46 protein-coding genes and 1 riboswitch (2 of these 47 running past the window's edge) are annotated in these 57,671 nt (G+C 67.1%); of the genes, 21 read left to right on the top strand and 25 right to left on the bottom strand.

Annotated elements, in window-relative coordinates; translation table 11 throughout:
• Both AC1AYN_RS07935 and AC1AYN_RS07940 read left to right on the top strand, forming a co-directional pair.
• Positions 1 to 569: the final stretch of a sensor histidine kinase gene (locus tag AC1AYN_RS07935; RefSeq protein ID WP_476532840.1), read on the top strand. Its footprint begins 724 nt before the window's first position; only the last 569 of its 1,293 coding nucleotides appear in the window; its start codon lies beyond the left edge, outside the window; it ends in the stop codon at positions 567 to 569.
• Positions 569 to 1,264 carry a response regulator gene (locus AC1AYN_RS07940; protein ID WP_476532880.1) on the top strand — a complete coding sequence of 232 codons (696 nt, stop codon included), beginning with the start codon at positions 569 to 571 and terminating at the stop codon, positions 1,262 to 1,264. The genes AC1AYN_RS07935 and AC1AYN_RS07940 overlap by 1 nt, the downstream gene beginning before the upstream one ends.
• Positions 1,265 to 1,364: 100 nt before the next feature.
• Here the strand turns inward: AC1AYN_RS07940 and AC1AYN_RS07945 are convergent, their stop codons facing one another.
• The 14 genes from AC1AYN_RS07945 to AC1AYN_RS08010 all read right to left on the bottom strand — a co-directional run bounded on the left by AC1AYN_RS07945 (position 1,365) and on the right by AC1AYN_RS08010 (position 17,578).
• Positions 1,365 to 2,603 carry an argininosuccinate synthase gene (locus tag AC1AYN_RS07945; protein WP_476532841.1) on the bottom strand — a complete coding sequence of 413 codons (1,239 nt, stop codon included), beginning with the start codon at positions 2,601 to 2,603 and terminating at the stop codon, positions 1,365 to 1,367.
• 178 nt (positions 2,604 to 2,781) lie between these two features.
• Positions 2,782 to 3,291, bottom strand: a complete 510-nt coding sequence (locus AC1AYN_RS07950) for an arginine repressor (RefSeq protein WP_476502089.1) — start codon at positions 3,289 to 3,291, stop codon at positions 2,782 to 2,784.
• Positions 3,288 to 4,253: an ornithine carbamoyltransferase gene (argF, locus tag AC1AYN_RS07955; protein ID WP_476532842.1), complete on the bottom strand. Its 966-nt coding sequence runs from the start codon at positions 4,251 to 4,253 to the stop codon at positions 3,288 to 3,290. The genes AC1AYN_RS07950 and argF overlap by 4 nt, the downstream gene beginning before the upstream one ends.
• Before the next feature lie 42 nt (positions 4,254 to 4,295).
• Positions 4,296 to 5,615: an acetylornithine transaminase gene (locus AC1AYN_RS07960; RefSeq protein WP_476532843.1), complete on the bottom strand. Its 1,320-nt coding sequence runs from the start codon at positions 5,613 to 5,615 to the stop codon at positions 4,296 to 4,298.
• Positions 5,605 to 6,561: an acetylglutamate kinase gene (gene argB, locus AC1AYN_RS07965; protein ID WP_476502086.1), complete on the bottom strand. Its 957-nt coding sequence runs from the start codon at positions 6,559 to 6,561 to the stop codon at positions 5,605 to 5,607. Before argB ends, AC1AYN_RS07960 begins: the two co-directional genes overlap by 11 nt.
• A gap of 8 nt (positions 6,562 to 6,569) precedes the next feature.
• Positions 6,570 to 7,742, bottom strand: a complete 1,173-nt coding sequence (argJ, locus tag AC1AYN_RS07970; RefSeq protein WP_476532844.1) for a bifunctional glutamate N-acetyltransferase/amino-acid acetyltransferase ArgJ — start codon at positions 7,740 to 7,742, stop codon at positions 6,570 to 6,572.
• Complete coding sequence (argC, locus tag AC1AYN_RS07975; RefSeq protein WP_476532845.1) at positions 7,739 to 8,833, bottom strand: N-acetyl-gamma-glutamyl-phosphate reductase; 1,095 nt, start codon at positions 8,831 to 8,833, stop codon at positions 7,739 to 7,741. Before argC ends, argJ begins: the two co-directional genes overlap by 4 nt.
• Positions 8,834 to 8,925: 92 nt before the next feature.
• Complete coding sequence (locus AC1AYN_RS07980; protein WP_476532846.1) at positions 8,926 to 9,684, bottom strand: hypothetical protein; 759 nt, start codon at positions 9,682 to 9,684, stop codon at positions 8,926 to 8,928.
• Between the two features lie 127 nt (positions 9,685 to 9,811).
• Positions 9,812 to 12,421 (bottom strand): phenylalanine--tRNA ligase subunit beta, encoded by a 2,610-nt coding sequence (gene pheT, locus AC1AYN_RS07985; protein ID WP_476532847.1) that lies wholly within the window; start codon positions 12,419 to 12,421, stop codon positions 9,812 to 9,814.
• A 6-nt stretch (positions 12,422 to 12,427) separates the two neighbouring features.
• Positions 12,428 to 13,531: a phenylalanine--tRNA ligase subunit alpha gene (gene pheS / locus AC1AYN_RS07990; protein ID WP_101621642.1), complete on the bottom strand. Its 1,104-nt coding sequence runs from the start codon at positions 13,529 to 13,531 to the stop codon at positions 12,428 to 12,430.
• 175 nt (positions 13,532 to 13,706) lie between these two features.
• Positions 13,707 to 14,594 (bottom strand): TrmH family RNA methyltransferase, encoded by an 888-nt coding sequence (locus AC1AYN_RS07995; RefSeq protein WP_476502081.1) that lies wholly within the window; start codon positions 14,592 to 14,594, stop codon positions 13,707 to 13,709.
• A gap of 71 nt (positions 14,595 to 14,665) precedes the next feature.
• Positions 14,666 to 15,493 (bottom strand): energy-coupling factor transporter transmembrane component T family protein, encoded by an 828-nt coding sequence (locus tag AC1AYN_RS08000; RefSeq protein ID WP_476532848.1) that lies wholly within the window; start codon positions 15,491 to 15,493, stop codon positions 14,666 to 14,668.
• Between the two features lie 7 nt (positions 15,494 to 15,500).
• On the bottom strand, positions 15,501 to 16,979 hold the full coding sequence (locus tag AC1AYN_RS08005) for an ABC transporter ATP-binding protein (RefSeq protein ID WP_476532849.1): 1,479 nt from the start codon (positions 16,977 to 16,979) through the stop codon (positions 15,501 to 15,503).
• Positions 16,979 to 17,578, bottom strand: coding sequence for an ECF transporter S component (locus AC1AYN_RS08010; protein WP_034526515.1), 600 nt, complete (start codon positions 17,576 to 17,578; stop codon positions 16,979 to 16,981). Before AC1AYN_RS08010 ends, AC1AYN_RS08005 begins: the two co-directional genes overlap by 1 nt.
• A 1,023-nt stretch (positions 17,579 to 18,601) precedes the next feature.
• On the opposite strand from AC1AYN_RS08010, the gene AC1AYN_RS08015 reads away from it, so the two are divergent.
• Both AC1AYN_RS08015 and AC1AYN_RS08020 read left to right on the top strand, forming a co-directional pair.
• Positions 18,602 to 19,225, top strand: coding sequence for a response regulator transcription factor (locus AC1AYN_RS08015; RefSeq protein WP_476532881.1), 624 nt, complete (start codon positions 18,602 to 18,604; stop codon positions 19,223 to 19,225).
• Positions 19,204 to 20,382 (top strand): sensor histidine kinase, encoded by a 1,179-nt coding sequence (locus tag AC1AYN_RS08020; protein WP_476532850.1) that lies wholly within the window; start codon positions 19,204 to 19,206, stop codon positions 20,380 to 20,382. The genes AC1AYN_RS08015 and AC1AYN_RS08020 overlap by 22 nt, the downstream gene beginning before the upstream one ends.
• A gap of 30 nt (positions 20,383 to 20,412) precedes the next feature.
• Here AC1AYN_RS08020 and AC1AYN_RS08025 read toward each other — a convergent pair whose 3' ends face one another.
• On the bottom strand, positions 20,413 to 21,780 hold the full coding sequence (locus tag AC1AYN_RS08025) for a M20/M25/M40 family metallo-hydrolase (protein ID WP_476532851.1): 1,368 nt from the start codon (positions 21,778 to 21,780) through the stop codon (positions 20,413 to 20,415).
• A gap of 133 nt (positions 21,781 to 21,913) precedes the next feature.
• Between AC1AYN_RS08025 and AC1AYN_RS08030 the strand changes: the two genes are divergently transcribed.
• The 9 genes from AC1AYN_RS08030 to AC1AYN_RS08070 all read left to right on the top strand — a co-directional run bounded on the left by AC1AYN_RS08030 (position 21,914) and on the right by AC1AYN_RS08070 (position 33,356).
• Entirely contained in the window at positions 21,914 to 22,543 is a 630-nt protein-coding gene (locus AC1AYN_RS08030; protein WP_476502074.1) for a DUF3043 domain-containing protein, read from the top strand.
• Between the two features lie 191 nt (positions 22,544 to 22,734).
• Complete coding sequence (locus AC1AYN_RS08035) at positions 22,735 to 24,234, top strand: FAD-dependent oxidoreductase (RefSeq protein ID WP_476532852.1); 1,500 nt, start codon at positions 22,735 to 22,737, stop codon at positions 24,232 to 24,234.
• A 102-nt stretch (positions 24,235 to 24,336) separates the two neighbouring features.
• On the top strand, positions 24,337 to 25,125 hold the full coding sequence (locus AC1AYN_RS08040; RefSeq protein ID WP_476502072.1) for a DUF4191 domain-containing protein: 789 nt from the start codon (positions 24,337 to 24,339) through the stop codon (positions 25,123 to 25,125).
• A 257-nt stretch (positions 25,126 to 25,382) separates the two neighbouring features.
• A complete protein-coding gene (gene glnA / locus AC1AYN_RS08045; RefSeq protein WP_051922743.1) occupies positions 25,383 to 26,831 on the top strand; it encodes a type I glutamate--ammonia ligase in 1,449 nt (482 codons plus the stop codon).
• 232 nt (positions 26,832 to 27,063) lie between these two features.
• Positions 27,064 to 27,576 carry a hypothetical protein gene (locus AC1AYN_RS08050; RefSeq protein WP_476532853.1) on the top strand — a complete coding sequence of 171 codons (513 nt, stop codon included), beginning with the start codon at positions 27,064 to 27,066 and terminating at the stop codon, positions 27,574 to 27,576.
• Between the two features lie 167 nt (positions 27,577 to 27,743).
• Entirely contained in the window at positions 27,744 to 28,727 is a 984-nt protein-coding gene (locus AC1AYN_RS08055) for a cation diffusion facilitator family transporter (RefSeq protein ID WP_476502070.1), read from the top strand.
• A 40-nt stretch (positions 28,728 to 28,767) separates the two neighbouring features.
• On the top strand, positions 28,768 to 29,262 hold the full coding sequence (locus AC1AYN_RS08060) for a hypothetical protein (RefSeq protein WP_476532854.1): 495 nt from the start codon (positions 28,768 to 28,770) through the stop codon (positions 29,260 to 29,262).
• Positions 29,263 to 29,345: 83 nt separating this feature from the next.
• Positions 29,346 to 32,048, top strand: coding sequence for an NAD-dependent DNA ligase LigA (gene ligA, locus AC1AYN_RS08065; protein WP_476532855.1), 2,703 nt, complete (start codon positions 29,346 to 29,348; stop codon positions 32,046 to 32,048).
• Positions 32,049 to 32,195: 147 nt separating this feature from the next.
• Positions 32,196 to 33,356: an Mrp/NBP35 family ATP-binding protein gene (locus tag AC1AYN_RS08070; protein ID WP_476532856.1), complete on the top strand. Its 1,161-nt coding sequence runs from the start codon at positions 32,196 to 32,198 to the stop codon at positions 33,354 to 33,356.
• A gap of 51 nt (positions 33,357 to 33,407) precedes the next feature.
• Here AC1AYN_RS08070 and AC1AYN_RS08075 read toward each other — a convergent pair whose 3' ends face one another.
• Entirely contained in the window at positions 33,408 to 36,779 is a 3,372-nt protein-coding gene (locus AC1AYN_RS08075; RefSeq protein ID WP_476532857.1) for a tetratricopeptide repeat protein, read from the bottom strand.
• A 185-nt stretch (positions 36,780 to 36,964) separates the two neighbouring features.
• Between AC1AYN_RS08075 and AC1AYN_RS08080 the strand changes: the two genes are divergently transcribed.
• The 3 genes from AC1AYN_RS08080 to AC1AYN_RS08090 all read left to right on the top strand — a co-directional run bounded on the left by AC1AYN_RS08080 (position 36,965) and on the right by AC1AYN_RS08090 (position 41,805).
• Positions 36,965 to 39,136, top strand: coding sequence for a hypothetical protein (locus AC1AYN_RS08080; RefSeq protein ID WP_476532858.1), 2,172 nt, complete (start codon positions 36,965 to 36,967; stop codon positions 39,134 to 39,136).
• Positions 39,137 to 39,290: 154 nt separating this feature from the next.
• Complete coding sequence (locus AC1AYN_RS08085) at positions 39,291 to 40,958, top strand: aryl-sulfate sulfotransferase (RefSeq protein WP_476532859.1); 1,668 nt, start codon at positions 39,291 to 39,293, stop codon at positions 40,956 to 40,958.
• Between the two features lie 40 nt (positions 40,959 to 40,998).
• Entirely contained in the window at positions 40,999 to 41,805 is an 807-nt protein-coding gene (locus AC1AYN_RS08090; RefSeq protein ID WP_476532860.1) for an ATP-binding cassette domain-containing protein, read from the top strand.
• Between the two features lie 49 nt (positions 41,806 to 41,854).
• On the opposite strand, the gene AC1AYN_RS08095 is transcribed toward AC1AYN_RS08090, so the two are convergent.
• Positions 41,855 to 43,018, bottom strand: a complete 1,164-nt coding sequence (locus tag AC1AYN_RS08095) for a pyridoxal phosphate-dependent aminotransferase (RefSeq protein WP_476532861.1) — start codon at positions 43,016 to 43,018, stop codon at positions 41,855 to 41,857.
• Between the two features lie 87 nt (positions 43,019 to 43,105).
• Positions 43,106 to 43,873, bottom strand: a complete 768-nt coding sequence (gene ppgK / locus AC1AYN_RS08100; RefSeq protein ID WP_476502061.1) for a polyphosphate--glucose phosphotransferase — start codon at positions 43,871 to 43,873, stop codon at positions 43,106 to 43,108.
• A gap of 154 nt (positions 43,874 to 44,027) precedes the next feature.
• On the opposite strand from ppgK, the gene AC1AYN_RS08105 reads away from it, so the two are divergent.
• The 3 genes from AC1AYN_RS08105 to AC1AYN_RS08115 all read left to right on the top strand — a co-directional run bounded on the left by AC1AYN_RS08105 (position 44,028) and on the right by AC1AYN_RS08115 (position 48,068).
• A complete protein-coding gene (locus tag AC1AYN_RS08105; RefSeq protein ID WP_476532862.1) occupies positions 44,028 to 44,813 on the top strand; it encodes a nitroreductase family protein in 786 nt (261 codons plus the stop codon).
• Between the two features lie 148 nt (positions 44,814 to 44,961).
• Positions 44,962 to 45,115: riboswitch (FMN riboswitch) on the top strand.
• A gap of 7 nt (positions 45,116 to 45,122) precedes the next feature.
• A complete protein-coding gene (locus AC1AYN_RS08110) occupies positions 45,123 to 45,725 on the top strand; it encodes an ECF transporter S component (RefSeq protein WP_476532863.1) in 603 nt (200 codons plus the stop codon).
• 9 nt (positions 45,726 to 45,734) lie between these two features.
• Complete coding sequence (locus AC1AYN_RS08115) at positions 45,735 to 48,068, top strand: energy-coupling factor transporter ATPase (protein ID WP_476532864.1); 2,334 nt, start codon at positions 45,735 to 45,737, stop codon at positions 48,066 to 48,068.
• Between the two features lie 56 nt (positions 48,069 to 48,124).
• On the opposite strand, the gene AC1AYN_RS08120 is transcribed toward AC1AYN_RS08115, so the two are convergent.
• From AC1AYN_RS08120 to AC1AYN_RS08135, 4 genes are all read right to left on the bottom strand, one after another.
• Positions 48,125 to 49,429, bottom strand: a complete 1,305-nt coding sequence (locus AC1AYN_RS08120) for a ferric reductase-like transmembrane domain-containing protein (RefSeq protein ID WP_476532865.1) — start codon at positions 49,427 to 49,429, stop codon at positions 48,125 to 48,127.
• Positions 49,430 to 49,508: 79 nt separating this feature from the next.
• Positions 49,509 to 50,327: an FAD:protein FMN transferase gene (locus AC1AYN_RS08125; RefSeq protein ID WP_476532866.1), complete on the bottom strand. Its 819-nt coding sequence runs from the start codon at positions 50,325 to 50,327 to the stop codon at positions 49,509 to 49,511.
• A 1-nt stretch (position 50,328) separates the two neighbouring features.
• Entirely contained in the window at positions 50,329 to 50,868 is a 540-nt protein-coding gene (locus AC1AYN_RS08130; protein ID WP_476532867.1) for an FMN-binding protein, read from the bottom strand.
• A 152-nt stretch (positions 50,869 to 51,020) separates the two neighbouring features.
• Positions 51,021 to 52,280 carry an MFS transporter gene (locus AC1AYN_RS08135; RefSeq protein ID WP_476502054.1) on the bottom strand — a complete coding sequence of 420 codons (1,260 nt, stop codon included), beginning with the start codon at positions 52,278 to 52,280 and terminating at the stop codon, positions 51,021 to 51,023.
• Positions 52,281 to 52,376: 96 nt separating this feature from the next.
• On the opposite strand from AC1AYN_RS08135, the gene AC1AYN_RS08140 reads away from it, so the two are divergent.
• The gene (locus AC1AYN_RS08140; RefSeq protein ID WP_476532868.1) at positions 52,377 to 53,666 is read left to right on the top strand and encodes a DUF5067 domain-containing protein; all 1,290 of its coding nucleotides are present in this window, start codon (positions 52,377 to 52,379) and stop codon (positions 53,664 to 53,666) included.
• A gap of 103 nt (positions 53,667 to 53,769) precedes the next feature.
• On the opposite strand, the gene glnA (AC1AYN_RS08145) is transcribed toward AC1AYN_RS08140, so the two are convergent.
• The gene (glnA, locus tag AC1AYN_RS08145; RefSeq protein WP_476502052.1) at positions 53,770 to 55,107 is read right to left on the bottom strand and encodes a type I glutamate--ammonia ligase; all 1,338 of its coding nucleotides are present in this window, start codon (positions 55,105 to 55,107) and stop codon (positions 53,770 to 53,772) included.
• A 70-nt stretch (positions 55,108 to 55,177) separates the two neighbouring features.
• Here glnA (AC1AYN_RS08145) and AC1AYN_RS08150 point away from each other — a divergent pair, with 70 nt between their 5' ends.
• Positions 55,178 to 56,626, top strand: coding sequence for a DUF2252 domain-containing protein (locus AC1AYN_RS08150; protein WP_476532869.1), 1,449 nt, complete (start codon positions 55,178 to 55,180; stop codon positions 56,624 to 56,626).
• A gap of 222 nt (positions 56,627 to 56,848) precedes the next feature.
• Here the strand turns inward: AC1AYN_RS08150 and priA are convergent, their stop codons facing one another.
• Positions 56,849 to 57,574 (bottom strand): bifunctional 1-(5-phosphoribosyl)-5-((5-phosphoribosylamino)methylideneamino)imidazole-4-carboxamide isomerase/phosphoribosylanthranilate isomerase PriA, encoded by a 726-nt coding sequence (priA, locus tag AC1AYN_RS08155; RefSeq protein WP_476502050.1) that lies wholly within the window; start codon positions 57,572 to 57,574, stop codon positions 56,849 to 56,851.
• Between the two features lie 74 nt (positions 57,575 to 57,648).
• On the bottom strand, positions 57,649 to 57,671 hold the 3' portion of the coding sequence (gene hisH / locus AC1AYN_RS08160; RefSeq protein ID WP_476532870.1) for an imidazole glycerol phosphate synthase subunit HisH. It continues 622 nt past the right edge of the window; 23 of the gene's 645 nt are visible here — the last part of the coding sequence; the start codon falls outside the window, past its right edge — the gene reads right to left on this strand; the stop codon is at positions 57,649 to 57,651.

The following is a 57,671-nucleotide window of genomic DNA, read 5'->3' on the forward strand; positions in this document are numbered from 1 at the left end:
CGTTGGACGATGCGATGACGATGGTGCGCCGGTCCGTGCATGATCTGGAGGATGACGGCACCGACTTCATCGCGCAGATCGAGGATGCGGCCCGGCCGCTCGCCTCCGCCGGCGCGGGCGGCGGAGGCACCGGTCCGAATCAGGGGTTGGAGGTGCGTCTGGAGAACGACATCGACGCCGCCCCCGCACCGGTCTCACGGTGTCTCGCGACGGTGATCCGCGAATCGTTGGCGAACGTGGCGCATCACAGCATGGCGCACGAGGCGCGGGTGACGCTGCGTGATTTCCCCGCGTTCTGGCAGCTGGTCGTCTCCGACCCCGGCCCCGCGATCCCGTTGGACGGCGATGGCGGTCCCGCCGGCGCTCCCCCGCACGGCATGGGGGTCGCCGACATCGAATCGCGGGTGCGCGCCTTGGGCGGCACCGCGTACTGCGGCCCCTACGATGGGGGTTGGCGTGTGTTCGTCTCGATCCCGAAGGCCCGTTGGGCCGCGGACGGCGGCACACGGAAGACTCCGGATATGGGACATCAGAAGAATCGTGGAAACCGAGGAAAGGCGGGTGCATGATGCGTATCGCGATCGTGGATGATGATCCGATCGTCTGCCAGTCGTTGGAGACGATTCTGACCGCGACCGGCGCGGCCGACGTGCTGTGGACGGCGAACGACGGCGACGATGCGGTCGCGCGGTATTCCTCGACGCCTGACGCGCGGCCGGACATACTGCTCATCGACATCCAGATGCCGGGGCGTGACGGGCTCGACGCGGCGCGGGAGATATTGGGGCGCGACCCGGCGGCGCGCATCCTGTTCCTGACCACGTTCGCGGACCGCGCGTACATCACGCGGGCGATGGCGTTGGGCGCGAAGGGCTATCTCATCAAACAGGACGTCACGGCCGTGGGGCCGGCGCTGCAGGCGGTCATGGCCGGCCAGGTGGTGCTGGGCTCCGACGTGCTCGGCAAGCTGACGGAGCCGGGGGCGGGCGCAGCGGCCCCTTCGGAATCCGCGGAATCCGCGAAGGCCACAGGATCGGCGGATCCGATACGTGGGGGCGATGCGGCGGTCGTGGAGTCGATGCTCAACGAGCGGGAGCGTGAGGTCGCCTCGCTCGTGGCCGAAGGATATGACAACCGCGACATCGCACGACGATTGTGTCTGAGCGAGGGCACGGTGCGCAACCGGGTGAGCGGCGCACTCGACAAACTCGGCCTGACCAACCGCACCCAGCTCGCCATCCTGTGGATCAACGCCCACCGCTGACGCGGCTTGGATACGACGAAGGGACCGGCGCGAACCGGTCCCTTCGGGAAACCAATCAGACGGAAGCGGCCCTTAGGCGGCTCTCGTCAGGCCATCCGTCTTACTCGACGGTGTTGTTCGGCACTTCGATGCCGTTGCCGAACTTGACGTCGCGGGCGGCGGCGACACGGCTCGGCAGGCCGTAGATGTCGATGAAGCCGTTGGAGGACTTCGAGTCGAAGCTGTCGCCGGAATCGTAGGTGGCGAGGTTGTAGTCGTACAGCGAGCTGTCGGAACGACGGCCGGTGACGACGGCGCGGCCGCCATGCAGCACCATGCGGATCTCGCCGGACACGTACTTCTGGGTGTCCTCGATGAACGCGTTCAGGGACTGGGTGGCCGGGCTGAACCACTGCGCATCGTAGACCAGCTCGCCCCAGCGCTTGTCGATGTCGCGCTTGATGCGGTGCTGCTCGCGCTCGAGGCAGCAGTTCTCGAGCTCCTGGTGCGCGGTGATGAGGGCCACGGCACCCGGGGCCTCGTACAGCTCGCGGGACTTGATGCCGACGAGACGGTCCTCGATGAGGTCGATGCGGCCGATGCCCTGGGCGCCGGCGCGGCGGTTCATCTCCTCGATGGCCTGCAGCGGGGTGACGTCGCGGCCGTCGATCTTGACCGGCACGCCCTGCTTGAACTCGATGACGACCTCGTCCTCGACCGGCGGGAACGCCGGGTCGTCGGTGTAGGAGTAGCAGTCCTTGGTCGGACCGTTCCACGGATCCTCGAGGAAGCCGGTCTCGATGGCGCGGCCCCACACGTTCTGATCGATGGAGTACGGGCTCTTCTCGGTCTGGGTGATCGGCAGCTTGTGCTCCTTGGCGAACGCGATCTCCACGTCGCGGGTGAGGGCGAGGTCGCGGATCGGGCTGATGGCCTTCAGCGTCGGGTCGATGGAGGCGATGGACACCTCGAAGCGGACCTGGTCGTTGCCCTTGCCGGTGCAGCCGTGGGAGATGGTGTCGGCGCCGAACTGGTGGGCGGCGCGCACGAGGTGCTTAGAGATGAGCGGGCGGGAGATGGCGGAGACCAGCGGGTACACGCCTTCGTACATGGCGTTGGCCTTGAGGGCCTTCATGCAGTATTCGTTGGCGAACTCGTCGCGGGCGTCGACCACGTAGGCCTCGACGGCGCCGCAGGCGAGGGCGCGCTGCTTGATGGTCTCGAGGCTCTCGCCGCCCTGGCCGACGTCGAGGGACACGGCGACGACGTCCTTGCCGGTGCGCTCCTTGAGGTAGGAGATGGCGACGGAGGTGTCGAGGCCGCCGGAGTAGGCGAGCACGAGTCGATTGTTATCTGCCATGGGATGCCTTTCTTCAAAACAAACTGATGCAAGTATATACAGAAGTCTGTATATTTATGCACGGCGTGTCCAGCATGCGTACGCGATGCGCCGCGGCGTGCCGCATCTCTCCCCCACCCGCTACGCGGGAGCCCCCTCGACAGAGGGGGCCGGAAGGAACGGAGTGCCGGAATGGAAGTCACTTGGAGGCGAGGGCGAGGAGCCAGTCGGCGCGGGCGACGGCGGTGTCGTCGTCCTTGCAGATCGCCATGACCGTGTCGTCGCCGGCGATCGTGCCGAGCAGGCCGTCGATCGGCTGCTTGTCGATCACCGAGGCGACGTACTGGGCGGCGCCGGACGGCGTGTGGATGACGATGAGGTTGCGGGCCGCCGCGACCGAGGTCACCAGACCGGACAGCACGCGCGACATCTGCGCCTCCGCCTTGGCGGAGTCCTGCTGCTCGTCACCGGACGGCTCATGGCCGACCGCGTAGGCCATCGTGCCGTCCGGAAGCCGCTTCTTGAACGCGTTCATCTCGTCAAGGTCGCGGCTCAGCGTCGCCTGCGTCACCGCGATGCCCTCGTCGGCGAGAATCGACGACAGCTGGGACTGCGAGGTGATGATGTGCGTGAGCAGCACCTCTTCGATGGCGCTCAGACGCGCGGCGCGCGTGGCCGGACGGTGGAGGGACGGACGCGTTTGGCTCATGCGAGCAGGCTTTCGTCGCCGCGCTGCTTGCCGACCAGCCAGGTGAGTAGCGCCTTCTGCGCGTGCAGACGGTTCTCGGCCTCGTCCCACACGACGGACTGCGGGCCGTCGATCACCGAAACGGTGACCTCCTTGCCGCGGTAGGCGGGCAGGCAGTGCTGGAACAACGCGTCCGGCTTGGCGAGCGCCATGAGCTCGTCGTTCACCTGGTAGTTCCAGAACGGCTTGGAACGGATCGCGTATTCGGCCTCCTCGCCCATCGAGACCCATGTATCGGTGAACACGCAGTCGGCGTCCTTGACGGCCTCCTTCGCGTCGGTGGTCACGAGGATGGAACCGCCGTTCTCCGCGGCGATGCGCTCGGCGTCGGCGACGATGTCCGGGCGGGGCAGGTAGCCCTGCGGGCCGGCGACGCGCACGTGCATGCCGGCGACGGCGCCGCCGAGCAGGTACGAGTTGGACATGTTGTTGGCCGCATCGCCCACGTAGGCGATGGTCTTGCCCTTGAGCGCGTCCACGCCGCCGCGGAACTGCGCGATGGTGAGGAAGTCGGCGAGGATCTGGCAGGGGTGGAAGTCGTCGGTCAGCGCGTTGACGACCGGGCAGGTGGCGTGCGCGGCCATCTCCTCGACGCGGTCCTGGCCGAACGTGCGCCACACGAGGCCGTAGGCCATGCGGGTGAGTACCTCGGTGGTGTCGCCGACCGGCTCGCCGCGGCCCAGCTGAGAGCCGGACTTGTCGATGACGAGCGGGTAGCCGCCGAGTTCGGCCACGCCGATGGAGAAGCTGGAGCGGGTGCGGGTGGACGGCTTGTCGAACAGCACGGCGACGGCCTGCGGGCCGGCGAACGGCTGATGGTAGAAACGGTTCTCGCGGAACTTCATGCCGAGTTCGAGGACCTGCTTCTGTTCCTCGTGGTCGAGGTCGTCGTCGCGCAGCATGTGGCGCAGTTCGGGGGTCATGGTGGTTGTCCTTTCGGGTGTGCGGGTGGCGGGCGGTTGCGGTCAGTCGTCGGGGAGGTCGCCGGGGACGGCCTTGAGGATGGCGAGCGCGTCGTCGACGTCCTTCTCGGAGACGATGAGCGGCGGGGCGAAGCGTAGGGCGTCGGCGCGCACCGCGTTGACGATGAGGCCGCGTTCGAGGCACCAGTTCATCACGGCGTGGGCGCACGGGTGGGCGAGTTCGACGGCGTCGAGCAGGCCGCGGCCGCGCGTGGAGACGTACAGCGGGTTGCCGGCGGCCATGAGCCCGTCGCGCAGCTGACGCCCGCGGGCTTCGGCGTTGGCGACGAGGCCGTCCTCCTCGATCACGTCGAGCGTGGCGAGGGCCGCGGCGGCGCCAAGCGGGTTGCCGGCGAAGGTGGAGCCGTGGGAGCCGGGCGTGAACAGGGCGGAGAGCTTCTCGCCGAAGGCGATCATGCCGCCCATCGGGAAGCCGCCGGCCACGCCCTTGGCGAAGGTGACCGTGTCGGGCGTGATGCCGCCGGACAGGTCCTCGCGCTGGAAAGCGAACCATGCGCCGGTGCGGCCGATGCCGGTCTGCACTTCGTCGATGATGAGCAGCGCGTGGTTGATGTCGCACATCTCGCGCACCTTCTTGACGTAGTCGGCGCCCAAGGGCTTCACGCCGGCCTCGCCTTGGATGAGCTCCATGATGACGGCGGCGACGGGGCCCTTGCCGTAGGGGCCGACGCCGGTCTCGCTGAACGCCTCGTACAGGGAGAGCGGGTCGCCGGCGCGCACGAATTCGATGTTGGGCACGAGCGGGCCGAACGGCTTGCGGATGGCGGGCTTCCACGTGGCGGACAGGGCACCGAGCGTGCGGCCGTGGAATCCGTTGGTCAGGGCGATGATGCGCGCCGGCTTGCCGCCCATCGAAGGCGCGGCGCCGGGCAGGGTGCGGCCGTACAGTTTGGCGAGCTTCAGGGCCGCCTCGTTGCCTTCCGCGCCGGAGTTGCCGAAGTAGACGTGGGAGCCTTCGGGGGCGCCCGCCAGTTTGACGAGGCGTGCGGCGAGCTCGATCTGCGGTTCGGTGGCGAAGTAGTTGCTCACGTGCGCGACCTTCGCGGCCTGTTCGGCGACGGCCTTCACCCACTTGGGATGCGCGTAGCCGATCGAGTTGACGGCGATGCCGCCGAGGAAGTCGAGGTATTCGTTGCCGTCGACGTCCCACACGTGGGCGCCCTGGCCGTGGTCCATGACGCGCAGCGGCGTGCCGAACACGTTCATGTGGACCTGGGAGTACTCCCCCAGCCACTGGGAATCCTTGGGGCCGAGCGGTTCCGGGCCCGCCGCGGGCGTGGTGCTGTTCACGTCAGAAGACATAGGAGCTCCTCATTTCGATGCCGTCCTCGGGCACGACCATGGTGCCGATGCCGGCGGAGGTGAAAATCTCGTTCAGGATGGAATGCGGCTTGCGGCCGTCGATGATGTGCGCCTGGGGCACGCCGCCGTCGATGGCGCGCACGCACGCCTCCATCTTCGGGCGCATGCCGGATTCGAGGTCGGGCAGCATGTCGCGCAGGTTCTCCACGCCGATGCGGCCGATCAGCGAGTTGCGGTCCGGCCAGTCGGCGTACAGGCCGTCCACGTCGGTGAGGATGACGAGCTTGTGCGCGCCGACGGCGGAGGCGAGCGCGGCGGCCGCGGAGTCGGCGTTCACGTTGAGCACTTCGGTGGCGTCGTCCTCGTTCGGGGCGACCGAGGAGACGACGGGGATGCGGCCCGCGTTGACGAGGTCCTCGACGGCGGAGGCGTCGACGGAGACGACGTCGCCGACGAGGCCGATGTCGGTGGGCTTGCCGTCGATGACGGGCCGGCGCTGCATGGCGGAGAACAGGCCGCCGTCCTCGCCGGAAAGCCCCACGGCGAGCGGGCCGTGCGCGTTGATGAGACCGACGAGCTCACGCGACACCTTGCCGGTGAGGACCATGCGCACCACGTCCATCGCCTCGGGCGTGGTGACCCTAAGGCCGCCCTTGAACTCGGATTTGATGCCGAGGGCCTTCAACATCTGGGAGATCTGCGGGCCGCCGCCGTGCACGACGATCGGGTGTAGGCCCACCTGGCGCAGGAACACCATGTCCTCGGCGAAGCACTGCTTGAGGTGTTCGTCGATCATCGCGTTGCCGCCGTATTTGACGACGATGCGCTGGCCGGCGAACTCCTCGAGCCACGGCAGCGCCTCGATGAGCACTTCGGCCTTCTGGTCGGCGCGCAGGTCGGTGTGCACGTCGAAGTGGAATCCGGGTCCCTTCAGTTCGCTTGACATATCCTCTTTCAGCTTTCGTAGTCAGCGTTGATGTGGACGTATTCGTGGGTGAGGTCGTCGGTCCAGACGGTCGCCTCGGCGTCTCCGGCGTTGAGGTCGATGTCGATGTGGACCTCGCGCGGGGTCATGTCGACCTCGGAGCGGTCGCGTCCGGCGCCGCCGTTCTCGCAGATGCGCACGCCGTTGACGTCGACGGTCACCTTGTCGGACTCGTAGGGGGCGACTTCCGGCGGCACGGTGCCGAGCGAGGAGACGATGCGGCCCCAGTTCGGGTCGTTGCCGCTGATCGCGCACTTGAGCAGGTTGGAGGCGGCGACGGCGCGTCCGCAGGCAAGCGCCGCGTCCTCGCTGGTCGCGCCGGTGACGGTGATGCGGATGTCGTGGCTGGCGCCTTCGCCGTCGCCGATGATCTGGCGGGCGAGCGAGGCGCAGGCGTCCTTGACGAGCTTGTTGAACTCGTCCGTGTCGGGTTCGACGCCGGAGGCGCCGGAGGCGAGCAGAAGCACCGTGTCGTTGGTGGACATGCAGCCGTCCACGTCGATGCGGTTGAACGAGTGTTCGGTGGCGACGGCGAGCGCGGCCTGGAGCTGGCCGGCGCTCACGACGGCGTCGGTGGTGATGACGCACAGCATGGTGGCCAGCTGCGGGGCGATCATGCCGGAGCCCTTGACCATGCCGCCGATCCTCCAGCCGCCCGTGCCTTCGAGTTCGACGGTCTTCGGCTTGGTGTCGGTGGTCATGATGGCGTGCGAGGCGTCCGCGCCGGCCTCGGGCGTGGCGGCGAGCGCCGCGTGGGCGGCCTTCGCGCCGCCGAGCACGTGGTCGAGCGGCAGCAGTTCGCCGATGAGGCCGGTGGAGCACACGGCCACGTCGTCCGGTTCCGCGCCGACGAGCGCGGCGACGGTTTCGGCGGTGGCCTTGGACTGCGCGTAGCCTTCGGCTCCGGTGCACGCGTTGGCGCCGCCGGAGTTGAGAATCACGGCCTTGACGTGGCCGTCGGCGACGACCTTGCGCGACCACTGCACGGGCGCGGCGCAGAAACGGTTGGAGGTGAACACGCCGGCGGCCGCGTCGAGCGGGCCGTTGTTGACGACGAGCGCGAGGTCCTTCTTGCCGGCGACGGCGGAGATGCCCGCCTCGACGCCGGATGCGGCGAATCCTTGTGCGAATGTGACGCTCACGGGGCGACTCCGATCTTGGTCAGGCCCTGGTCTTCGGGAAGGCCGAGGGCGATGTTCAGGGACTGCACCGCCTGGCCGGCGGTGCCGCGGTTGAGGTTGTCGATGGCGGCGAAGGCGATGATGCGGCCGGCCTTGCGGTCGGTGACGACCTGGATGTGGGCGGCGTTCGAGCCGATGATGTTCGCCGTGGCGGGCAGCGTGCCTTCCGGCAGGAGCACCATGAAGTCCTGGCCTTCGTAGGCGTGGGCCCACACGTCGCGGATCTCCGCGTCGCTCAGGCGCTTCGCCTTGTCGGTCATCTTCGCGCTCACGCAGGCGAGGATGCCGCGCGACATGGGCGCGAGCACCGGCGTGAACCCGAGCGTGAACCCGTCGGCGGCCGCGGCGTCGAGGCCGGCGGCGTGCGCGAGGTTCTGCAGAATCTCGGGGATGTGGCGGTGCGTGCCGCCCACGCCGTACGGCAGGGCGGAGCCGAACGCCTCGGCGGCGAGCAGGTTGGTGCGCTTGAGGTTCTTGCCGGCGCCGGAGTAGCCGACGACGAGGTCGGCGACGATGTCCGTGTGCTCGACGAGGCCTTCGGCGACGCCGGGTTGCAGGGCCAGCGTGGTGGCGGTCACGTTGCAGCCAGGGCCGGCGATGCGCTTGGTTCCGGGCAGCGCGGCGCGCTGGCGCGTGTACGAGCCGTCGGCGGCCTTGCCGGTGATGAGCTCGGGCATGCCGTAGGTCCAATGCTCGTAGAAGTCACCGCCGTAGAACTCGTTCCACGCGCTCTTCTCCTCAAGACGGTGGTCGGCGCCAAGGTCGACGACGACAGCGTCAGGGTCGAGCTGGGACGCCAGCTTGCCGGAGGCGCCGTGCGGCAGCGCGAGGATGATCACGTCGTGGCCGTTCAGGACTTCCGGGGTGGTGTCTTCGACGGTCAGATCCGCCAGCTGCGGGATATGCGGCATGTGCTTGCCGAGCTTGTCCCCCACCGAGGAGTGACCCGCCACGCAGGTCACCTCGAACGCGGGATGGGCGGCCAGAATGCGCAGCGCCTCGCCTCCCGCATAACCCGTGGCACCCGCCACGGCCACCGTGTATTTCGCCATATCACGTCCTTCACTTCATGGGCAATACCCACGAGCATACATACCTATGCAGACTATTGCATAATTATGTAATCACGTGTCGAGACGATCGGTCATGTGGTCATCGTGTCGCCGGAGGTGGAGCCGCCGCCGACCATATCGAGCATCTGGTTGGTGAGATCGGTCACGTCGACGCCGTTGACCCACATCCAGATCTGCAATGCGGTGGTGAGCACGTTGATGACGATCGCGGCGATGGCGAGCCAACGGCCCTTCATGTGGAAGGTGCCGGTGCGCCACACGGAGATGACGCCCATGATGGTCGGCAGCAGGGGCACGCTGAACACGATCGCGAACACGAAGGCGATGATCGCGTAGGAGTCCCAGCGCCCGTACAGCGGGTTCTGGTTGGGGTCGTTCACGTCGATGCCGTAGAAGTAGCGCGGCGTGTGGCCGTCGTTCGTGCCGGCACCGACACCCGGACCCGTCGGTGACTGGTTCGGATTGCCGGGGTTCCCGTTCGGACCGTACGGGCCGTTCTGCGGATATTGGCCGTTCCGCCCGTAGCCGCCGGGATACGCGGCACCCGGCGTGCGCTGCGTCACCTGCTGCGGCATCTGCCGCGCGTTCTCCCCCGCATCATCCTTCTTCGGCTCGGGGTCGGGCGCGCCGTACAGATACGGATTGTAGTTCGGACCATATTGGCTCAACATCGCGCCGTAGTCGGGATGCGCGTACTGCCCGTACTGCGGCTGTGACTGCGACGGCGTCTCCCCGGATACGACGGGACCCGGTGAGCCCGCCCCCGGTGCGACGCCGTCCCCTCCCGTCTGTCGTGCGGAATCGTTCGGCTGCTGTCCGGGTGCGCTCATCGGGTCCTCCTCGTGTTGCACCTTATGTTAACTTATGTCGTTTCGCTTTCGGCCCAGCGGTTCATCGCCGTCGGACCGGAAGCCAAGCCGGAAAGCCGCCCGGAACGAGCCGGAGCGGCCCGGCGGCTCAGGCGCGCAGCTGCGCGCCGAGCTCGGCGGCCTTGTCGACGATGGCCTTGCGGATCGCCTCGCTGTCCTCGGCGGACAGGGTCTTGTCGGGCGAACGGAACACCACCGCGAAGGCGAGGGACTTCTTGCCCTCACCCACCTGCTCGCCGGTGAACACGTCGAACAGTTCGATGGATTCGAGGTTCGCGCCGGCGGCCTCGCGCACCACGCCTTCGAGCTGGGCGGCGGTCACCGTGTCGTCCACGGTGAAGGCGAGGTCCTGCTTGACGGGCGGGAACGTGGAGATCGGCTTGGCCTGCACCGGCTTGCCGTCGAGCGTGGCGAACAGCGCGGTGAGGTTCAGCTCGAACGCGGCGGAATGCTCGGGGAAGCCGAGCGCCTCGTTGACGTGCGGGTGGAGCTCGCCGACGAAGCCGACGAACGTGCCGGCGGCGGTCACGCGGGCGAAACGGCCCGGATGCCACTGGGCGGGCACGTCGGCGGCGGCCGGCTGCTCGAGCTCGATGGCGGCGCCAAGACGGTCGGCGATGCGGTGCACGGCCTCGACCGCGTCGGACCAGTCGACCGGACGCTTGCCGCCCAGCCAGCCGGTGTTCTCGGCGAGACCGGTCAGGATGCCGGCCACGTGGTCCGGCTGGTCGGGCAGGCCGGCGTCGAGCGCGGCGAGCTGCTCGGGCGTGGGCTTCACGCCGCCGGGCAGCGCCGGGATAGCGGGCGCGTCCGGGTTCCACAGGTACACGTGGCCGAGCTCGTAGAGCGACACGTTCTCGATGCCGCGGCGGATGTTGCGCTGCACGGTCGTGGCGAGCGTGGGCAGGATGTGGCGGCGCAGGTACGGGCGGTCGCCGTACAGCGGGTTCGCGATCTCGACGCTGACCTTCTTGGTGGCCTCCGCGTCGTAGCCGAACGCCTTGTAGTCGTTGTCGCCCACGAACGGGTAGCTCAGGGCCTCCACCATGCCGTACTCGGCAAGCTCGTCGGCGACGCGGCGACGGCGCAGCTGGTCGGCGGTCAGGCCGACCGTGCCCTCGACCGGTGCCGGCGGCACGGTGACGGGGATCTCGTCGTAGCCGACGAGGCGCGCGACCTCCTCGACCAGATCGCACGGCTCGTTCAGGTCCGGGCGCCAGGTCGGCGGGGTGACGGAGAATTCGCCGTTGCCGCCGCCGGCCACGGTGCAGCCGATGTCGGTGAGGATGTCGGAGATGGCGTTGACGCCGGTGTCGAGGCCGGCGACGCGCTTCACCTCGGAGGCCTTGAAGTGGATGGCCTTGCGGCGGACCGTGTTGTTCACGTCGGTCGGATGCTCGCTGGCCTCGCCGTCGCCGTACTTGATGAGCAGGTCGGCGGCCATCTGCGCGGCGGCCGGCTGCAGCTGGTAGTCGACGCCGCGCTCGAAGCGGCGGGACGCCTCGGACGGGATCTTGTGGCGGCGGGCGGAACGCGCGATGGACACCTGGTCGAAGTGCGCGGCCTCGAGCAGGATGTTCTTCGTCTCCGCGGTCACCTCGCCGTACAGGCCGCCCATCACGCCGGCGAGACCGATGATGCGCGAGGCGCGCTGGCCGTTCGGCGAATCGGTGATGAGCAGGTCCTCGGGGCTGAGCTCGTGCTCCTTGCCGTCGAGGGTGACGAGCTTCTCGCCCTCGTTCGCGCGGCGCACGACGATCGGGCCTTCGAGCTTGTCCAGATCGTAGGCGTGCATCGGCTGGCCGAGGTCGAGCATCACGTAGTTGGTGACGTCCACGGCGAGCGAGATGGAACGCACGCCGGCGCGGATGAGACGACGGCGCATCCAGTTCGGCGTGCGCGAGGACGGGTCGAAGCCGCGGATGGCGCGCGCGTAGTAGCGGTCGCAGCCGGGCACGCCGTGGATCGGGTTGTCGTCGTCGATCTCGACCTGCACGTCCGGCACGGTGCCGGAGGCCTCGCCGGCGGCGACGGGCACGCGGGCGTTGAGCTCCTTGACCGGATCCGTGTACGCGGCGCCGGTGGAGTGGTGGTATTCGCGGGCCACGCCGCGGTAGGACAGCGTGTAGCCGCGGTCCGGCGTGATGTTGATCTCCAGCAGCGGCTGGTCGAGGTGCAGCAGGTGTATCGCGTCGTCGCCGGGCTTCAAGGCCTCGTACTCCTCGGGAGTGAAGCCGTAGTGGCGCAGCAGGATGATGCCGTTGTGGTCGTCGCCGAGGCCGAGCTCACGCTCGGAGGCGCACATGCCGTTGGAGATGTGGCCGTACGTCTTGCGCGGCTCGATGCGGAAGTCGCCGGGCAGGACGGCGCCCGGAAGCGTCACGACGACCTTCTCGCCGGCGGCCATGTTCGGCGCGCCGCAGATGATGCCGCGCGGCACCTTGTTGCCGTTCTCGTCGGTCTCGTTGTATTCGTCGCCGACGTCGACATGGCACCAGTTGATGATCTTGCCGTTCTTCTGCGGCTCCGGCGTGGCGTCGACCACGTAGCCGACGACGATCGGGCCGGTCACCTGGGAGGCGTGGATCTCCTCCTCCTCGAGGCCGACCTTGACCAGGTCCTTGGCGAGCTGCTCGTAGGTGAGGTCGGACGGAACCTCGACGTGCTCCTTGAGCCAATCGATATCAACCATAGGCATGGGTAATCACTCCCCCATCACAAACTGTTCGGCGAAACGCACGTCGCCCTCGACGAGGTCGTGCATGTCGTTGATGTCGGAACGCAGCAGCAGCGTGCGCTCCATGCCCACGCCGAACGCGAAGCCGGTGTATTCGTTCGGGTCGATGCCCGCGGACTTGAGCACGTTCGGGTTGACCATGCCGCAGCCGCCCCATTCGAGCCAGCCCGGGCCGCCCTTCTTGTCGGGGAACCACAGGTCGAGCTCGGCGCTCGGCTCGGTGAACGGGAAGTAGCTCGGGCGCAGGCGGGTCTTAGCCTCCGGGCCGAACATGGCGACGGCGAGCTTGTCGAGCACGCCCTTGAGGTCGGCCATGGTCAGATGCTTGTCGACGGCGAGCGCCTCGCACTGGTGGAACACCGGGGTGTGGGTGGCGTCGAGCTCGTCGGTGCGGAACACGCGGCCCGGAGAGGCGATGTACAGCGGCACGCCGCGCGACAGCAGGGCGCGCACCTGGTCGGACGAGGTCTGCGTGCGCACGACCATGTTGGAGCCGACGAAGCCGGCGGCGTCCTTCGCCTGGTTGCCCTTCACGTAGAAGGTGTCCTGCATCTGGCGGGCCGGATGGTCCGGTCCGAAGTTGAGGGCGTCGAAGTTGTACCATTCGGCCTCCACTTCGGGGCCGGCGGAGATCTGCCATCCCATGGAGATGAAGAAGTCCTCGACGTCCTCCATGAGCTTGGCGAGCGGGTGGCGCGCGCCGAGCGGCTTGCGCGCGACCGGCAGCGTCATGTCGACGGTCTCGGCGGCAAGCGCGGCGGCCTCGGCGGCCTCCTTGAGCTCCTTCTCCTTGGGGCCGTAGGCGCGGCCGAAGTCGGCGCGCAGCTTGCCCATGAGCTTGCCTGCGTCCTTCTTCTGGTCCTTGGGCAGTGCCCCGATGGCCTTGCTGGCCTGCGTCATCGCCGAGTCGGCTCCGGCGTATTCGCTCTTGATGGCCTTCAATTCCTCCAGCGTGGAGGCGTTCTGGATTTTCGCGATGCCTTCGGCGACCGCATCGGTCACCGCTTGCGCATCGAATAGCGCTTCTGCCACGAGCACCCTTTCCTTTATATCTGCTTCACTGACGTGCATTGCACGTGGGGAGACACGCGAAAACGCACGTTTCCCAAGCGTTGTCCAACATCACATTGTCACGGTATGACTCGACATGGCCGCCCGGTTCCATCACGTGGTCGCGGGGCGGCCGGCACGTGACCGGCATGCGACCGACACATGGCCGGCACGTGACCGGCGCGTGCCGTGCGTCTCAGCGTCCGCTCATGGCGAGGCTCATGAGCATGACCGCGGCGGACGTGCCGAGGTTCAGCGATTCGGCCTTGCCGTACAGCGGGATGGACACGATGCGGTCCATGCGCTCCAGGATGGCGGCGGGCAGTCCCCGCGCCTCGTTGCCGAACAGCACGGCGTCGCCGCGCACGCCCTTCGCGCCGCTTTTCGCGCCGTCCGCGCGTTCGGCGAGCATGTCGGGCAGCGATTCGGGCTTGCGTTCCGGCGTGCCGTACACGTCGGCGGCGATGGTGGCGAGGTCGTCGCGTTCCATCCACTTGAGGAACGTGCCGGTGTCCATGCGCAGCACGGGGATGTGGAACAGGGAGCCGGCGGTCGAACGGATGACCTTCGGGTTCAGCGGGTCCACGCATTCGTCGACGAACACGACCGCGTCGCAGCCGGCGGCGTCCGCGGCGCGGATCACGGTGCCCGCGTTGCCGGGGTCGCGCACCTGCCAGAACGCGGCGATGAGCGGGCGTTCGGAGAGGCGGACGGCGGAGATCTCCGTGTGGAGCGTCTCGATGTCGCCCACGGCGACGATGCCCTGCGCGTCCTTGCTGATCTTGGCCATCACCTCGCGCGTGACGTGGTGCACGTAGATCGGCGTCTTGCGCGATTCCTGCGACTTGTCGACGATCGAGGCGATCGTCTCGGAGACGTACGGTTCGCCGTCGGGGTCGACGTCGATCGCGACGTACAGGTCGCTCACCACGTCGGGACGCCACGCGACGGCCTCGCGCACGGACTGCGGCCCTTCGATGAGGAAGCGGCCGGAACGTTCGCGGCCCGCCGGGCGCGCGAGTCCGGCGACGCGCTTGATTCGGTCGGATTTCGGATTGTCGATCACTGCATGGTTGATGGGCATGCCCCCACCCTACCGTCACGCCTACCGCGCGGCGGCGCACGCGCATACACGCGTCTCGACTGCAGTGGACGTCACGCGCCTTGGAAGGAGAAGTGCCAGTTGCCGGTGGCGACGGCGACGCCGAGCGCGATGAACGGGATCACGAAGCAGATCGCGCAGAACACCGCGTCGATCGGATGCAGGCGCGAGACGCGCGCCGCCGAGCGCGGTCCTTCGCCGCCGAAACCGCGCGCCTCCATCGCGGTGGCGAGTTTCGTGGCGCGACGGATCGACAGGACCAGAAGACCGAACGCCTGCGAGAACGCACGCTGGATCGCGTTGCCGTCGCCGAGACCGCGCGAACGGCGCGACAATCCCAACGCACGCCAATCATCCTGCAGCAGCGTGAACATGCGCATGCCGGCGAGACCGCCGTACACGAACCGGGGCGAGAGGTGCAGGATCTGCACGAGGCCGTCGGCCAGATCGGTCGGGTCGAGGCCGAGCGCGAGCACCACGCCGGGCACGGCGATGGCGAGCACGCGCAGGAACGTGGCGCAGGCGAGATACACGGAGCCTTCGGACACGACGATCCAGCCGGCGGTCCACAGGATCTCGCCGGACGTGCGGCCGTAGAGCAGCACGGAGATGAAGCCGCCGACCGCGGCGATCCATACCGGCCACGTGCTGCGGCAGACGCGGATCGGGTCGACGCCGCCGATCCACAGCAGCGCGACCTCGAGTCCCAACGCCACGGACGCGGAGACCACGTCGAAGCTCACGAACATCGGGATGCACAGCAGCAGCGCGCCGATGATGCGCGTCACCGGGTTCACCTTCGCGATGAACCACGAGGGCGATGCGGGCCGCGCCGGCTCCTTGCGCGCGCTCGGCGGCGAGACCAGAACGATGTCGCTCATACTACAGTCACTCCCCTGCGAATCCGAACATGATGCGGCGCGCGCCGAGCGCCTTGACGAGCGCCTCGTCGTGCGTGACGATGATGACCGCGGAACCCTGGTCGCGCACCTTGGCGATGAGGTCGACCATCTCGGTCCACGTGGTGAAGTCCTGGCCGAAGGTCGGCTCGTCCATGACGAGGATCTTCGGCGCGCCGGCCAGCATGGAGGCGACGGACAGTCGCCGCTTCTCGCCGCCGGACAGCGTGTACGGGTTGGCTTTGGCGAACCGCGAGAGGTTCATGCGTTCCAGCATTTCGTCGGCGATCGCGTACGCGCGCGCCTCGTCGGCGCCCATCGATTTCGGCCCGATGGCGACCTCGTCGCGTACGAGCGCCGCGGCGAACTGGTGTTCCGGCTCCTGGAAGACCATGCCGATGCGGCCGAGCAGTTCGCGGCTCCTCCACTTGTCCGGCTCGTCGCCGCGTGCGCCTTCGGCGATGTCGGCGCGCACGCGCACATGCCCGGCGAGCGGCTTCAGGAGTCCGGCGAGCGTCAGCGCGAGCGTGGATTTTCCGGCGCCGTTCGGCCCCATCAGGGCCGTCACCTCGCCGGCGAAGAATTCGAGATCGATATGCTCGCCGAGCGGGAATTCGCGGCCGAAGCTCAGGTCCTCGGTGACGAGCGCGGGTTCGCGGACGTCCGCGCGTGCGCGCGTCGGCGCGCGGTCCGGGATCGCGCGTCCCGGCACCCATGCGCCGCCTCGCGCGAGCAGATCGCCGTACTCGCCGAACACCTCGTCCGGTCTTCCGTCGGCGATGACGCCGCCCACGTGCGAATCCGGGTCGGGATGGCCGATGACGATGACGCGGTCGATCAGGTCCATCCACACGTCGATGTGGTGTTCGACGACGACCATGGTCTGTCCGGTGCGTTCGAGCACGTCGCGCACCGCGTCGTGCACTTCGCGCACGCCTTCCGGGTCGAGGTTGGCGGTCGGCTCGTCGAGCAGCAGGAGTCCCGGCTGCATGGCGAGCACGCCGGCGAGCGCGAGACGCTGCCGCTGCCCGCCGGACAGGTGGCGCGTGGACCGGTCGAGGTCGATGTCCTTCAATCCGACCAGGTCGAGCGATTCGCGTACGCGCTGCCACGTCTCGTCGCGTGGGACGGCGAGGTTCTCGCAGCCGAAGGCCGCGTCGTCGCCCACGCGTTCGAGGATGATCTGCGAATCCGGGTCCTGCAGCACGAGGCCGGCCTTGCCGCGGGCGATGCCGGCCTCGACGCCGTCGATGGTGAGCGAGCCTTCCTGCTCGCCTTCGTCGGATCCGCCGAGCACGCCGGCCAGTCCGGCCATGAGCGTGCTTTTGCCCGCCCCGGAGGCGCCGAGGAGCAGCACGTGCTCCCCTGGGCGGATGTCGAAGTCGAGCCCGCGCAGGGCGAAGTCCTTGCGCGTGGCGTGACGCCATCCCCAATCCTTCGCCTCGACGCGGGCGGGCGTGATGCGCATCAGACGCGCGCCTCGGCGCGGCCGGAGGCGAAGCGGTCGAGCACGCCGGTGGCGGCGATCGCCTTGTGCAGCGCCCACATGAGCGCGCCGGCGATGATGACGCCGGAGATGATGGAGCCGACGAGGTACCAGCTGACGCGCATCGCGTTCCAGCCGGGGTTGGTCATCCAGTAGTAGGCCCAGCAGGCGACGCCGGCGAGAGCGCCGGACAGGATGGTGGTGCCGATGTTCCACTGCTTCCACGCGAAGATCGCGAAGGCGATCTCGGCGGCGAGGCCCTGCATGATGCCGACGATGAGCGAGCCGCCGACGCCCCACTGGTTGCCGAGCGTGAGCTCGAGGAACGCGGCGAGGGTCTCGGCGAAGAGGGCGGCGCCCGGCTTGCGCACGATGATGGCGGCGAGCGGGCCGGCGAACAGCCAGAATCCGTTGAGCAGGCCTTCGAAGCCGGGGGTGACGGCCTCGAACAGGGCGAGCGGGGCGGCGCAGACGACGTCCCAGCCCCAGAAGATGACGCCGGATGCGACGGCGATGATGGCGGCGACGACGATGTCGACGACGCGCCACTTGTAGTTGGTCTTGGCGACGGTTTCGGCCATGGTGATGTGCCTTTCTCTGTGCTTCCTTCTCAAGGCACGGGTGGAGGACAGTTCCGTGGTCGGCATTGCCCGTCCACGTTCCATCGGTCGGGACCCGTTGCGGCCCCCTCTCAGCCGCCCCAAGGCAGCTCCCGTGTCAGCCCTCCACCATAAACGACATGGCTGACGAGATGTCTTTCGCGAAACCGACACACTACCGCATCCGTGTATAGCGAGCACCGGGCAGTGACACTATGTTTGACGGCACGTCATCGCTCATGATGGCAATAGCAAAGGAGCACGATATGCATAAGAAGACGCTGTCCGCGTGCATTGTCGCATTGCTGACACTAGGAGCATTCTCCATTACGCAGACTTCCTATGCCGGAGAATCGGCGATACAGACACGCTGCGATTTCTATGATCAAGGACAGTGCTACGACCATTGGATACCGACCCGAGACTCCTGCTATCGAATTAACGATAGAGGGGGCACACCTTGGCAAGTCGCCGCATGTGCGGCAAAATTCGGAATCGGAAGCCGAGGGTGATTTCATGAACGGTCTGGCCATCGCTTCGATTTCCGCCTTGGTATTTACAGTCATCGCAATTGCATGCATCTCTGTCCAACACCATCTGGATAAGAAGGCATCCAGACTATCAAAGGGCACATCCGAAGACAGGATGCTGGCTGAGAGCCTACATGATGTCTCACACCAAATGGATACCGGCAAATACCTTTATCACCATCTATGATGTCATTCACGACATCATATGACAAACGCCGGGTTCCTTTTCAAGCCTCTTAGCGAAAAGGAACCCGGCATATTCAGGAAAGGGGATTTGACTCATGAAATTTACGGGCATGCTATTGGCGATAATTCTGACGTTCCCCAGTTGCCCGGCATTCGTTTCCCTCACGGCGTCCGTCGACGAAATGCAGCCATATGCACAATGCATTCCCCTCCCATGGTGGCATTGCAAGCCCGTTCATAGGGGATAGCAGGCGTGCAGCAAGATAGCACCACGATGCCATCTAATACCATGACGGAAATAGCCATCGTCGACAACGACGCACGTTCTTTGGATTCCTTACACCGGCTCTTGACTGAACGTCTACCGACAACCCGTGTCATATGGATGGCCCAGTCAGCCAAGGAAGCGATGCTTCTGACCAAGACGCATGCTCCTTCCTTGCTGCTGCTGGACATGTCGCTGGAAGGAGTTCAGGGGACCAGCGCGTGCAGGCGCATACGGAAACGGTCCCTTGACTTCCCTATTCTCGCGATGACGAGTTTCTCGCTGAACCTGTATGAGGCGAAAGCGAAAGCCGCCGGTGCACAGGGACTGGTCAGCAAGAATACCGAAGACGACCTCGTCACCGCCATCGACTCGGTAATCCGCAACGGTTCGATGACGGGCTTCGAATCACGGCAGCTCGCGCACATCCGTCTGATGAATGAGACGGATCACCATCAACGGCTCACGTTGCGGGAGGAGGAAATCATCAACCTGTGTGCGGATGAGAGACTGCTCGATACCGAAATCGCCGGCAGACTCGGCATTTCGGAGGCGACCGTGCGCAAACATATGCAGCACATCATGCAGAAACTCGGAGCGCGGACGGCGCGTCAGGCGGTGGCGATATGGCTTTCACCACGTGGCTGAGCCTCGGGAAGGCACCAACACCTTTGATTCCCCCGCTAAAGGCACGTGTCGCCCTCTCATCGGCCTTCTCGTCGTTGCTCATCATCCAATGGGCGTACAATCCCCCGTCCGGCGGAATCGCATTGGCCCTCTCGCTCATGCAGGAGGCCTTGCTCATCGGCACCAGCATCCTGCCTCTGCCATCCTCCGTAGCACTCATCGTCATCGACGGTCTGACGACGGTCTGTTCCAACGGCACGGGTCCCACGTCCACGTTCAGCGTGCTGTACGCGTTGGGATTGTTGGCGTATATGACCTCCGACCGCATGGCGGCGGCGATGACCATCACGATGATCCTGTTGCAGGTGGTCTACACCGGACTCCCGAACGGCTGGAACGTCGACTGGTATGTATCCATATCCCTCATACCGTTCAGCGTCATGGCGTCACTCGTCGGGAGATCGCTGCGTTGGCGAGAGGACGGATTCAGACGACAGGTGAAACTCGCCCAAGCGGAGGACGATCTACGCCAAGCAGCATTCACCGCGCGTGCCGCCCAGCGTATGCATGACGCCGTCACCGGGGAATTGTCGCTCATCGCACGCATGGCCCAACGTCATATCAGAGCAGGCGGCAACGATATCGACGATTGGCGTCAGATCAATGAGTCGGCGCTCAATGCGCTGGACAATACGCACAAGGTCGTCGATTCCCTCAACGAATGGGACCACGGCATCCATGGCACGACGTCCTCGAATACGGAAGCGTTTGCCGATCGCCTTCATCGGGTTTTGGACGACAACGACAGACGCATAAACCGTCTCGGTTTCGAAGGCGGGAGCGTCCTCGGCATCGATGACGACCCCGCCCCGATGGACGAAGAGCGGATGGCCCTCTGCACCGGATTCATCGGCGAACTCTACGCCAATATCATCAGGCATGCGAAACGGGAGTCATATGAGGTTTCCGTCGTATGGAACGGCAACGGCATCGAAATCACCACGTCCAACGCATTGTCCGACGAGGAACTGCCACGGCATGGGCAGGGAATGACATACTACCGACGTGAAATCGAACGCATCGGCGGCACCTTCGTCACGGGGCGACTGGATGACGGCACATGGTATTCGTTCGCGGCCATTCCCCCACAATCCCATGGTCGGGACCAGCAAAGCTGATCCCGACCGATTCCAAGGAAATGGAGAATGTCACCTACCGAGCTTGTCGAGCAGGAGGGCCTCGGTGATGACGTTGTTCTTTAGGCCGGACAGCGAGATGGACTCGTTGGGGCTGTGCGCGTTGGCCTTCGGATCCTCCGGGCCGGTGACGAGCACCTGCGCCTCGGGGAAGATGCGCTGCAGTTCGGGGATGAACGGGATGGACCCGCCTTCGCCCTTGTTGATCGGGGCGACGCCGAACGCCTCCTCCATCGCCTCGAGCGCGTCCTTGGTGGCGACCGCGTCCGGATCCATGCCCCAGCCCATGCCGTTCTCCAGCTTGGTCACCTCGACCTCGGCGCCGAACGGCGCGTGGGTTTCGAGGTACGCGGCGAGCGCGGCCTGCGCCTCTTCGGGACGCTGGTTCGGCGCGGTGCGCAGGGACAGGCGGAAGCGGGTCTCGGGGCTGATCACGTTGAACGAGCCGTCGACCGGGTGCGCGTCGAAGCCGATGACGGTCAGGCTCGGCTTGGTCCACAGGCGCGAGGCGAGCGAGCCGGTGCCGGCGAGCGCGTAGGAGTCGACGACGCCGGCATCGGCGCGCACGGACGCCTCGTCGAGGTCGCGCTGGAGGCCGCCGATCGGCTCCTCGGCGGCGACGCCGGGCACGGCGAGGTCGCCGTTCGCGTCGTACAGGGAGGCGATGAGCATCGCGGCGAGCGTGTTCGAGTCGAGAATCGGCCCGCCGTACTGTCCGGAGTGGACCGGGTGCTTCAGTCCGCGCACGGTCACGTCCACGCAGGTGTTGCCGCGAAGCGAGGTGGTCAGGGACGGGATGTCCGCCGACCAGTTGCCGGAGTCGGCGACGATGATGACGTCGGATTCGAACTCGGCCTTGTGTGCCTCGATGAACGGGATGAAGCTCGGGGAGCCCATCTCCTCCTCGCCTTCGATGAACACCTTGACGTTGACCTTGAGGTCCTGGCCAAGCGCCTTCAACGCGCCGGAGTGGATGGCGATGCCGCCGCCGTCGTCGGCGGAGCCGCGGCCGTAGAGGCGGCCGTCGATCTCGGTGCCGACGAACGGGTCGGTGTCCCATGCGGACGCGTCCGGCACGGGCTGCACGTCGTGATGCGCGTAGAGGAGCACGGTGGGCGCGGACTCGTCGACGATGCGCGAGCCGATGACCTCCCACGCGCCAGGCGTGCCGTCCGGGTTCGAGGACTGGACGACCTTCGCGTCGACGCCGACCTCGCACAGCTGGTCGGCGACGAATTCGGCGGACCGCTTCATATGCTCGCCGGTGATGCCCTCCGCGGACACGGACTTCAAGGCGATCTTGCGGTTGAGGACGTCGACGATGCGCGTCCAGTCGGATTCCACGCGGGCGCGGACCTCGTCGGGGGTAAGCCTGGCCATGTGCCTCTCCTTATATATAGGTGTCGTACAGTCACGCACGGTCGGCGCATCCGGCCGCGACCGGCCTCCCGGCCTTGTTTTGGTGCCGTTTCGCCGCCCTGCGCGCGTCTAGACGTCACCGTAACCTGCAAGCATGACATGGAACCCGTTGAAGAAGAAGGAATCCGCGCAGGAGCCGGTCGGGGAAGCGACCGAGCAGCCTGCGAAGCCGGTGAAGAAGGACCGTACGAAGAACGCGCCCACCCCGAAGATGAAGCAGGCGCAGGCCGCCGGCGTGCGTCCGCTGGTGCCGACCGACCGCAAGGCGAGCGCGAAGGCCGCGAAGGCGAAGCTGCGCGAGCGTGAGAACGCCGAATACGAGGCGATGCAGAAGGGCGACATCAACCACATGCCGAAGGCGGAGCGTCTGCCGTGGCGCATCTACATCCGCGACTACGTGGATGCCCGCTTCAACATCGGCGAGTTCTTCATCCCGGTGGCATTCGTCATCCTCATCGGCTCGATGATCGTCACCTCCGTCTCCCAGAACCAGACCGCCTCGATGATTATGATGCTGCTCATGTACGTGTACCTGGCGGCCGTGGTGCTCGACGTGTGGCTCATGTGGCGCAAGCTCAAGAAGAAGCTCGTCGCCAAGTACGGCGAGCGCGCGGTGGCGAAGGGCTCGCGTTCCGCGTCCTACGCGTGGAGCCGCGCCATCCAGGTGCGCCGCTGGAGGCTTCCGAAGCCGCGCGAGAAGAAGCGCGGCCACTTCCCGGAGTGATATGCACCCGACGGACTGACGAGGGGTGGATGGGCTGATGCCCGTCCACCCCTCATTGTTGTTGTCTACCCCTCAGTCAGCTTCGCTGACAGCTCCCCTGCAAGGGGAGCCGAAGACGATATCCGTTTGTCAGCTCCTCGGTCGGCTTCGCTGCAAGGGGAGCCGAGGGCCGTGCGTCTATCATGGGCACCATGACTGAACAATTTGACATCGCGATCATCGGCGCGGGACCCGGCGGATACTCGGCGGCATTGCGGGCCGCGGAACTCGGCAAGTCCGTCGCCCTCATCGAACGTGACGCGACGCTCGGCGGCACGTGCCTCAACCGCGGATGCATCCCGTCGAAGGCGCTCATCACCGCCACGCACACCATCGACACGGTACGTCGTGCCGCCGAACTCGGCGTGCAGGCGCACGTGGACGGCATCGACTACGGCACGCTGCGCGACTACCGCGTGCACGTGGTCGAAACGATGACCGGGGGCCTGGCCGCCCTGCTCGCGCACCGCGGCGTCACCGTGTTCCACGGTGCGGCCACCGACCTGCGCGAAATCGCCGGAACCGCCGACGCCGCGGCCGGAGCGAACCTCGCCGTGACCGTCACCGGCGACCCGGTCGAACGCTTCCGCAAGGCGGAGGCCGCCGAACCGATGGACCCGACCGTCGTCATCGAGGCCGGCGACGTGATCCTCGCGACCGGCGCCTCGCCCCGCCCCCTGCCGGGCATCCCGTTCTCCGGCGCGCTCATCGACTCCACGCAGGCGCTGGAACTCGACGAGTTCCCCGCCTCCGCCGTAATCGTCGGCGCGGGCGCGATCGCCATCGAATTCGCGTCCATGTGGAACGCGGCCGGCGTGGACGTGACGCTCCTCATCCGCAAGGACCGCGTGCTGTCGGGCTGGAACCGGCGCACCGCGACGACGCTGACGCGCGAACTGACGCGCCAAGGCGTGAAGGTCGTCAAGGGCACCGCCGTGACTCGGGTGGACGTCGGCGCGAACCTCGGCGCGACCGTCCACTACACGCAGAACGGCGGCGAAGAACAGCAGGCGTGGGGCGAGATCGCGCTGGCCGCAATCGGCCGCGACCCGAACACCCGGTTCGACTGGCTCGCCCGCGCTGGAGTCACGCTCGACGACCATGATTACGTCACGTGCGACGCGCTGGGACGCACGCATGCGCCGCACGTGTGGGCGGTGGGCGACATCGTCGCCGGCCACGCGCTCGCACACCGCGCGTTCGAGCAGGGCGTGACGGTCGCCGAGGCGATCGCCGGGCTCGACCCGAAACCGGTGGACGAGACCACCGTGCCGCAGATCGTGTTCTCCCACCCGGAGGCGGCGTGCGTGGGCCTGACAGGTCAGGAGGCGACCGCCGACCCGGACCTCAACGACGTCAAGGAGACCACGTACCCGATGCTCGGTAACGCGCGCATGCTGATGAGCGGCGTCGGCGGCGCGATGACGGTCGTCAGCGGCGAACGCGCGGACAGGCCGGACGTGCCGGTCGTGCTCGGCGTGCACATCGTCGCGCCCGTCGCCTCGGACCTGATCGCCGAGGCGGAGCAGCTCGTCGGCAACCGGGTGCCGCTCGCCGAGGCCGCGCGGCTCATCCACCCGCATCCCACGTTCAGCGAGACGCTCGGCGAGGCGCTGCTCAAGGCGGACGGCCGCCCGCTGCATACGCGCTGACCGCGTGCATGCGTGCCCCGCGGCGCACGCCACGCCACGGGGCACGCATGCTGGTAGAATCGACGGCCAGTATGCGCAAATCCGACTCCAAGCGAGGGAAGAATGGCTGACAAGGACGAGAAGAAGCCCAAGAAGAACAGCACGATCAAGCAGATCATCCAGATCTTCAAGTTCACCTACAAGGACGACAAGCAGCTGCCGTGGCTGTGCGGCGGCGCGTTCGTCGCCCCGATCGTGCTGGCCGTCATCCTCGGCGTCGTGATGCAGTGGATGTGGCTCACCTGGATCCTCACCATCATCGCCGCCGTCATGCTCGGCGTCCTGCTCGCCACGATGACGCTCACCAACCGCGCCGACAAGGTCGGCTACAAGCAGCTGGAAGGCCGTCCGGGCGCTGCGGTCAGCGTGCTGAGCAACATGACCAAGGCCGGCTTCACCTTCCCGGAGCAGCCCGTGTGGGTGGACGCCCGCACCAAGGACGCGATCTGGCGCGGCACCGGCTACAACGGCATCTACCTGCTCGGCGAAGGCTCCCACGACCGCATCAAGCGCCAGATGGACCGTCAGGAGCATGAGATCAAGGGCGTGACCGCAGGCTCCTCCATCCCCGTCTACCGCATCATCATGGGCGACGGCTCCAACGGCACCACGCGCCTGCGCGACCTGCGCAAGACCATCACGCACAAGAAGAGCTACGTGCCGTCCAACCACTCCAACAAGTTCATGGCCGCCATCCACCCGCGCCGCCGCTTCATCCTCACCAAGGAGGAGCTGGCCATCCTCAACGACCGTCTGCGCACGCTGCAGGCGAAGCGCGGCTACGGCATCCCGAAGGGCGTCGACCCGAACCGCATGCAGAAGGTCAGCCGCCGCGCCATGCGCGGACGCTGACGCCACGCGGCGCTTCCCGAGCCACGGGCCCCGATCGTCACCGACGACCGGGGCCTTCGCATATCCGGACGCGTCCGCGTTCTGGACGCTCGCGCGGCGGCCGCTCCCGTCGCACGCCTCCGGCGAACCGCGCCAACGCAACGATTGACGGTTCCCGTTACCAGTCACGAAACATTCTCGTAACCGAAGTTTCGAGCGCGCGAAACGCGCGTTCCTATGCTTTTACCCTGTAAGTCATTTCGATAAAAGGAGCGATCGTGGCTGAGAACAAGATCTTCGCCCATACGCCGGAAGAGGCCGAAGCCCTCATCAACAAGGAAGGCGTCGAGTACGTCTCCGTCCGTTTCACCGATCTGATCGGCGTGCAGCAGCACTTCACCGTTCCGGTCAGCGAGTTCCTGGACAACGCGTTCACCGACGGCATGCCGTTCGACGGCTCGTCCGTGCAGGGCTTCCAGGCCATCAACGAATCCGACATGAAGCTGGTCCCGGACGTGACCACCGCCTTCATCGATCCGTTCCGCAAGCACAAGACCCTGGACGTCTCCTTCTCCATCGTCGACCCGCTGACCGATGAGCCGTACTCCCGCGACCCGCGTCAGGTCGCCGGCAAGGCCGAGGCCTACCTGAAGTCCACCGGCATCGCCGACACCGCGTCCTTCGCGCCGGAGGCCGAGTTCTTCATCTTCGACAAGGTCCGTTACGAGAACTCCGCCCAGCGCTCCTTCTACGAGGTGGACTCCATCGAGGCCCCGTGGAACACCGGCGTCGACACCGAAGAGGACGGCACCCCGAACATCGGCTTCAAGAACCGCGTCAAGCGCGGCTACTTCCCGGTCCCGCCGATTGACCACAACCAGGATCTGCGCGACGACATGGTCGCCAACCTGCAGAAGGTCGGCCTGCAGCTCGAGCGTTCCCACCACGAGGTGGCGGGTGCCGGCCAGCAGGAGATCAACTACCGCTTCAACACGCTGCAGCACGCCGGCGACGACCTGATGAAGTACAAGTACGTCGTCCACGAGACCGCCGCCCTCGCCGGCAAGTCCGTGACCTTCATGCCGAAGCCGATCGCCGGCGACAACGGCACCGGCATGCACTGCCACCAGTCCCTGTGGAAGGACGGCAAGCCGCTGTTCTACGATGAGCAGGGCTACGGCGGCCTGTCCGACATCGCCCGCTGGTACATCGGCGGCCTCATCAAGCACTCCTCCGCGGTCGTCGCGTTCACGAACCCGTCGCTGAACTCGTTCCACCGTCTGGTCCCGGGCTTCGAGGCCCCGGTCTCGCTGGTCTACTCGGCCCGCAACCGTTCCGCCGCCATCCGCATCCCGCTGGCCGGCACCTCCCCCGCCTCCAAGCGCATCGAGTTCCGCGCCCCGGATCCGTCCTGCAACCCGTTCCTGGCCTTCTCCGCCCAGATGATGGCCGGCCTCGACGGCATCCTGAACCACATCGAGCCGCCGGCTCCGGTCGACAAGGACCTCTACGAGCTGCCGCCGGAAGAGCACGCGAACATCAAGCAGGTGCCGAGCTCCCTCGGCGAGGCGCTGAACGCCCTCGAGGAGGACAACGACTTCCTCACCGCCGGCGACGTGTTCACCCCGGATCTCATCGAGACCTGGATCGAGCTGAAGCGCGACGAGATCGACCAGGCCCGCCTGGCCCCGACCCCGCTCGAGTACGAGCTCTACTACCACATCTGATTCTTGCCGAATCGCATGTGCAAGACCCCGCGGTCCACACGGATCGCGGGGTCTTCCCGTTTCCGGGAATCTCGGGAATCTTCAGGCGGCGGATTCCCCAGGTTCCGACCGAAGCCCGCCGCAAGCGGCTATGATGGGAACTGCACAGACCCCGACGGCGCATGGATGCGTTCGGCGGGGCACGAATCGGAGTCCCGGCTCGGGAATCCGACCGACGAGAAGGGAACATACGATGACCGACAACAACCAGGCACCCCAGCCGCAGAATCCTTACGGTCAGCCGGAATACGGCGCGGCCGCCCCGCAGACGCAGCCGACGCAGCCCGCGCAGCCGCCCCAGCCCCAGTATGGCGCTCCCGCCCCCGCATACGGCGCGCCGCAGCAGAACCCGTACGCCCAGCCGGCTCCCGGCTACGGCGCGCAGCAGCCCGCCTACGGCCAGCCCGCCGCCGGCTACGGCTATGGTGCCCCGCAGCAGGCGCCGTACGGCGCTCCGGCCCCCGGATACCCCGCCCCGCAGCCCGTCGAGGAGAAGGGCTCGTTCGGCTGGGCCGTCCTCGGCTTCCTCATCCCGCTCATCGGCCTCATCCTGTTCCTCGTGTGGAAGGATTCCAAGCCCGGCGACGCGAAGATGGCCGGCATGGGCGCGCTCGTCTCCGTGATCGTCAGCGTGCTCCTGTGGCTGCTGCTCGTGATCATCGGCGTCATCGCCGGAGTGTCGTCGAACTTCGCCGTACTGCTGTGACGTGACGCGCTGACGCGATCCATCCGCATCGTGGGCGTGGGATGCCTCCCGAATCGGGGATTCATCCCGCGCCCACGTTTCGTATCACGCCATGTCCGCAACGCCGCGGGGAACGCGCCGTCACGGGCGTCACGCGTCTACAATCGCATCCTGAGGAGAGGATAACCGTGGCAGACAACGACAAGACCATTGAGAACGGGAAGACCAAGGCAGGAGCGGCGGTGAAGGCCGCTTTGGCGGCGAACATCGGCGTGGCGCTCGCGAAGTTCGCGGCGGCCGCGTTCACCGGATCGTCGTCCATGTTCTCCGAATCCGTGCATTCGGTGGCGGACTGCGCGAACGAGATCGTGCTGATGATCGGCGACCGGACCTCCGACCACAAGTCGGACGGCGACCATCCGTTCGGGTTGCACCGCATCAAATATCTGGCGAGCTTCATCGTGGCGACGCTCCTGTTCTTCGTCGGCGGCGTGTTCGCCGTCTCCCAGGCGGCGTCCAAGCTCACCGGGCTCATCGACGGCTCCCTGCCGCGCGAGGCGGAGCCCATCGAGCTCGTCGCCGCACTCGTCGTCGTGGGCGTCTCCGCCTGCCTGGAAGGCTACGGCCTGCACACGTCCATCCACGAGGCGCGTGAACGCATGAAGCGCGTCAAGGTGGAGAGCGATTCGCTGGTCAAGTTCTGGCGCCGCACCAAGTCCGCCGAACTCGCCTCCGTGATGATGGAGGATACGCTCGCGCTGATCGGCCTCGCGTTCGCAGGTCTCGGCATCGGACTGTCCATCGCGACCGGCGACGAACTCTATGATGCGATCGGCGGCCTCATGGTCGGCCTCGTGCTGGTGTGCGGCTCGGCGGCGCTCGCGTTCAAATCCGGTTCGCTGCTCATCGGCGAGGACATCGACCCGCGTACCCGCGAGATGCTGGTCGAGGCGGTCGAGGGCACGCAAGGCGTGAACCGGCTCATCAACATGCAGGCCATCCACATGGACGAGGACGCGGTGCTGCTGTGCATCAAGGTCGAGACCGACAAGTTCGACCGCGACTACGACGTACAGACCGTCGACAAGATCGAGACGAGCATCCGCACCGCCCTGCCGTGGTATGAATGGGAGATCTACGTCGAACCGGATATCTGGCGCGCCCAGCACTGAACCGCGACCGATCATCCGTCGACACCCTCGAAAGGACCATATGATGACCAACGACGACCAGCAGCCGCAGACGCCCTACGGCCAGGAGACGCCATCACAACCGGAGTACGGCGCGCAACAGCCGTACCAGCCAAACCCCGGATATGAGGCCCGGCAGCAGACACCGAACTATGGGTACGCCTCCACCTACGGGCAGCCCCAATACGGCCAATCCCCGTACGCCCAGCCCCAGTACGGCCAGCCCGCCTACGGATACGGGCAAACGCCGTACGGGCAGCCCGGCTATGGCTATGGCTATGCGATGACCGATTCCGACCGGACCATGCGTCTGGTCGCCTTCGTGCTCAACCTCGTCACCACCATCCTCACGGGCTGGCTGATCATCCCGCTCGCCTGGGAGATTCCCATGACCGTCCACAGCTGGGGCGTCTACAAGGGCACCAAGGCCAACACCACCGCCTTCGCCGTCTGCGACCTGATCTTCCTCAATATGGTCGCCGGCATCCTGCTGCTCCTCAGCACGAAGGAGGCCTGACCCGTCCGGCACATCCCCACCGGTCCCTTCCGCGTCCGGGTAGAATCGATGCGGAAACCATCGGACACGGCCAAGGCGGGGATATGACGGACGAGCAGCTTGCATGGGATTTCGACGCGATGACGGCCGGCGACGGCGCATCCGGCGACACGACGCCGACCATCGTCGCCGACGAGGGCATTACGCATCTCGCGCCCGGAAGCGAGGCGTGGATCGCCGCCCTGACCCCCACCGACGCGGACGCGACCCGTCTCGACCATCTCGACGTCGACACGCTGAACGCGGAGAACGCGGCGCGCCTGTGGGCGCGCGTCGCCGCGTGGGTGGAATCCGACCAGATCGCCTACTACATCGACGACGCGCCGGTTTCCTCCGATGCCGCCTATGACGCGCGACTGCGCTGCCTGCAACGATTGGAGGCCGCGTTCCCCGCGCTCGACAACCCGCAGAGCCCCACGCACCGGGTGGGCGGCACGTTCTCGAACGATTTCACGTCCGTACGCCATCCGAGCCGCATGATGAGCCTCGACGACGTGTTCTCCATCGAGGAACTCAGGGACTGGTACGACTCGGTCATCCGCGACCTCGACTGGCCGGAGGGCAAAAAGCTGCCGATGAGCTGCGAGGTGAAGATCGACGGCCTCGCATTGAACCTCATCTACCGCAACGGCGTGCTGGAACAGGGGCTCACGCGAGGCGACGGCGTGACCGGCGAGGACATCACCCTGAACGTGCGCACCATCGGCTCCATCCCCGCGAACCTGGGCGGCGAGAAGGACGACATCCCCGAATTCGTGGAGATCCGCGGCGAGGTGTTCATGCGCTGGGACGACTTCCACGAGCTCAACCGCGAGCAGGAGGACGCGGGCCGCGCACCGTTCGCGAACCCGCGCAACGCGGCCGCCGGCTCGCTGCGCCAGAAGGACCCGCGCATCACCGCCACCCGTCGTCTGAGCTTCTATGCGCACGGCCTCGGCACGCTGCGCTGGGGCGCGAACGCCGCCGGGAAGCACGACCAGGTCGACGACCAGTCGGAGGCGTACGCCCTCTACGAGAAGTGGGGCGTGCCGGTCTCGCCGCACAACCGCACCGTCACGTCGTTCAGCGAGATCCTCGCGATGATCGACTACTACGGCGAACACCGCGGCGACATCGAACACGCGCTCGACGGCATCGTCGTCAAGGTGGACGACCTCGCATTGCAGCGCACGCTGGGCGCGACCTCGCGCGCGCCGCGCTGGGCCATCGCGTACAAGTACCCGCCGGAGGAGGTCAACACCGAACTGCTCGACATCACCGTGCAGGTGGGCCGCACCGGCCGCGTCACCCCGGTCGCGATCCTCAAGCCCGTGTACGTGGCCGGTTCGACGGTCGCCCGCACCACGCTGCACAACCCGTCCGAGGTGAAGCGCAAGAACGTGCTCATCGGCGACACGGTCGTCGTGCGCAAGGCGGGCGACGTGATTCCGGAACTCGTCGGGCCCGTGCTGGAACGCCGCAAGGGGCGTGAAGGCGAACTGCGCGAGTTCGTCATGCCGGAGCATTGCCCCTCGTGCGGCGCGAAGCTCGCGCCCGCCAAGGAGGGCGACAAGGATATCCGCTGCCCGAACGTGGAAAGCTGCCCGGCGCAGCTGACCGAACGCGTGATCTCGCTCGCCTCGCGCAAGGCGTTCGACATCGAGCATCTGGGCGACCAGTCGGCGATCGCGCTCACGAACCCGGAGGAGAACCGCCCCGATTCGGTCGCGACCTACGCGCCGAACATCACCGAAATCCTCGTCAAGCCCGGCGAGGAGCCGGAACCGTACGAGCCGGTCGAGGGACTGGAACTGCCCCAACGCCAGACACCGGTGCTGTCCAGCGAGGCCGGACTGTTCGCGCTGACCGCCGCCGACCTGCGCGACGTGCGCGTGTGGCGTGAGGCGCCGATCATCGAGATCCACGAGACCGTCGGCGCGAACGGGCGCAAGAAGAGGACCCGCAAGCGCGTGGGCGGTTCCGGACTGTGGCATCAGGTGCCCGCGTTCTGGACGGCCCCCGCGCCGGCGAAAAAGCTCACCGCCAAGCAGCTGGCGACGCGCGCCGGCGCGGAGACGACCGCCGACGACGTGACCGTGACCGCATACCCGGACTACGACGTGCCGGCCGACGCGGTCGTCGTGCGTGTCGAGCATAAAAAGACGCGTGCCGGCGAGACCGACGTGCCGGTGGTCGTCCGCCCTGGCGAGAACACGCGCAAGATGTTCGACGAGATGGACAAGGCGCGTCACGCCGACCTGTGGCGTGTGCTGGTGGCATTGTCGATTCGCCGGCTCGGTCCGCCGACCGCGCGGCTCATCGCCTCGTCGCTCGGCTCGCTCGACGCGATCGAAGAGGCGAGCGTCGACGAGCTCACGCAGATCGACGGCGTGGGCCCGGAGATTGCCGAATCGGTGGTGCACTGGTTCACTGCCGCGAAGGAGCCCGGTGACTGGCGCGGCGAGACGCTGCGCGCGTGGCGTGCCGCCGGCGTGGGCGTCGCGGCCGCCGAGAAGAGCACGCTGCCGCAGACGCTCGCAGGCAAGACGGTGGTCGTCACCGGTTCGCTGGAAGGCTATTCGCGTGACTCCGCGAAGGAGGCGATTCTCGAACGCGGCGGCAAGGCGGCCGGGTCCGTCAGCAAGAAGACCGATTACGTGGTCGTCGGCGCGAACGCCGGCTCCAAGGCCACGAAGGCCGAGGAGCTCGGCATCCCCATGCTCGACGAGGCCCAGTTCCACATCCTGCTGGAGACCGGCGAGGTCTGATGCTTTCGGGCTCCCTCTGACGAGGGAGCTGGCCCGCGCAGCGGGACTGAGGGAGAGACCAACGAGGTCCGACTCTGGCATGGCGGACGTTCGCACGCTACGCTGGTGTGCGGCATAACGACGATACGGCGACAAGAGGAGGACGCGTTGACGGACAGCAGGCACATCGAGGCGGCGATCTACGAGAGGCTGAGCAAGGTCATCGATCCGGAGCTGGGGCGTTCGGTCACGGACCTGGGCATGATCGCGGCGATCGACGCGACGCCCGCCGCCGCACAGAACGGCGGCGACGGCAACGGCGGCGACAGCACCGCGGCCGGCGCGCGAGACGCCTACGACGTGACCGTGCACGTCGAACTCACCGTGCCCGGCTGCCCGCTGAGCGAGACCATCACAAACCAGATCAACGGCGCGGTCGCCTCCTATCCGGACGCGGACCTCACCCCGCATATCGAGGTCGGTTCGATGAGCCGCGACAAACTCGACGACCTCGTCGCCGGACTCAAGGCGGAACGCAAGCAGAACCCGTTCAACAAGCCGGGCGTCAAGACCCGCATCTTCGCAATCGCCTCCGGCAAGGGCGGCGTCGGCAAATCGTCGGTCACCGCGAACCTGGCCGCCACGTTCGCCGCGCTCGGCTACGACACGGCCGCCATCGACGCGGACATCTACGGCTTCTCCCTGCCGCGCCTGTTCGGCGTGCACACGCAGCCCACGAACCTGAACGGCATGCTGATGCCCGTCACCGCGTGGGGCGTCAAGCTCATCTCGATCGGCATGTTCGCCGGCGCGGACCGCGCGATCCTGTGGCGCGGGCCGCGCCTGCAGCGTTCGCTCGAACAGTTCCTGTCCGACGTGTGGTGGGGCGAACCGGACGTGCTGCTGCTCGACCTCGCCCCCGGCACCGGCGACATGGCGATCTCGGTGGCGCAGGCGCTGCCCAACGCGGAGCTCGTGGTCGTGACCACGCCGCAGCCGAGCGCGTCCGACGTGGCCGTGCGCTCGGGTCTCGTCGCGCTGCAGGTGCCGATGAAGGTGCGCGGCGTCGTGGAGAACATGAGCTTCTACGAGCACAAGGGCGAGAAGCTGGAGATCTTCGGTCATGGCGGCGGCGAGCGCGTGAGCGAGCAGCTGACCGAGGCGCTCGGCTACGACGTGCCGCTGATGGCGCAGCTGCCGCTCGAGCCGGAGCTGCGCGAGACCGGCGAGGCGGGCCGCCCGGCCGTGCTGGACGCGGACGGCGCGCTCAGGACGGACGGCGTCGGCGCCGAGTTCAAGGCGCTGGCCGAGCGGCTGATGGCCGCGTGACCCGTTCGCTCAGCCGCGTTACCCGTTCGCTCAGCCGCGTTACCCGTTCGCTCAGTTGTTGAGCGAACGGATGAACTGGGCCTGCACCACGTCGATGCCGTTGTTCTCGTCGTCGTTCATGCGGGCGGCGGCGACAGACAGCGTGCGCGCGGGCACGAACAGGCCCTCGTCCACGGTGATGCGCGCCGCGTCGCGCACGATGCCGGCCACCTCGGTGTGCGGCCAGACGGGCAGATCGTGGTCGGCGAGCACGCGCGCCGCGTCCTCCACGCTTTCCGGCACGCGGATGCACTGCGAGTCGGCGCGGGCGACGAGCTCCTGCAGTTCGCTTTCCAGAGAGCCGATCTGACCGGGTGCGATGTGGTCGCTCATCAGGTAGGCGGCCACGGCCGTGTCGAAGCGGTCCTGCATCCATTCCGCATAGGCGAGACGGTAGTAGGCGAACGCGGCGTCGTCGCGGTCGAGCGCCACGTTGAGCGCGTTGAGGCATGCGGCGCGCGCCGAATCCCAATCCTCGCTGCGCGCCAGCTGCACGGCGAGCTTCAGATGCGTGAGCGGGTAGGCGGGCGCGTAGGAGACCATCATGTTGAGGTGTTTGAGCGACGCACGCGCGCCCTTGATCTGGGCGAGCACGTCGGCGAGCTCCATGTGCGCGTAGAACAGGTTGTCGGGGATGAGCACGGTGCGCTCCCCCGGCGTGGCGAACAGCCGGTTGTAGATCACGCGCTCCGCATACGAGTTGAAGTAGCGGGGCACGCCGTCGCCCTTCGCATAGAGCGCGTCGAGCCGGCCGATCGCCGATTCCGCGGTCTCGAACGCCTGGTCCACCTGTCCGCCGAACAGCAGGTCGCGCGCCTTGAGACGCTCCCGGTCGAGCTCGTCGGCCATGGCCATCGTGACGGGAGGCGTGTCGCGCCCGTCGATGAGCGCGCTGGTGATGTTCGGCGCCTGTTCGGAAAGCTCCGGGTCGCCGATCATGTCGACGATGCGCATCGCCTCCTTCGCCTTCGCGACGGAGGGCGTCGTCTCGTCGGAGGCGAGACGGTGGAAGTCGGATTCGGCGCGCTGCAGGAGGTCGACGCGTTGGATCGACAGTCCGACCGCGTCCGGCGTGCCGAGCACGCGCGCCGCGGCGGGCGTGAACCGGTGTTCGGAAGATTCGGGCTGCTCCTGCGCGCCGGCGGGCGCGAACCGCTGGTCGCGCAGGTCGAAGCCGGCGTCGACGGGTTTGAGCGCGCCGTCGCCGTCCACGTCCATCACCGCGTCGAACATGCGGTACGTGTCCATCGGATGGTCGAGCGCGTCCTCGCCGATGCGGGCGAGGAACGCGTCGCGCGTGAACGTGACGGTGGCGAGGTTGCGCACGGTCGGATTGCGCTTGAGCACGCTCATCGGATCGCCGTCGTCGTCCGCATCCGCATCGTCACCCGCGATGTCGGCGCCTTCCGCGTCAGCCGCGTCAGCCGCGTCGCCGGGCATCGCGGCGATGCCGAACGCGTCGCCGTTCCGGCCGTCGTCCCTGCCGTCGCCGGGCATCGTGAACGCGGTCTCGTCGATGTCGACGCCCTGCATGAGGTCCTCGAACCGGCGTTCGATGCTGTCGTCGCCGTCCGTCTCCTCCCCCGCATCGCCGGACGGCACCTGGGCGTCCGCGCCCGGCTGCGCCGCGTCGGAGACCGGATGCACCGGCGTGTGCGTCGGATCGCCGTGGAAGTCGCCGTCCTTCGGCTCGGCCTTGCCGCGCACCACGCCCATGCCGCCGGTGTGCATGCGTTCGAACGCCCCCAGCGCCTCGCTCATCATCGCCTCGATGGCGGAATCCTGTTCGGAGACGGCCTCCTCCAGTCCGAGCGAGTCGACGTGCAGCGACACCTCGCGCACCGTGTCGCTCGCGGCGAAGCTCATCGCCGCCATGATCAGGCCGACGCGCAGGTTGTAGGCGGCGCTCATCTCGGCGCGTTCGCTCTCGCTCAGCGACACCCAGCGGTGGTCGGCCTCGTCGTAGCGGGTGGCAGGCATCATCGACACGCCCGCCGTGGTGAATCCGACCGCCACCTGTCCGGCCGCGAGGTTCGAGCGGATCTCCACGTCGAAGCGGTAGGGCAGGCGCAGGCGGCGCACGAGCAGCGCCATGCTCTGCCGATACACCCATTCCGATCCGGTGTCGCCGCCGTGTTCGCCCGCCTGCTCGCCGATGTGGCGGGCGATGCGGTGCGCCTCGCGCACCAGCGAGGTCATCGCGTTGTGGTCGGCTTCGCGGTCCATCCGCGCGTCGCGTCCCGCGGCCGCGCCGTCGACCGCGTTGCGCGCGCCGGCCGCCGTGTCGTCGTCGCCGTCGGCGTCGTCGGTGCCGAGCGCGATCAGCGCCGGATCGTCGAGCAGTTTCAGGTCGATGGTGGCGGCCTGGGCGCGCGTCACCGTCTCCTCGGTGGGTTCCAGGCCGAGGCGCGCGTTGCGTTCCAGCCACGCGCTCACCGAGGCGAACCGGTTGAGATTGCCTTCGATGGCGAGCGCGCGCAGCGCCGGCGCGAGCGACAGGGACGAATCCCAGGTGAAGAAGTAGGAGCCGGAGTAGCTGGACGTGTACAGGTGCAGCGGTTCCGCGCCGTGCACGGCCTCGAGTCCGGGCGCCTCGTCGAGCGCGCCGGCCTCGTGCATGAGTTCGGCGAAATGGTCCTCGAGACCGGAGACGCGCATGCCGTGCGCGCGCACTTCGAGCATGTCGCGCACGGACCGGCGGATCGCGCCCATCGGCGCCTCGCGGTTGAGCCGGCGGAAGATGTTGCCCGCGCCGAAGCCGACGAGCATGCCGCGCATCTGGGGCAGCATGTAGGCGGCGAAGAACGCGATGGCGACGGCGTCGCGGAATTCGAGGCCTTCGCGCATGTCGCGGCGCAGCGGGTAGCGCATCTGCTCGAGCGTGTAGGTGCCGTCCCGGCCGTCGCGCCGCCATGAGGCGAGCCAGGTCAGACGTCCCGTGTCGTCGCGGCCGACGATGCCGCCGCCGACCCGGTCGCGCCGCGGTTCGCGGGTGAGCATGAACCGAGGCTCCATGCCCTGGACGTCCATGCCGATCTCGGTGCCGACGTACACGCGTCCCTTGCCGTCCGCGTAGGCGATCTGCGAGAAGTGGTCGCGGTCGGCGAACACGCCGAGCGAGAAGCCCGCGCCCGCGCCGTTGCCGCCGAGGCCGCCCTTCGACGGCAGCTGCGCCCAGCCGAGCGTGAGCCGGCCGGGCACGTCGTCGAAGTCGAGCTGGCGACGTTTGACGAGCGGGCCGAGACGGCGCGAATGGCTGGCGAGCTCCTGCGCCACGTCCATTTCGGTTCGGATCCCGGACGATTCACGCAGGAATCCCGCGGCGGCGGCCTCCTGCGCCGCCTTGTCGATGGTCGCGCCGAACGGGTCCGCGGATTCGAGCATCCCCCGGCCTGAACGCGTCAGGCGCCTGGCAAGCCCACGTACCCGCCCCATCGCGGCCTTCCATGGTTCCGAGGGGCTTTCGTGGTGGTGTGACTTGCGTACTGACATGCCTCACATTGTTCCAACGCAACCCGACATGGAGCCGGTCGTGAAGCCCTGAGAATAACTGCCTATAGAATGGTCGCGTGCCTCATCTTCCCCATCCGTTCGCCAAAGGTTCGCGCCGCCGCGCGGCCGTCGCCGTGATCGCCGCCGTACTCGTCGTGCTCGCCGTCGAATGCGTGGGGTTCAATCTGCCGTTCTGGCGCACGCTCGGGGCGAGCACCGATTCCGCCTCCTACGAGAACACGATGGGACCGGGGCTCGAACGCACGGACACGGGGCTCCTGCGCGTCACCGATCCGACGGCGGCCTGGCTCGAGGTGAAGGCGGACGGCTCGTCGGACTATGCGCGCGTGGACGCGTTGGAACCGAAGCAGGACGCGCTTCGTGTCATCCATCTGCGCGCCTCGTTCGTCTCGGGTTCGTCCGCGGGCGACGACGCCGAAAACGGCGACGCGACGGCGACGCGGTCGGTGTCGGTGTCGCCCGCCTCGCCGCGTTCGCTGTTCCTCAAGGCACCCGGTTCCGGCGTGATGCGCGTATGGGTCCAGGAGGCGAAGGGCTCGGTCATCCCGATCGAGGCGATCCGCGCGAACGTGCGCATCCCGTTCTCGTTCAGCCCCGCGCGTGTGGCGCTCATGCTGGCCGCGCTGCTGGCGGTCGCGCTGTGGCGTCCCGGCTCACGGCTGTGGCGGATCGCGCTCGACCCGTCGAGCCGCGCGCAGCGTCTCGCGTTCGCCGGTCTGGTCGCGCCGTTCGTCGTATGCACTGCCGTGAACGTGATCTGGCAGATGCGTTACGCGACGCCGTTGTCGTTCCACCAGCCCGGCGGCTACACGTACGACATCGACCAGTACGGCCATCTCGCCGACGCGCTCCTTAGCGGCCATGTCTCGCTCGACCTCATCGTGCCGGAGGCGCTCGCCGCCGCCCCGGACCCGTACGACGTGGCGACGCGTTCGCGTCTGCTCGCCGGGGGCGTCAGTCCGATCTATTGGGATTACGCGTATTACGACGGCCACTGGTATTCGTATTTCGGCGTGGTTCCGGCGGCGGTCCTGTTCGCCCCCTACCGTGCGCTGACCGGCCGCATGCTGTCGAGCGCGGCGGCCGTCCACCTGCTCATGTTCGTCGCGCTGGTGTTCGTCTGGCTGCTCACGATCCGTCTGATCGCCCGTCTCGCGCCGCGCACGTCACTCGCGGCCACGTCGATGATGCTGCTGTTCGTGCCGTTGGCCGCCGACTTCCCGTATCTCGCCTACCGTACGAACTTCTATTCGGTGCCGTTCGCGGCCTCGCTCGCGTTCACCGCCGCGGGATTGTGGCTATGGGTGGGCGCTTCGACCGTGAAACGTCCGTTGAATCCCGCCGACCGGTGGCGCATGGACGGCGCGCCGGAGCTGTCGCTGCCCCGGTTGGGGCTCGGCGCGTGTCTCATCGCCGTGAACTTCGGCTGCCGCCCCACATTCTGTCTGGCCGCGATGCTCGGCTTCCCCCTGTTCTGGCCGCAGATCCGCGCGATGGCCGCGAATCTCAAAGCGCGCCGCGTGCGCGTGCGGCACGCGCTGCGCGCCCCGCTCGTGGTGCTCGCCGCCGCGGCGGTCCCGTTGCTGCCGCTCACCGCCTACAACCACGCCCGGTTCGGCTCGTTCCTCGAATTCGGCAACGACTACCAGTTCACGGTGACGGACATGACGACGTTCCGGCAGCCGATCGCCGATATCCCCGCGATGGTCGGCTACTATCTGGCCCTGCCGCTCAGGATCGTGCGTGATTTCCCGTTCGTGGCGCTCTCCCCCGCGCCGCTCGGCGAATGGGCGTTCGCGGAGCCGATGGTCGGCGGCCTGTTCGTGCTGTGCCCGCTGCTGCTCGCCGTGTTCGCACTGCCGTTCCTCATGCGGCGCCCCCACGCTTCCCCCCTCATGCCGGTGATGGCGGCCGCGGCGGCGCTCGCCCTGTTCATCACCGTGTTCGACGCGTCGAGCGCCGGCCTGGGATGGCGCTATATGGGCGATTTCGGATGGCTGTTCGCGTTGGCGGCGTTGCCCGGCCTGCTGCGGGCGGTGAACGGCGCCGGCGACGGCTCCGCGCCGGCCTCCACCGGGACGAGGATCGTGCGGGTCGTCGTCCTCGCCGTGCTCGCGGCCACGGTGCTGGTCAACGTGCTGTGCCTGTTCACGCCCGGCAGGCAGGATCAGATGATCGGCACGAGCCCGGGTCTCTTCCACGACGTGATGACCTGGTTCACGCTCTGACGAGCTCTCCCCCTCCCCGCCCATCGGAGGCGGGGCCGGACTCCGGCTTTCAGGCAAATCCCAGTGGAACCCCAAGAATTCCAAGGGCGCGGGCATAATACTGAGTGGGTCAGTGTGCAATAGCGTCCGCAGCCAGAAAGCCGGAATCATCACAATGAAGCGAACAGCAAACAGCAATCTCGTATTGAAAATCGTGGCGGCAGCCGTCACACTCGCCGTCGCATGCGGCCTGTGCCTCGTCACGCAGGACAACGTCGACGCGGCGATCAAGGAGCATCGCGTCGAACGACTCAACGCGCGCATCGAGAACATCTACACCGCCGACTACCAGAAGATGGCCGACGAGAACCTCGCCGCGGCGCGCGACAAGTCGGCCGCCACGCTCGACGACCCGTTCGTCGAGGAGAACCCGTACGGCACGAACACCACATCCCTGTACGTCTACTTCACGACGGACCAGAAGACCAGCGTCTCCTACACGGTGAGCGCGGCCGGCTACCCGGACTTCTCCGCCACCGCCGAACAGGGCGACGACTACGCGACGACGCACGAGTTCCTCGTGCTCGGTCTCATCCCGAACGTGAAGAACACGATCACGCTCACGTTGAAGGACTCGTCCGGCACGACCGTCGCCACCAAGCAGATCACGCACAAGGGCGCGAAGATCCTCGGCGAGGAGGAGGTGCGTCTCGAACAGCCGGTCGAGCCGACGAGCGAGGCCACGCAGGCGCTCGGCAACGGCCTGTACGCGATCCTCGGCAACGACTCCAACGACCAGGACTTCATGTACTACTACGACGTGAACGGCGTGCTGCGCGGCGAGGTGCCGGTGCTCTACTACCGTTCGCACCGTCTCCTGTTCGACGACAATGGCCTCATGTGGTTCTCCGCCTCGACGAAGCATTTCGTCGGCATGAACCGTCTCGGCAAGCTGGAGAAGATCATCGACCTAGGCGGCCGGTTCATCCTCCACCACGACTACGCGCTCGATTCGGACGGCAACATCGTGTCCCTCGCCACCGACCTGACCCGTTCCGACCACGCGGTCCAAGACCAAGTCATCAAGGTGGACACGACGACCGGCAAGGTGACCCAGCTCATCGACTTCGGCGACATGTTCCCCGACTACAAGGCGTCCACCGACCATTCCGGCATCGACGAATCCGACCCGACCGCCACGAACCGCTGGGACTGGATCCATTTCAACACGATCCAGCTGCTGCCCGACGGTTCCGCGCTGTTCTCCGCGCGTGAGACCTCCACCATCATCAAGGTGGACGACGTGGAGGGCACGCCGAAGCTCGACTGGATGATCGGCGAGCCGACCGTGTGGGACGGCACCTCCTACAAGAAGTCGTTCCTCACCAAGGTGGGCGACTTCGGCGACACGGGCGGCCAGCACTCGATCACCTACGAGGAGGACCCGTCGCTGCCCGACGGCCAGTACTACATCTACATGTTCGACAACAACTTCGGCTACGCGATGACCCGCCCCGACTTCGACTGGACGACGATCAAGGGCATCTCCACCGCGCAGAGCTCGAAGGACCCGGACTCCCGCTCCCAGTTCCGCAAGTACCTAGTGGACGAGAAGGCCGGCACGTACACCGAGGTGCAGTCGTTCGACGTGCCGTACTCCCCGTACGTGAGCTCCTCGCAGGAGATCACCGATTCCATCAACCTGGTGGACACGGGCATGCAGGGCGTGTTCGGCGTGTACGACGACGCCGGCAACCTGCAGGCGCAGTACAAGATGGCCCTGTCCACCGGCTACATCTACCGCGTCTACCACTACGATTTCAAGGGCTTCTACTTCGCCTGACAGATGAAGCAAGCCCATGCCACTTACTACAGTAGGCGGCATGGGCTTTTTCTTTTCCCGCAAACCCGCCGCGAAGCCGGCGTCGCTCACCTTCACGCTCTCCGGCGCCGGTCACGTCTACGATGACGGCCACGTGGGCCTGAACCCCACGGACCTGACGATCGGCGAGAAGCGCGTCGCGATCATCGGCCTCAACGGCTCCGGCAAGTCCACGCTGCTCGGCCTGCTCGACGGCTCGCTCAAGCCGTCCTCCGGCACGGTCACGATCTCCGGCGACCGGACCGGCCCGGCCGCCGCCACGCTCGACACCTCGTCGAAGAAGGATCTCAGGACGGTCGACGAATGGGTGGGCAAGGTGCGCCGCGAGGAGATCCCGAACGTGTTCTACCGTGCGGAGAACATCACGCAGGCGGTGGACGAATCGTTGAAGAAGCACAAGATCGCGGACGCGGAGCGCGCGGCGCGCATCGGCAACCTGTTCGCGCATTTCGGTCTGCAGCGCCTGCGCAAGGCGAAGGCGGCGGAGCTCGATTCGGAGAAGCGTCATCTGCTCGCCATCGCGGCCGCGCTCGCGTTCGACCCGGCGGCGATCGTCGCGGACGAGCCGTCGAAGGGTCTGGACGAGATCGGCACGCGCCATGTGGCCGAGGCGCTGTTCACCTACGACAAGCAGGTGATCGTCGCCACGCATGACACGGACATGATCGCCCGCCCCGAATACGCGATCGACCGCACGCTCGTGCTCGACGCGCAGCACGTGGTCTTCGACGGCGCCCCCACCGACGCCGTCGCCTTCTACATGGATCTGATCCGCAAACGCTACGAGGCGGCGAAGTCGGCGGCCTGAGGCCGGTCCGCCGTCATCGGGATAGCCGTCGCCGCCGTCACGTTCGCCGTCAGCCGAGGTCGAGCATCGCGGCGACCGTGTCGAGCACGGCCGTCACGTTCGCGCGGAACTCGTCCGCCTCGGGCAGCAGCGACAGCGCGAGATAGCCGTTCGTCGTCATGTCGAAGAAGTAGCCGGGTTGTCCGGTGAGACGCCTGGTCCCGATGAGTCTGAGCACGAGCTCGTTCTCGTCGATGACGGCCGGTACGCGCAGCAGCACGTTCCAGCCGCCCTCCGCGCGCAGCACGTCGACAAGTCCGTGCTCGTCGCGTGCGAGCAGCGCGTGCAGGGTGGCGAGGTTGGCACGCACGCGGTCGCGCACGCGCGCCGTCTGGTGCGGCGCGACCGACAGCAGTTCGGGCAGCCGGTCGGCGATGATGTCGCTCATCGGCAGATAGTCGTCGGCGATGACGTCGAGTCGGCGTTGCGCCTCGCGCACGTCGTCCTCCGGCCCGGAGACGCGAATCCAGCCGACTTTGGCGTGCGGCGCGGCGAGCATCTTGGAGAAGCCGTCGAGCGCGAACGTGAGCGCGCCGGTCTCCCCCGCGAGCCGCGCGTTGCCGTCGAACGGCTCCAGCGCGTAGTCGTAGAACACCTCGTCGGCGATGATGGCGATGCCGCGTTCCCGGCACAGGCGCACGAGCGTGGCGCGCTCCTCCGGTTTCACGTAGGAGCCGGTCGGATTGTTCGGATTGATGAGGACGAGCGCGCGGATGCGGTCGCCCTCCTGCGAGTAGAGCAGCTCCTCGATGGCGGCGGTGTCGATGTACCAGGAGCCGTCGAACTGGAGTTGGTATTCGATCGTGTCGACGCATTCGAGACGCGCGATCGATTCGATGAGCGGATAGCCGGGCTTCGGGGCGAGCACCGCGTCACCGGCGTCGCACAGCAGTTTGATGAGCCACGAATACGCCTGCGACGTGGAGCTCAGCAGGTACAGCGAATCCGGGTCGACGCCCCCGAGGAAGCGGGCCAGCGACTCCCTCGCCGCACGCGGCCCGCGCGGCTCCGCCGTATACTCCCCCGGTACCTCGGCCGGGGCGAGCCCGTGCCTGGTCGGGTTGGAATCGTTGAGCTTGCCGAGCGTCACGCCCTGCGCGCGCGCCTCGGCTTCGGCGGCGGCGATCGGGTTGGGCGCGGAGATGTCCACGCGGGAGGAGAATCGAACGGTCATGCCTCCACTGTAGCGCGGACGACGAAAAGGGCCGTCCGGAACCGATCCGGACGGCCCTTCGTCGTCTTCGGGAGACGGGAGACGGGGTCAGTGCTGCTTGGTGCTCGCGTAGTAGGCGGCGCCGACGATGCCGGCCTCGTTGCGCAGCGCGGCGGGCACGATCGGGGTCTTGATCTCGATGAACGGCAGGAACTTGTCCGCCTTGCGGCTCACGCCGCCGCCGACGACGAACAGGTCCGGGTTGAAGTACTTCTCCAGCAGGCCATAGTACTTGGTGAGGCGCTTCGCCCACTTCTTGTAGCCGAGGTCCTCCTGCTCGCGGATGGAGCTGGCCGCGTACTTCTCCGCGTCCGGATGCTTGTCGGAGAGAATGAGGTGGCCGAGCTCGGTGTTGGGCACGAGCACGCCGTCGATGATGAGCGCGGTGCCGATGCCGGTGCCGAGCGTCGTGGCGATGACGAGGCCGTCCTTGCCCTTGGCGGCGCCGAACTGCTGTTCGGCGAGGCCCGCGGCGTCCGCATCGTTGACGACGGTGACGGGGCGGCCGGCGGCCTCCGAGAACACGGCGGTCACGTCGACGCCGACCCACGACTGGTCGAGGTTGGCCATGAAGTCGAGCGGCTTGCCCGGCTTGATCGGCGCCGGGAACGCGATGCCGACCGGAGCGGATTCGGGCACTTCGAAGTGGTCGAGCTGCTGGCGCACGATCTTGGCGACCGCGTCCGGAGTGGACACCTCGGGGGTGAGGATCTTGAGTCGGGGTTCGGCGAATTCGCCCTTCTCCAGGTTGACGGGCGCGGCCTTGATGCCGGAGCCGCCGATATCGATGCCGAACGCCTGCGCGGTTTCAATCATCGTCGATTCTCCTCCTTGTATTGGATTTCCTAACCGTTACCTGCATCGTACCGCCCTCGCATCCCAAACAGCGGACGAACGCCCGCATGTCGCGCACACGTTTGCACCGTCGCCGCATCGTGCGGTGCCATAATGCGGTGCCATAATGGGAGGCATGGCAGAACACACGCAACTGATCGATGCGGTGAACATCCGCACCGCCATCCGCTCCTATGACGACGAACCGATCGACGACGACACGGCCCGTCAGCTCGACATGACCCTCGCCCCGCTGAACCTCCTCGGCGACCTGCATCTCCAGCTGGTGCGCAACCACCCGGAGGTGTTCGCGGAGGCGAACGCCTCCGGACATCTCAGGAACGCGGCGAACTATCTGGCCATCGTCGGCCCGAAGAACGACGCCGAGGCCAAGGAGCGCGCCGGCTTCTACGCGGAGCGCGCCGTGCTCGCCGCGACCTTGAGGGGCCTGGGCACCCTGTGGGTGGCGGGCAGCTGGGACCGCGCGGAGGCGGCGAGGCATTGCCACATCCGCAACGGCGAGGAGCTGTACCTCGCCGTGGTGATCGGTCACCCGGAGCATCATGTGGAGCGCCTGGCGAAGTCGTATGAGGAGCTCGTCGAGTTCCAGCGCACGCATCGTCCCACGAAGTCATATGAGGAGTTCACCGCCGGCATGTCCGACGAGGCGCGCGAGGCGGCGCCGGCATGGTTCAAGGCGGGCGTCGAGGCGGCGATGAAGGCGCCGAGCGCGATGAACCGCCAGCCGGTCACGTTCACCTACGATGCCGACGACGATACGGCTGCCGCCCACATCGATCCGGCCGCGGGCGACGAGCATTGGGCGCTCAACGATCTGGGCATCGCGAAGCTGCACTTCCAGATCGGTGCCGGCCAGGGCCAGTGGGCGTGGGGCGACGGCGGCCTGTTCCTGCACAAGTAGGCTCCCCGACACCGCCGCCGAACGACCGTATCAACGGCCCTCCGCATCGACACGCGCGTCATGAGGAGGGCCGCTTCGCATGTGACGGGTTTTCCGCACAGTGAAACGGGGTTTGCGTGAAATCCACGGTCACGCGTATACAGTGTCTTGTCAGTTTCAGGGAAGGTGCGATTCCTTACTGGCGGTAACCCGGCCCCCGGGATTCACAACGGGAGGCGTCGGGAAGCCCGCGAACCGCGAAAGCGGCCGATCCGGTGCGAATCCGGAGCCAACGGTCATAGTCCGGATGGGAGAAACGGAGAGCTCGGCATGAGCGTATCTTCTGATAATCATTTCCAGTCCAAGACGGTCGACCACGCCACCGGCACGCACGCCACGGGCGTCGCGGATTCCGGCCGCTGGTCCACCCGCCGCATCGCCGTCTACGCGCTGTTCGTCGCGTTGGCGATCGTCACCAGCTTCATCGAACTGCCGATCTTCCCGGCGGCCCCGTACCTGAAGTACGATCCGTCCGGCATCGTGAGCCTCATCGCCGGTTTCGCGTTCGGTCCGGCCGCCGCGGCCATCGTCTCCGTGCTCGGCTTCCTGCCGCACGCGTTCACCGACCCGTGGGGCGCGCTCATGGCGATTCTCGTCGCGCTCGCGCTGTCGCTGCCCGCGTCCGTCATCTACCGTCGCGACCGCACGCGCAAGGGCGCGCTCATCGGCATCGTCGTGGGCGCGGTCGTCGCGCTCGCCGCGGCCGTCCTCGGCAACCTCGTCATCACGCCGATCTACGCGCACATGACCGTCGCGCAGGTCGCCGCCATGATCGTGCCGATCCTGCTGCCGTTCAACGTGCTCAAGTTCGCGATCCATGCGGTCGTCACGTTCCTCATCTACAAGCCGATCACCAAGCTGCTCGACAAGTAACCGACGACCGTGAACCTCGCCGAACTCGACCACATCCGCTTCAGCTACGACGGCGGCGCCACCTGGGCGCTCGACGACGCCTCCCTGACCGTACGGGAAGGCGACTATGTCGCGCTCACCGGCGCGAACGGATCGGGCAAATCGACGCTCGCCCGTCTCGTCGCCGGTCTCGCCGCGCCTGACGCAGGCACCGTGATCCTGCTCGGCCATACCGTCTTCTCCGACGCCGGTCCCGACGCGGACGCCTATCGTGCGGCCCGTCGGGGCATCGGCGCCGTGTTCCAGAATCCGGAGGACCAGCTCGTCACCACCGTGCTCGAAGACGATGTGGCGTTCGGACCGGAGAATCTCGGCATACCGCGCGACGGCGACGACGGCAACGGGCGTGGCGGCATCGGCGAGCGCATCGCCGAATCATTGCACGCCGTGCGGCTGGACGACATGCGCCGCGCGAACCCGATCCGCATGAGCGGCGGCCAGCAGCAGCGCGCCGCCATCGCCGGCATGCTCGCCATGCGCCCACGCCTGCTCGTGCTCGACGAGCCGACCGCCATGCTCGACCCGCTGGCACGACGCGAGGTGATGGACGTGCTCGACGAGCTGCATGCCACCGGCACGACCATCGTCCACGTGACGCACCATCCGGACGAGATCGCGCGGGCGGGTCGCGTCGTGCGGCTCGAACATGGTCGGATGGCGGACGACGACGCGCATCCTTCGCTCCCGCCGGCGGGGGATCCCGCGAAGCGGGTGGGGGTGGTCCCACGACAGGCGACGCACTCCCCCGCCACCGACATCATGCTGTCCGTCTCCCATGTCTCCTACGCCTACGCCGGCGGCGGGCCGATCCTCGACGACGTGTCGCTTGAAATCCGCCGTGGCGAGACGGTGGCGCTGATGGGCGCGAACGGTTCCGGCAAGTCGACGCTGCTGCGGCTCGTGTGCGCGCTCGCCAAGCCGGATTCCGGTTCGATCATCGTGGACGGCATCCACGTCGAGAAGGCGAAACGGCGTGAGCTCGCCGCGCTGCGCCGCACGGTGGGGCTCGTCATGCAGCATCCGGAACGCCAGCTGTTCGCCGATACGGTGCGTGACGACGTCGCGTACGGTCCCACGAATCAGCGGCTGCCTCGGACCGAGGTCGACGAGCGCGTGGATTGGGCGCTGCGGGTCGCACGTCTGGACGGTCTCGCCGACCGTTCCCCGTTCGATCTGTCGGGTGGACAGCAGCGGCTCGCCGCCATCGCCGGCGTCATCGCGTGCAGGCCGAAGCTGCTGGTCATGGACGAGCCGACCGCGGGTCTTGACGCGGACGCGCGCGAACGCATCTACCGGCTCGTCGACGAGCTCAAGACGCAGGGCGTGACCATCCTCGTCGTCACCCACAGCCATCAGGAGGCCCGTCGCATGGCCGACCGCATCGTCGATATGGCGGCGTTGTCGGCGTCCGATGCCGGTACGACGCACGACGCGCTCGGCATCCCCGCGGGCGCGGATGCGCCACAGGACGTTTCACAAGGCGTTTCACAATACGTTTCACGGGATGTTCCACGCGCCGGCACCCGGACCGCCGCCAAGTCCTCCCCCATGGCCCGTCTCGACCCGCGCGTCAAGATGGTGGCGTTCCTCGTCGCCATGTTCTCCGCGTTCGCGATCGGGAACGCATGGCAGCTGCTGCTCGGCGCGGCGTTCACCGCCGGCGTGGCCACGGCCGCACGCATCAGGCCCGCACGGCTGCTCGGCTCGGTGAGGATGTTCCTCGGCCTGTTCACGGTGATGGGGCTGCTCAACATGTTCTTCGTGCGCACCGGCGACACGCTGTTCACGTTGGGTCCCATCCCCGTGACGGACGACGGCGTGGCCACGGCCGTGCTGTACACGTGCCGTTTCGCGCTCGTCATCATCCTGGGCGCGGTGTTCCTCGCGACGACCACCCCCACCGCGATCACCGACGCGTTCGCCTCGCTTCTCTCACCGTTGCACCGGCTCGGCGTGCACACGCAGGAGATCGCACTTGTGCTGAGCCTCGCCCTGCGGTTCATCCCCACGCTGGCCGTGGAGGCGCAGGCCGTGGCGGACGCGCAGGCGGCGCGCGGCGGTTCGATCGAGACGGGGACTCTCCCGCAGCGGGTGAGGGCGATGACGGCGATCATCGTCCCGATCTTCGCCGGCGCGCTGCGTCACGCGGACAACCTCTCGCTCGCGTTGGACGCCCGCTGCTATGAGGAGGGCGTCCGCCGCACGCACTGGCGCGTGATGCGGGTCGCTGCACGCGACGTGGCGTTCGCCGCCGTGCTCGTCCTCTATCTGGCCGCGCTCGCCGCGCTGTCCGTGCTGGCCTGACGGTTCCGTCTGACGGAACCGGCCCGACGGGAACCGATGCCCGGCCTCAATCGCAATCACATCGCGAACGGCTCGTAGTAGATGTCGTCGGCGTTGACGCCCCGCTTGAGCAGGAACGCACGCCACGCCTTGAGCATCCCGTAGGGGCCGGCGATGAGGTAGAGCGCGCCCGGACGCATGGCGTCAGCGACGTCCTTCTCCTCGAAACGGCCGCCGGCGCGCAGGGTGACGTGCACGTTGGCGTGGTCGTGGTCCATCGCGCGCAGGTCGTCCGCATGCACGAGGTCCTGTTCGCCGCGCGCGCCGTAGAGCAGGGTCACGCTTCTGCCGGTCGGCGCATACGCCTCGATAAGCGACAGCAGCGGTGTCACGCCGATGCCGCCACCGAGCATGACCAACGGCGCGCCGTCCGCATGTTCGTCGATGAAGCGACGGTAGCGGCCGTAGCTCGGCTGCACGAGCGCCGGCGTGCCCACGGGCAGCGTGGCGATGCGGCGCGTGAAATCGCCGTCGGCGCGGATGTCGAAGCGCATGGGCACCAGTCCGGAACCCGTCTGCGCGCCGACGGCCGTGTTAATCATCGAGAACGGATGGTATTCACGCATGCCCTTCGTCTCGGGGAAGCGGATGAACGTGAAATCGCCGGGCTCCCATCGGGCGTCCTTGGCGGGCACGTCGAGGGTGAGCTCGGTGACGCCCGGCGCGACCTGACGCACGTCGGCCACACGGGCGGCGACGGCACCGGCGCGCTGGCGGATTTTGGAGGCCACGTACCAGACGAACACGGCCACGGTGGCGGCATCGAACAGGATGATGAACGGCAGATCGTCGCGCACGAACGCGATGGACTGCACGTGCAGGAAGATGAGCGCCACGGCCACGAGGTTGAGACGGTGGATCCACACGCTCGACTCATGACGGAACACCCGTTCCAAGGCGCGCTTGAGCGAGGCCACCCACCGCACGCGGGCCGACAGCCATCCGGCCATGAACACCAGTGAGTAGACGGCGAGGAAGATGAACAGGTAGAGGCCGGCGCCTCCGAACAGTTTGGTCAGGCCTTCTGCGGGCAGCAGGTTGGCGTGCAGGAACGCGAGCGCGATGGCCAACAGGCTCAGCACGCCGTGGATCATATACATGTGGGGAAGACCCACCGTGCGGTCCACCCAACGCGGCCGTCCGGCCAGGTAGACGGCGGTGAGCATCCACACGTACGCGACGACGCCGATGCCGATGCCGGCGGACATGTCCGCGAAGAACGCGGGCATTCCGGCTCTCAGCGCGGCGAGGAACGGCAGCGGGATGACGAACAGCGCCACCACCCAGGCGAGGGCGGTGGATGTGGTGATGCGTCGCAGCATGGTTGCGATGTCCTTTCGATATGCGGGTTCGCTAGGTAGCGGTGATTGTGGTTGGGATGAAGCGGCGTCGCGGTCGTCGTCACGCCGCCGATGCGGGATGCGGCGTGACTGCGGGATGCGGCGTGACGGTGTGCTTGGCCCCGTCCCGGTCGATGAGCAATGCGGAGAACAGCGAATCGGATTCCCCGGCGACGAGATCGGCGAACCGCTCGCGTCCGGCGGCGATGGCGGTGGTGGCCCACATGTCCGCGTCGGTCAGATGCGTGCCGATGACGGTGGCCTGGATGAGGTCGTCGGCCGTCCGGTCGATGTGTTCGCCGCGTTTCGACGTGCCGCTGGTCGCGACCGCCCCGTCGGCGAGACGCACGGTGCCGGCGAGCACGCCGGCGTCACGCGGGTCCTCGATGCCGATGCCCCAGACGTAGTCGCTGTCGGAGGCGACGCCCAGCTGCATGTCGCCTCCGCCGCCGAGCGCCGCCGCCTCGGCGCGGCCGGTGTCGAGCAGCGGGCGCAGGAAGCGCGTGAACGCGCGTTCGATGGCCCACCCCTTGACCAGGCCGACCGGATCGTAGCGTCCGTCGCGCATCGCACGGAAATGGCCGTGCGTGACGTCGGCGGCCATGACGGCACGCGCATAGACCTCGTGGAAGTCGTGGTCGTCGAGCAGGCCGCTCCAGTCGCCGCGGTTGGCGCGCGAGGTGAGCGAATCGTCGCGGAACGGCGAGAACGTGCGGTCCACGTGCGACAGGAATTCACGGCATGATTCGGCGGCCCCGCGCAGGACGGATTCGTCGGCGCGCCTCAGACGCAGCGTGAACGGCATGGTCATGAGGTGGAAGACCGAGGTGCGCAGCATGCCGTCGTCCGTGGCGTGGTAGGCGATGGCGGTGGACATCATGTCACTTCGCCTGGTCGAGCGCGTCCTGCAGCGAGCCGATGAATCCTGTGGAGGTCTCGGTCGCGCCGGAGACCATCTGGATGTCGGCGCTTTGGGCCTTGACAGCCTCGTCGGACAGCTGCGGGATCGCCTGCTGGGCGATTCCGAGCGAACGCGGGTTGTCGCTCGGGTATTTGACGGCGGCGACCTGCGTGACCTTGCCGTCGGCCACGGTCACCTGCACCTGCACGTCTCCTTTGGATGTGGCGACGACCGCGCCCGTGTAGACGCCGTCCTTGAACGCGCCCGAATCGGACGAGGTGCCATCGGAGCCATCGGTGGAGTCGGTGCCGGAACCGGTACTCCCGTCCGATGCCGTCGAGTCGGAGGCACCCTTGCCGGACGCGGACGAGGAGCCGGACTCGCCCGACCCCAGCGGCGTGCCCGAGGCCACCGACGGGGAGGCGGCGCTCCCCCTGCCGGCGAACAGCAGCATCATGTCGGCGGCCGCGGCGAGGATGCCGATGACGGCGATGACGGTCGAGATCGCTTTGCGACGCATATGGTTTCCCTTTGCAATCGATGAATAGGCTGAAATATCAAATACCACGATTCGTGGTATTCCCCTGCCTTGCCATCATAGGGAAGCCACCGACCCCAAAGCCTAGAAAAACCTGAAAAACCGGTGGAAAAAGGCTTGCGCTGTGGGCAAGCTCACATTGCGGCGGTTTCGGCCGGTTCCTCCGCCGTCACATAACGGCGCAGCAGCGTGGTGATGACGACGGCGAGCGCGGCGAAGACGGCACCGAACGGGCCGAGCCAGGTGAGTCCCAGATGGTCGTTGACGAGTCCGCCGACCGCGGATCCGATGGCGATGCCGATGTTGAAGCTCATCGAGTTGAGCGAGGCGGCGAGGTTCATCGATCCCGGGTGCGACTGGGCGGCGACGTCCATGTACAGCACCTGCGACGACGAGTTGAACAGGTACATCATCATGCCGAGGGCGACGAGCAGGATCGCGCCGTACACGGGGACGACGGGCGCGAGCGCGAGCGTGGCGAGCAGTACGGTGTGCAGGCAGAAGACGGGGCGCGTGCGCACGAGCGGTTCGACGCCGCGGCCGCGCTCGGCGAGCTTGCCGCCGTACAGGTTGCTCCACAGGCAGGCGACGCCGTAGAGGACGAGTCCGATGCTCACGTAGCGTTCGGGCACGCCGATCTCGTCGCGCATAATCGGCGTCAGATACGTGTAGAACACGTAGCTGGAGGCCGCGCCGCACACGACGGTGAGCACGCCGCCCCAGATGCGGTGGTCGAAGAAGAGACGGAACTGGCGCAGGAAGCCGATGGTCACCGGGTGCGAGTTGCGCGGCAGGACGAGGAACATCATCGCCATGAGCGCGGCGGTGGCGGCGGTGATGATGAGGAACGTGATGCGCCAGCTGAACGTGTTCGCCACCCACGTGCCGAACGGCACGCCGACGACGGAGGCGATGGAGAACCCGGAGAACACCCATGCGATGAATTTGGTGCGGTATTTGTCCGTGGTGACGTCGGGCGCGTAGGTCATGGCGATGGCGACGAGTGTGCCGGAGACGAGCGCAATCATGATGCGGGCGACCAGCAGGACTGCGTAGTTGGGCGCGAGCGCGCACAGGAGGTTGCCGACGAGGAAGACGCCCATGAGCGTCAGGTAGGTTGCGAAGCGCGGGAACCGGGCGGAGATGGCGGAGCCGAGCGGCGTGACCGGCGCGTAGACGAACGCGAACAGGGCGACGAGGTTGCCGACGGTCACCTCGGACACCTTGAGTCCCTGCGCGATGTCCGGCAGGATGCCGACGACCACGAACTCGCTCATGCCGAGCATGAAGCTCGCGAGGACGAGAATCGTCACCGGCAGGTTGAAGAAGCGGTCGGATCGGGTCGAAACCGGTTTCTCGCCGGGTTCCGTCACGGGTGCGGGATTATTCGTCATCTTCCTGGTTCTTCCTCGTCATGTCGTTCCATGTGCATGCTATTGGCCCAGCCCTACAATGGAGATGAAGCGACACGCGGGTGGAAGGGGCGCGGCATGTTCGGCGATTCCGATGGCGGACAGATCAGGTGGGACGGCGACGGCGCCGGGACCGATGGCGGGACCGGCAAGCCGGATACGAACGACACGATCAATGGGAACAGCGGGGCCGACGGTCCACGCGAAGGCGGCGGACCCGATAACCCCGATAAACCCGATAAACCCGATAAACCCGGCAAACCTAACGACTCCGGCGAGACCGACCGATCCGAGAAAGCGACGATGCACCGGGTGCGCACACTGCTCATCGTCGCCGCCGTGGCCGTGCTGGTCGTCCCCCAGCTCGTGGGCTTCTGGCGGGTCACACGCGCCATGAAGTCCATATCATCGTCATCATCATCGTCCTGGAGCACGACGCCGGCACCGCAGGACCCGGAGATATCGGTCAAGGAGGGCAACGGCCCGTTGACCGGAAGCGACACGGACGACACGGCCGTCCTCACCGTCGATAAAGCCGTGTCGGGAGGCGTGGACCGCATCGACGGCCGACCGCTCATCGTCGTCTATTTCACGCTGGAGAACACCTCGGAGCATGCGATACAGCTCAACCTGATCTCCGACCCGCAGGCCTCGCAGCACGGGCTGGAGCTTCCACGCTCCTCCGTGCAGGACGTCTACGAGAACGGCGAGCACCACACGCCGCTCGAAGGTTACGACGCGGACTCACGGCAACGGACCGTCATGCCGAAGGAGAAGACCTCGATCCAGTCCACCTACCGGATCATGGACGCGTCCGCGCCGGTGACGTTCACGGCGCTCGGATTCCACGGGACCGACGCGGTGTCCGCCGCGTTCTCCGTCACCGCGGACAGGCCGATGGGCGAGGCGTTCGAACGCATCACACTGGATTCCGTTCCCAAGGCCACGGCACCCGACGAATCCGATCTCAAGAGCTACATCCCGTTGCGCGACTGGCGCGGCACGACGGTCCTCGGCTACGTGAAGCCGCTGAAGGCGGAGCGCGGACCGGACACGAGCAGGGGCGAGCACACGATCGTCGTCACCTATGCGTGGGTGAACAAGCGCAACAAACCTCAGGGCCTGACCGACATGGCCAGCCTCGAGGTATGGAAGGACGGGTCGAAGCTCGATATGACGTACCTGCCTGAGCATGACGGCGACGACTACACGGCCAACGAACAGCTGCTGGACCTCGACGCCGGCGCGTCGGCCCGGATCAAGGTCGCCTACCTCGCCGACGAGCCCGGGAAGGTCGAGGTGCGCATCCGGTCCTCCGCGCAACCGTCGGACACGAAGCCCGTCACGAGGACGTTCACCGTCTCCTGACCGCCGCGGCCGCGACCCGTGGCGGATCATATGGAAAAGGCGGGGCTTCCGGCGATAGGAAACCCCGCCTTCACGCATGCGCGCGCCGACCGCGTTACAGCCCTTACAGCTTCGGCAGGTACGTCTTGAGCTCGTACGCGGTAACCTGGCGGTTGTACTCCTCCCACTCTTGGCGCTTGTTGCGCAGGAAGTAGTTGAACGCGTGCTCGCCGAGCACGTCCGCCACGAAATCGGACTTCTCCATGATCTTCAGCGCGGCGCCGAGCGAGCGCGGCAGCGGCTCGATGCCCATGGACTGGCGCTCCTCGTCGGTGAGCTCCCACACGTCGTCGCTCGTCGGCTCGGCCAGCGTCATCTGCTTCTCGATGCCGTCGAGGCCGGCGGCCAGCAGTACCGAGTACGCGAGGTACGGGTTGGCGACCGGGTCGAGGCCGCGGAACTCCATGCGCGCGGAATTGCCCTTGCCGGGCTTGTACTGCGGGATGCGCAGCAGCGCGGAACGGTTGTTGTGGCCCCAGCAGATGTAGCTCGGCGCCTCGTTGCCGCCCCACAGGCGCTTGTACGAGTTCACGTACTGGTCGGTGACCGCGCAGATCTCCGCCGCATGGTGGAGGATGCCGGCCGCGAACTGGCGGGCGGTCAGGGACATGTTGAACTCCTGGCCGGCCTCGTAGAACGCGTTCGCGTCGCCCTCGAACAGGCTCAGATGCGTGTGCATGCCGGAGCCGGGCGCGTCGGCCAGGGGCTTGGGCATGAAGCTCGCGTGGATGCCGCGTTCCAGCGAGATCTCCTTGACCACGGTGCGGAACGTCATGATGTTGTCGGCCGTGGTGAGCGCGTCCGCGTACCGCAGGTCGATCTCGTTCTGGCCGGGGCCCGCCTCATGATGCGAGTACTCCACCGAGATGCCCATCTGCTCGAGCATGTTCACGGTGGCGCGGCGGAAGTCCATGCCGGGGCTGCGCGGCACGTGGTCGAAATAGCCGCCCTCGTCGATCGGCGTCGGGGCCTTCGACCAGTCGTCCTGCTGCTCGAACAGGTAGAACTCCATCTCGGGGTGCACGTAGAACGTGAAGCCCTTCTCCTTCGCCTTGGCGAGCGAACGCTTCAGCACGTGGCGCGGGTCGCCGAGGCTCGGCTCGCCGTCCGGGGTGAGCACGTCGCAGAACATGCGGGCCGTCCCCTGCGGTCCGCCGCGCCACGGCAGGATCTGGAAGGTGGAGGGATCCGGCTTGACGATCATGTCATCCTCGGACACGCGCGTCATGCCCTCGATGGCCGAACCGTCGAATCCGAGCCCCTCCTCGAACGCAGCCTCCAGTTCCGCCGGCGCGATGGCCACGGACTTCAGCGTGCCGAGCACGTCCGTGAACCATAGACGAATGAAGCGCACGTCGCGTTCCTCGACGGTGCGCAGGGCGAACTCCTGTTGCTTATCCATAGTGCCCAATCCTCACACCCACGTGTTAGGGCTTTGTTACCTCGGCGCACGTCACGCTACAGTGGTGCCCATGAGCGAAGCCGCACAAGACCATCTCACCCCGTCCACCAATCCGCCTATCGACGTCACGTCATGGGAACGGGCCGACTCCCCCCGTGAGCGTTCGCGCGCCGGCATCGCCGCACGCGCGAAGGCGCCGCTCGAATCGCACGCCGTCTGGCAGGTGCGTTCCGGCCGCCGCGAGGCGATCGACCTGCTTGAAGAGCAGTCCGCGATCCGCGTTCCCGATCTGATCCCGCTGCGCTACAAGCGCATGAGCGCCAGCCCGTTCACGTTCTACCGCGGCACGGTGCTCATCATGACGAACGATTTGGCGACCACGCCGGTCACCGGCATCCCCGTGCAGTGCGTGGGCGACGCGCACATCGGCAATTTCGGCATCTTCCGCTCCCCCTCCGCACGTCTCGTGTTCGACATCAACGACTTCGACGAGACGGCGACCGGACCGTGGGAGTGGGATCTCAAGCGTCTCGCCGTGTCCGTGGAGATCTGCGGACGCGCGAACAAGCTCAAGGAGAAGGCGATCCGCGAGGCCGTGCTCCAATGCACGCGCGAATACCGCGAGCGCATCAAATGGTTCTCCGAAATGGATTATCTCGACGCCTGGTACGAGCATCTCGACGTGGAGGAGACGCTCGACCGGTTCGAGACGACCGGCGGCGGCAAGCGCAACGGCACGCTGCGCCAAGCCGCGATGAAGGCGCTGCTCAAGGACAACGACGCGGCCGCCGCGAAACTGTGCCGGTTCAAGGACGGCAAGCTCAGGTTCAAGTCGAATCCGCCCGAACTCGTGCCGATCAACGAGCTCGACAGCTACGCGGATCTCGACGCGTTGCAGGCCCGTCTCGACACGCTGTTCGAGAACTACCGTCACTCCCTGTACGAGGATCGCCGCTGGGTGTTCGACCATTTCCGTTATCAGGATGCGGCGCGCAAGGTCGTGGGCGTCGGTTCGGTGGGCCAGCGCGCCTGGGCGAGCGTGTGGATCGCGCGCGACATCGACGATCCGATGATGATCCAGATGAAGGAGGCCACGTATTCGGTGCTCGAGCATTACTGCGGCGCCTCCCCGTACGCGACGCACGGCGAACGCGTGGTGCAGGGCCAGAAGCTCATCCAGTCCACGGCGGACGTGCTGCTCGGCTGGACGAGCTTCCTCGCCGAGGACGGCAGGAAGCGCGACTACTACGTGCGTCAGTTGTGGAACGGCAAGGGGTCGATCGACATCGACAACCTCAACGCCACGGCATTGTCCGATCTGGCGCGCATGTGCGCCTGGTGCCTCGCCCACGCGCATGCGCGCACCGGCGATTCGATCGCGATCGCGAACTATCTGGGCGGCTCCGACGAGTTCGACCAGGCGATCGCCTCGTTCGCCGTCAGCTACGCCGAGCAGAACGACGAGGACTACGCCGTCTTCAAGAAGATGATCAAAAAGGGCCAACTGCCCTGCGCGTAGAGGATGTGAGGGACATGCTCCGCCCCTCCGGGAATCCTGGCGCCGCCCTTTCTCGGCGCAAGGATTCCCGGAAATCATCCCCTTCTTCCGGGAATCCTTGCACTGAGACGACGTCAACACAAAAAATCCCGGAAGACTTGCGTATCTTCCGGGATTTCCCGCGCCGGCTCATCGATCGTCATCCTTCGAACGACATCCGGCACCTACATGGCCTTCCGATGCCTACTTGGCGACCTCGAGCGCCTCTTCGAGCGTGAACGCGCGCGCGTAGAGCGACTTGCCGAGAATCGCGGAGTCGACGCCGAGGTCGGCGAGCTCACGGATGTTCCTCAAGTCGTCGAGCTTGGAGATGCCGCCGGAGGCGGTCACCTTCGCATCGGTGCGTTCGGCGACCTCACGCAGCAGGTCGAGGTTCGGCCCGCTCATCATGCCGTCGCGCGCGACGTCGGTGACGACGTAGCGCGAACATCCGGCATCATCGAGCATCTTCATCGTCTCGAACAGGTCGCCACCTTCGCGCGTCCAGCCGCGCGCGGCGAGCGTGTGCCCGCGCACGTCGAGACCGACGGCCACGCGGTCGCCGTATTTCGCGATCGCCTTGCGCGTCCATTCCGGGTTCTCGAGCGCGGCGGTGCCGATGTTGACGCGGGCGGCGCCGGCTTCGAGCGCGGCGTCGAGCGACGCGTCGTCGCGCACGCCGCCGGACATCTCGATGTTAACGCGGCTGCCGAGCTCGTGGACGATCTCGCGCAGCTGGGCGCGGTTGTCGCCGGTGCCGAACGCGGCGTCGAGGTCGACGAGGTGGATCCATTCCGCGCCGGATTCGACCCACGTGCGCGCCGCCTCGAGCGGGGAGCCGTAGTCGGTTTCGGAGCCGGACTCGCCTTGGCGCAGGCGCACGGCCTTGCCGTCGCGCACGTCGACGGCGGGAAGCAGGGTGAGGGACATGATGGGAGCCTTTCTCGGGGATTGGTGGTTGGCCGCGATGACGCGGTTGCGACGATGGCGGCCGGTGACGTCGGTCAGAACGTGGCGATCCAGTTCT

It is taken from the genome of Bifidobacterium sp. LH_413 (assembly GCF_056357015.1).

Excerpts from the sequence above, each read along its gene's own strand:
- AC1AYN_RS07940 (WP_476532880.1), top strand. The coding sequence starts at position 569 with ATGCGTATCGCGATCGTGGATGATGATCCGATCGTCTGCCAGTCGTTG.
- AC1AYN_RS07945 (WP_476532841.1), bottom strand. The coding sequence starts at position 2,603 with ATGGCAGATAACAATCGACTCGTGCTCGCCTACTCCGGCGGCCTCGAC.
- AC1AYN_RS07950 (WP_476502089.1), bottom strand. The coding sequence starts at position 3,291 with ATGAGCCAAACGCGTCCGTCCCTCCACCGTCCGGCCACGCGCGCCGCG.
- argF (WP_476532842.1), bottom strand. The coding sequence starts at position 4,253 with ATGACCCCCGAACTGCGCCACATGCTGCGCGACGACGACCTCGACCAC.
- AC1AYN_RS07960 (WP_476532843.1), bottom strand. The coding sequence starts at position 5,615 with ATGTCTTCTGACGTGAACAGCACCACGCCCGCGGCGGGCCCGGAACCG.
- argB (WP_476502086.1), bottom strand. The coding sequence starts at position 6,561 with ATGTCAAGCGAACTGAAGGGACCCGGATTCCACTTCGACGTGCACACC.
- argC (WP_476532845.1), bottom strand. The coding sequence starts at position 8,833 with ATGGCGAAATACACGGTGGCCGTGGCGGGTGCCACGGGTTATGCGGGA.
- AC1AYN_RS07980 (WP_476532846.1), bottom strand. The coding sequence starts at position 9,684 with ATGAGCGCACCCGGACAGCAGCCGAACGATTCCGCACGACAGACGGGA.
- pheT (WP_476532847.1), bottom strand. The coding sequence starts at position 12,421 with ATGCCTATGGTTGATATCGATTGGCTCAAGGAGCACGTCGAGGTTCCG.
- pheS (WP_101621642.1), bottom strand. The coding sequence starts at position 13,531 with ATGCACGTCAGTGAAGCAGATATAAAGGAAAGGGTGCTCGTGGCAGAA.
- AC1AYN_RS07995 (WP_476502081.1), bottom strand. The coding sequence starts at position 14,594 with ATGCCCATCAACCATGCAGTGATCGACAATCCGAAATCCGACCGAATC.
- AC1AYN_RS08000 (WP_476532848.1), bottom strand. The coding sequence starts at position 15,493 with ATGAGCGACATCGTTCTGGTCTCGCCGCCGAGCGCGCGCAAGGAGCCG.
- AC1AYN_RS08005 (WP_476532849.1), bottom strand. The coding sequence starts at position 16,979 with ATGCGCATCACGCCCGCCCGCGTCGAGGCGAAGGATTGGGGATGGCGT.
- AC1AYN_RS08010 (WP_034526515.1), bottom strand. The coding sequence starts at position 17,578 with ATGGCCGAAACCGTCGCCAAGACCAACTACAAGTGGCGCGTCGTCGAC.
- AC1AYN_RS08015 (WP_476532881.1), top strand. The coding sequence starts at position 18,602 with ATGACGGAAATAGCCATCGTCGACAACGACGCACGTTCTTTGGATTCC.
- AC1AYN_RS08020 (WP_476532850.1), top strand. The coding sequence starts at position 19,204 with ATGGCTTTCACCACGTGGCTGAGCCTCGGGAAGGCACCAACACCTTTG.
- AC1AYN_RS08025 (WP_476532851.1), bottom strand. The coding sequence starts at position 21,780 with ATGGCCAGGCTTACCCCCGACGAGGTCCGCGCCCGCGTGGAATCCGAC.
- AC1AYN_RS08030 (WP_476502074.1), top strand. The coding sequence starts at position 21,914 with ATGACATGGAACCCGTTGAAGAAGAAGGAATCCGCGCAGGAGCCGGTC.
- AC1AYN_RS08035 (WP_476532852.1), top strand. The coding sequence starts at position 22,735 with ATGACTGAACAATTTGACATCGCGATCATCGGCGCGGGACCCGGCGGA.
- AC1AYN_RS08040 (WP_476502072.1), top strand. The coding sequence starts at position 24,337 with ATGGCTGACAAGGACGAGAAGAAGCCCAAGAAGAACAGCACGATCAAG.
- AC1AYN_RS08050 (WP_476532853.1), top strand. The coding sequence starts at position 27,064 with ATGACCGACAACAACCAGGCACCCCAGCCGCAGAATCCTTACGGTCAG.
- AC1AYN_RS08060 (WP_476532854.1), top strand. The coding sequence starts at position 28,768 with ATGATGACCAACGACGACCAGCAGCCGCAGACGCCCTACGGCCAGGAG.
- ligA (WP_476532855.1), top strand. The coding sequence starts at position 29,346 with ATGACGGACGAGCAGCTTGCATGGGATTTCGACGCGATGACGGCCGGC.
- AC1AYN_RS08075 (WP_476532857.1), bottom strand. The coding sequence starts at position 36,779 with ATGCTCGAATCCGCGGACCCGTTCGGCGCGACCATCGACAAGGCGGCG.
- AC1AYN_RS08085 (WP_476532859.1), top strand. The coding sequence starts at position 39,291 with ATGAAGCGAACAGCAAACAGCAATCTCGTATTGAAAATCGTGGCGGCA.
- AC1AYN_RS08090 (WP_476532860.1), top strand. The coding sequence starts at position 40,999 with ATGGGCTTTTTCTTTTCCCGCAAACCCGCCGCGAAGCCGGCGTCGCTC.
- AC1AYN_RS08095 (WP_476532861.1), bottom strand. The coding sequence starts at position 43,018 with ATGACCGTTCGATTCTCCTCCCGCGTGGACATCTCCGCGCCCAACCCG.
- ppgK (WP_476502061.1), bottom strand. The coding sequence starts at position 43,873 with ATGATTGAAACCGCGCAGGCGTTCGGCATCGATATCGGCGGCTCCGGC.
- AC1AYN_RS08105 (WP_476532862.1), top strand. The coding sequence starts at position 44,028 with ATGGCAGAACACACGCAACTGATCGATGCGGTGAACATCCGCACCGCC.
- AC1AYN_RS08110 (WP_476532863.1), top strand. The coding sequence starts at position 45,123 with ATGAGCGTATCTTCTGATAATCATTTCCAGTCCAAGACGGTCGACCAC.
- AC1AYN_RS08120 (WP_476532865.1), bottom strand. The coding sequence starts at position 49,429 with ATGCTGCGACGCATCACCACATCCACCGCCCTCGCCTGGGTGGTGGCG.
- AC1AYN_RS08125 (WP_476532866.1), bottom strand. The coding sequence starts at position 50,327 with ATGATGTCCACCGCCATCGCCTACCACGCCACGGACGACGGCATGCTG.
- AC1AYN_RS08130 (WP_476532867.1), bottom strand. The coding sequence starts at position 50,868 with ATGCGTCGCAAAGCGATCTCGACCGTCATCGCCGTCATCGGCATCCTC.
- AC1AYN_RS08135 (WP_476502054.1), bottom strand. The coding sequence starts at position 52,280 with ATGACGAATAATCCCGCACCCGTGACGGAACCCGGCGAGAAACCGGTT.
- AC1AYN_RS08140 (WP_476532868.1), top strand. The coding sequence starts at position 52,377 with ATGTTCGGCGATTCCGATGGCGGACAGATCAGGTGGGACGGCGACGGC.
- glnA (WP_476502052.1), bottom strand. The coding sequence starts at position 55,107 with ATGGATAAGCAACAGGAGTTCGCCCTGCGCACCGTCGAGGAACGCGAC.
- AC1AYN_RS08150 (WP_476532869.1), top strand. The coding sequence starts at position 55,178 with ATGAGCGAAGCCGCACAAGACCATCTCACCCCGTCCACCAATCCGCCT.
- priA (WP_476502050.1), bottom strand. The coding sequence starts at position 57,574 with ATGTCCCTCACCCTGCTTCCCGCCGTCGACGTGCGCGACGGCAAGGCC.